The 57217-nt window shown below is 71.3% G+C and carries 53 protein-coding genes and 1 pseudogene (2 of these 54 only partly in view); 21 read left to right on the top strand and 33 right to left on the bottom strand.

Going from position 1 to position 57217, the window contains the following annotated elements; all coding sequences use genetic code 11:
• Nucleotides 1-461, top strand: the 3' portion of a protein-coding gene (locus tag MMF94_RS12980) for an Rv1733c family protein (RefSeq protein ID WP_241036623.1). Its footprint begins 103 nt before the window's first position; 461 of the gene's 564 nt are visible here — the last part of the coding sequence; its start codon lies off the left edge, out of view; its stop codon occupies nt 459-461.
• Here MMF94_RS12980 and MMF94_RS12975 read toward each other — a convergent pair.
• From MMF94_RS12975 to MMF94_RS12955, 5 genes are all read right to left on the bottom strand, one after another.
• A complete protein-coding gene (locus MMF94_RS12975; protein WP_241036622.1) occupies nt 458-955 on the bottom strand; it encodes an FxsA family protein in 498 nt (165 codons plus the stop codon). The two genes, MMF94_RS12980 and MMF94_RS12975, sit on opposite strands and share 4 nt — an antisense overlap.
• Before the next feature lie 79 nt (nt 956-1034).
• Nucleotides 1035-2402: a dihydrolipoamide acetyltransferase family protein gene (locus MMF94_RS12970; protein ID WP_241036621.1), complete on the bottom strand. Its 1368-nt coding sequence runs from the start codon at nt 2400-2402 to the stop codon at nt 1035-1037.
• A gap of 5 nt (nt 2403-2407) precedes the next feature.
• Nucleotides 2408-3382: an alpha-ketoacid dehydrogenase subunit beta gene (locus tag MMF94_RS12965; RefSeq protein WP_241036620.1), complete on the bottom strand. Its 975-nt coding sequence runs from the start codon at nt 3380-3382 to the stop codon at nt 2408-2410.
• 1 nt (nt 3383) lies between these two features.
• Nucleotides 3384-4631, bottom strand: a complete 1248-nt coding sequence (gene pdhA, locus MMF94_RS12960) for a pyruvate dehydrogenase (acetyl-transferring) E1 component subunit alpha (protein WP_241036619.1) — start codon at nt 4629-4631, stop codon at nt 3384-3386.
• A 208-nt stretch (nt 4632-4839) separates the two neighbouring features.
• Nucleotides 4840-5160 carry an antitoxin gene (locus MMF94_RS12955; RefSeq protein WP_241036618.1) on the bottom strand — a complete coding sequence of 107 codons (321 nt, stop codon included), beginning with the start codon at nt 5158-5160 and terminating at the stop codon, nt 4840-4842.
• Between the two features lie 211 nt (nt 5161-5371).
• Here MMF94_RS12955 and MMF94_RS12950 point away from each other — a divergent pair, with 211 nt between their 5' ends.
• From MMF94_RS12950 to MMF94_RS12940, 3 genes are all read left to right on the top strand, one after another.
• Nucleotides 5372-6286 carry an ABC transporter substrate-binding protein gene (locus MMF94_RS12950; protein ID WP_241036617.1) on the top strand — a complete coding sequence of 305 codons (915 nt, stop codon included), beginning with the start codon at nt 5372-5374 and terminating at the stop codon, nt 6284-6286.
• Between the two features lie 291 nt (nt 6287-6577).
• Nucleotides 6578-7492, top strand: a complete 915-nt coding sequence (locus tag MMF94_RS12945) for an amino acid ABC transporter permease (protein WP_241036616.1) — start codon at nt 6578-6580, stop codon at nt 7490-7492.
• 4 nt (nt 7493-7496) lie between these two features.
• Nucleotides 7497-8261 (top strand): amino acid ABC transporter ATP-binding protein, encoded by a 765-nt coding sequence (locus MMF94_RS12940; RefSeq protein WP_277398717.1) that lies wholly within the window; start codon nt 7497-7499, stop codon nt 8259-8261.
• A gap of 188 nt (nt 8262-8449) precedes the next feature.
• Here MMF94_RS12940 and MMF94_RS12935 read toward each other — a convergent pair whose 3' ends face one another.
• The 4 genes and pseudogenes from MMF94_RS12935 to MMF94_RS43745 form a co-directional block, all read right to left on the bottom strand.
• Nucleotides 8450-10729, bottom strand: coding sequence for an ATP-binding protein (locus tag MMF94_RS12935; protein WP_241036615.1), 2280 nt, complete (start codon nt 10727-10729; stop codon nt 8450-8452).
• A gap of 79 nt (nt 10730-10808) precedes the next feature.
• Entirely contained in the window at nt 10809-13121 is a 2313-nt protein-coding gene (locus MMF94_RS12930; protein ID WP_241036614.1) for a LuxR C-terminal-related transcriptional regulator, read from the bottom strand.
• Nucleotides 13122-13268: 147 nt separating this feature from the next.
• The gene (locus tag MMF94_RS43750; RefSeq protein ID WP_420852433.1) at nt 13269-14201 is read right to left on the bottom strand and encodes a helix-turn-helix transcriptional regulator; all 933 of its coding nucleotides are present in this window, start codon (nt 14199-14201) and stop codon (nt 13269-13271) included.
• A gap of 264 nt (nt 14202-14465) precedes the next feature.
• A pseudogene (locus MMF94_RS43745) lies at nt 14466-14844 on the bottom strand (ATP-binding protein); the annotation flags it as partial.
• A gap of 139 nt (nt 14845-14983) precedes the next feature.
• On the opposite strand from MMF94_RS43745, the gene MMF94_RS12920 reads away from it, so the two are divergent.
• Nucleotides 14984-15499 (top strand): hypothetical protein, encoded by a 516-nt coding sequence (locus MMF94_RS12920; RefSeq protein ID WP_241036612.1) that lies wholly within the window; start codon nt 14984-14986, stop codon nt 15497-15499.
• A gap of 10 nt (nt 15500-15509) precedes the next feature.
• Here the strand turns inward: MMF94_RS12920 and MMF94_RS12915 are convergent, their stop codons facing one another.
• The 4 genes from MMF94_RS12915 to MMF94_RS12900 form a co-directional block, all read right to left on the bottom strand.
• Entirely contained in the window at nt 15510-16016 is a 507-nt protein-coding gene (locus MMF94_RS12915) for a class I SAM-dependent methyltransferase (RefSeq protein ID WP_241036611.1), read from the bottom strand.
• On the bottom strand, nt 16013-16510 hold the full coding sequence (locus MMF94_RS12910) for an acyltransferase (protein WP_241036610.1): 498 nt from the start codon (nt 16508-16510) through the stop codon (nt 16013-16015). Before MMF94_RS12910 ends, MMF94_RS12915 begins: the two co-directional genes overlap by 4 nt.
• The gene (locus tag MMF94_RS12905) at nt 16489-17595 is read right to left on the bottom strand and encodes a glycosyltransferase (RefSeq protein WP_241036609.1); all 1107 of its coding nucleotides are present in this window, start codon (nt 17593-17595) and stop codon (nt 16489-16491) included. The genes MMF94_RS12910 and MMF94_RS12905 overlap by 22 nt, the downstream gene beginning before the upstream one ends.
• A gap of 265 nt (nt 17596-17860) precedes the next feature.
• Nucleotides 17861-18448 carry a peroxidase-related enzyme gene (locus tag MMF94_RS12900; RefSeq protein ID WP_241036608.1) on the bottom strand — a complete coding sequence of 196 codons (588 nt, stop codon included), beginning with the start codon at nt 18446-18448 and terminating at the stop codon, nt 17861-17863.
• A gap of 40 nt (nt 18449-18488) precedes the next feature.
• Between MMF94_RS12900 and MMF94_RS12895 the strand changes: the two genes are divergently transcribed.
• Nucleotides 18489-18794: a DUF3024 domain-containing protein gene (locus MMF94_RS12895; protein WP_241036607.1), complete on the top strand. Its 306-nt coding sequence runs from the start codon at nt 18489-18491 to the stop codon at nt 18792-18794.
• 34 nt (nt 18795-18828) lie between these two features.
• On the opposite strand, the gene MMF94_RS12890 is transcribed toward MMF94_RS12895, so the two are convergent.
• From MMF94_RS12890 to MMF94_RS12875, 4 genes are all read right to left on the bottom strand, one after another.
• The gene (locus tag MMF94_RS12890; protein ID WP_241036606.1) at nt 18829-20706 is read right to left on the bottom strand and encodes a hypothetical protein; all 1878 of its coding nucleotides are present in this window, start codon (nt 20704-20706) and stop codon (nt 18829-18831) included.
• A gap of 262 nt (nt 20707-20968) precedes the next feature.
• Nucleotides 20969-22624 carry a monocarboxylate uptake permease MctP gene (mctP, locus tag MMF94_RS12885; protein ID WP_241036779.1) on the bottom strand — a complete coding sequence of 552 codons (1656 nt, stop codon included), beginning with the start codon at nt 22622-22624 and terminating at the stop codon, nt 20969-20971.
• Complete coding sequence (locus tag MMF94_RS12880; RefSeq protein WP_241036605.1) at nt 22624-22866, bottom strand: DUF3311 domain-containing protein; 243 nt, start codon at nt 22864-22866, stop codon at nt 22624-22626. Before MMF94_RS12880 ends, mctP begins: the two co-directional genes overlap by 1 nt.
• Nucleotides 22867-23008: 142 nt before the next feature.
• On the bottom strand, nt 23009-24835 hold the full coding sequence (locus MMF94_RS12875) for a phosphoenolpyruvate carboxykinase (GTP) (RefSeq protein WP_241036604.1): 1827 nt from the start codon (nt 24833-24835) through the stop codon (nt 23009-23011).
• Nucleotides 24836-25268: 433 nt separating this feature from the next.
• On the opposite strand from MMF94_RS12875, the gene MMF94_RS12870 reads away from it, so the two are divergent.
• Nucleotides 25269-25718, top strand: a complete 450-nt coding sequence (locus MMF94_RS12870; protein ID WP_241036603.1) for a hypothetical protein — start codon at nt 25269-25271, stop codon at nt 25716-25718.
• Between the two features lie 20 nt (nt 25719-25738).
• Here the strand turns inward: MMF94_RS12870 and MMF94_RS12865 are convergent, their stop codons facing one another.
• On the bottom strand, nt 25739-27280 hold the full coding sequence (locus MMF94_RS12865) for an MFS transporter (protein WP_241036602.1): 1542 nt from the start codon (nt 27278-27280) through the stop codon (nt 25739-25741).
• A 145-nt stretch (nt 27281-27425) separates the two neighbouring features.
• Here MMF94_RS12865 and MMF94_RS43340 point away from each other — a divergent pair, with 145 nt between their 5' ends.
• Nucleotides 27426-27971 (top strand): TetR family transcriptional regulator, encoded by a 546-nt coding sequence (locus tag MMF94_RS43340; RefSeq protein WP_277398716.1) that lies wholly within the window; start codon nt 27426-27428, stop codon nt 27969-27971.
• Nucleotides 27972-28001: 30 nt separating this feature from the next.
• Here MMF94_RS43340 and MMF94_RS12850 read toward each other — a convergent pair whose 3' ends face one another.
• From MMF94_RS12850 to MMF94_RS12820, 7 genes are all read right to left on the bottom strand, one after another.
• Nucleotides 28002-28886: an aminoglycoside phosphotransferase family protein gene (locus MMF94_RS12850; protein WP_241036601.1), complete on the bottom strand. Its 885-nt coding sequence runs from the start codon at nt 28884-28886 to the stop codon at nt 28002-28004.
• Nucleotides 28887-28908: 22 nt separating this feature from the next.
• A complete protein-coding gene (locus MMF94_RS12845; RefSeq protein WP_241036600.1) occupies nt 28909-29142 on the bottom strand; it encodes a hypothetical protein in 234 nt (77 codons plus the stop codon).
• A gap of 199 nt (nt 29143-29341) precedes the next feature.
• The gene (locus MMF94_RS12840; RefSeq protein WP_241036599.1) at nt 29342-30757 is read right to left on the bottom strand and encodes a metallopeptidase TldD-related protein; all 1416 of its coding nucleotides are present in this window, start codon (nt 30755-30757) and stop codon (nt 29342-29344) included.
• The gene (locus MMF94_RS12835; protein WP_241036598.1) at nt 30754-32265 is read right to left on the bottom strand and encodes a TldD/PmbA family protein; all 1512 of its coding nucleotides are present in this window, start codon (nt 32263-32265) and stop codon (nt 30754-30756) included. Before MMF94_RS12835 ends, MMF94_RS12840 begins: the two co-directional genes overlap by 4 nt.
• Before the next feature lie 44 nt (nt 32266-32309).
• Nucleotides 32310-32648: a hypothetical protein gene (locus tag MMF94_RS12830; protein WP_241036597.1), complete on the bottom strand. Its 339-nt coding sequence runs from the start codon at nt 32646-32648 to the stop codon at nt 32310-32312.
• The gene (locus MMF94_RS12825) at nt 32641-33432 is read right to left on the bottom strand and encodes a hypothetical protein (RefSeq protein WP_241036596.1); all 792 of its coding nucleotides are present in this window, start codon (nt 33430-33432) and stop codon (nt 32641-32643) included. The genes MMF94_RS12830 and MMF94_RS12825 overlap by 8 nt, the downstream gene beginning before the upstream one ends.
• Nucleotides 33433-33508: 76 nt before the next feature.
• Complete coding sequence (locus MMF94_RS12820) at nt 33509-35413, bottom strand: DUF2339 domain-containing protein (RefSeq protein ID WP_241036595.1); 1905 nt, start codon at nt 35411-35413, stop codon at nt 33509-33511.
• 314 nt (nt 35414-35727) lie between these two features.
• On the opposite strand from MMF94_RS12820, the gene MMF94_RS12815 reads away from it, so the two are divergent.
• The 4 genes from MMF94_RS12815 (at nt 35728) to MMF94_RS12800 (ending at nt 39529) form a co-directional block, all read left to right on the top strand.
• On the top strand, nt 35728-36456 hold the full coding sequence (locus MMF94_RS12815) for a glycosyltransferase family 2 protein (RefSeq protein WP_241036594.1): 729 nt from the start codon (nt 35728-35730) through the stop codon (nt 36454-36456).
• Between the two features lie 36 nt (nt 36457-36492).
• A complete protein-coding gene (locus tag MMF94_RS12810; RefSeq protein WP_241036593.1) occupies nt 36493-37560 on the top strand; it encodes a glycosyltransferase family 2 protein in 1068 nt (355 codons plus the stop codon).
• Nucleotides 37553-38302, top strand: a complete 750-nt coding sequence (gene trmB, locus MMF94_RS12805) for a tRNA (guanosine(46)-N7)-methyltransferase TrmB (RefSeq protein ID WP_379660332.1) — start codon at nt 37553-37555, stop codon at nt 38300-38302. Before MMF94_RS12810 ends, trmB begins: the two co-directional genes overlap by 8 nt.
• Nucleotides 38303-38365: 63 nt before the next feature.
• Nucleotides 38366-39529, top strand: coding sequence for a nitric oxide synthase oxygenase (locus tag MMF94_RS12800; protein ID WP_379660333.1), 1164 nt, complete (start codon nt 38366-38368; stop codon nt 39527-39529).
• A 12-nt stretch (nt 39530-39541) separates the two neighbouring features.
• Here the strand turns inward: MMF94_RS12800 and paaI are convergent, their stop codons facing one another.
• On the bottom strand, nt 39542-39925 hold the full coding sequence (gene paaI, locus MMF94_RS12795) for a hydroxyphenylacetyl-CoA thioesterase PaaI (protein ID WP_241036776.1): 384 nt from the start codon (nt 39923-39925) through the stop codon (nt 39542-39544).
• Nucleotides 39926-40183: 258 nt separating this feature from the next.
• Here paaI and MMF94_RS12790 point away from each other — a divergent pair, with 258 nt between their 5' ends.
• Both MMF94_RS12790 and MMF94_RS12785 read left to right on the top strand, forming a co-directional pair.
• Nucleotides 40184-40771: an NYN domain-containing protein gene (locus tag MMF94_RS12790; RefSeq protein ID WP_241036775.1), complete on the top strand. Its 588-nt coding sequence runs from the start codon at nt 40184-40186 to the stop codon at nt 40769-40771.
• Nucleotides 40768-42093: an amidohydrolase family protein gene (locus MMF94_RS12785; protein WP_241036591.1), complete on the top strand. Its 1326-nt coding sequence runs from the start codon at nt 40768-40770 to the stop codon at nt 42091-42093. Before MMF94_RS12790 ends, MMF94_RS12785 begins: the two co-directional genes overlap by 4 nt.
• Nucleotides 42094-42336: 243 nt before the next feature.
• On the opposite strand, the gene MMF94_RS12780 is transcribed toward MMF94_RS12785, so the two are convergent.
• The 3 genes from MMF94_RS12780 to MMF94_RS12770 all read right to left on the bottom strand — a co-directional run bounded on the left by MMF94_RS12780 (nt 42337) and on the right by MMF94_RS12770 (nt 46742).
• Nucleotides 42337-43722 (bottom strand): MFS transporter, encoded by a 1386-nt coding sequence (locus tag MMF94_RS12780; RefSeq protein ID WP_241036590.1) that lies wholly within the window; start codon nt 43720-43722, stop codon nt 42337-42339.
• Between the two features lie 338 nt (nt 43723-44060).
• Nucleotides 44061-44420, bottom strand: coding sequence for a hypothetical protein (locus tag MMF94_RS12775; RefSeq protein WP_241036589.1), 360 nt, complete (start codon nt 44418-44420; stop codon nt 44061-44063).
• Between the two features lie 165 nt (nt 44421-44585).
• Nucleotides 44586-46742, bottom strand: a complete 2157-nt coding sequence (locus MMF94_RS12770) for a hypothetical protein (RefSeq protein WP_241036588.1) — start codon at nt 46740-46742, stop codon at nt 44586-44588.
• A 127-nt stretch (nt 46743-46869) separates the two neighbouring features.
• Here MMF94_RS12770 and MMF94_RS12765 point away from each other — a divergent pair, with 127 nt between their 5' ends.
• Nucleotides 46870-48363: an SDR family oxidoreductase gene (locus MMF94_RS12765; protein WP_241036587.1), complete on the top strand. Its 1494-nt coding sequence runs from the start codon at nt 46870-46872 to the stop codon at nt 48361-48363.
• 189 nt (nt 48364-48552) lie between these two features.
• Here MMF94_RS12765 and MMF94_RS12760 read toward each other — a convergent pair whose 3' ends face one another.
• The 3 genes from MMF94_RS12760 to MMF94_RS12750 all read right to left on the bottom strand — a co-directional run bounded on the left by MMF94_RS12760 (nt 48553) and on the right by MMF94_RS12750 (nt 50821).
• Nucleotides 48553-49416, bottom strand: a complete 864-nt coding sequence (locus MMF94_RS12760; protein WP_338104200.1) for an aldo/keto reductase — start codon at nt 49414-49416, stop codon at nt 48553-48555.
• 74 nt (nt 49417-49490) lie between these two features.
• Complete coding sequence (locus tag MMF94_RS12755) at nt 49491-50453, bottom strand: M56 family metallopeptidase (protein ID WP_241036586.1); 963 nt, start codon at nt 50451-50453, stop codon at nt 49491-49493.
• Entirely contained in the window at nt 50450-50821 is a 372-nt protein-coding gene (locus MMF94_RS12750) for a BlaI/MecI/CopY family transcriptional regulator (RefSeq protein ID WP_241036585.1), read from the bottom strand. The genes MMF94_RS12755 and MMF94_RS12750 overlap by 4 nt, the downstream gene beginning before the upstream one ends.
• Nucleotides 50822-50967: 146 nt before the next feature.
• Between MMF94_RS12750 and MMF94_RS12745 the strand changes: the two genes are divergently transcribed.
• The 3 genes from MMF94_RS12745 to pcaD are packed head-to-tail and all read left to right on the top strand — an operon-like array spanning nt 50968 to nt 53344.
• Entirely contained in the window at nt 50968-51774 is an 807-nt protein-coding gene (locus MMF94_RS12745) for a CoA transferase subunit A (protein WP_241036584.1), read from the top strand.
• Nucleotides 51771-52571 (top strand): CoA-transferase subunit beta, encoded by an 801-nt coding sequence (locus MMF94_RS12740; protein ID WP_241036583.1) that lies wholly within the window; start codon nt 51771-51773, stop codon nt 52569-52571. Before MMF94_RS12745 ends, MMF94_RS12740 begins: the two co-directional genes overlap by 4 nt.
• Nucleotides 52568-53344: a 3-oxoadipate enol-lactonase gene (gene pcaD / locus MMF94_RS12735; protein WP_241036582.1), complete on the top strand. Its 777-nt coding sequence runs from the start codon at nt 52568-52570 to the stop codon at nt 53342-53344. The genes MMF94_RS12740 and pcaD overlap by 4 nt, the downstream gene beginning before the upstream one ends.
• Before the next feature lie 56 nt (nt 53345-53400).
• On the opposite strand, the gene MMF94_RS12730 is transcribed toward pcaD, so the two are convergent.
• Nucleotides 53401-53802, bottom strand: coding sequence for a Rossmann-fold NAD(P)-binding domain-containing protein (locus MMF94_RS12730; protein ID WP_241036581.1), 402 nt, complete (start codon nt 53800-53802; stop codon nt 53401-53403).
• Between the two features lie 50 nt (nt 53803-53852).
• On the opposite strand from MMF94_RS12730, the gene MMF94_RS12725 reads away from it, so the two are divergent.
• The 3 genes from MMF94_RS12725 to MMF94_RS12720 all read left to right on the top strand — a co-directional run.
• On the top strand, nt 53853-56159 hold the full coding sequence (locus tag MMF94_RS12725) for a UvrD-helicase domain-containing protein (protein WP_241036580.1): 2307 nt from the start codon (nt 53853-53855) through the stop codon (nt 56157-56159).
• 195 nt (nt 56160-56354) lie between these two features.
• Nucleotides 56355-56483, top strand: coding sequence for a hypothetical protein (locus MMF94_RS43335; protein WP_277398713.1), 129 nt, complete (start codon nt 56355-56357; stop codon nt 56481-56483).
• Between the two features lie 11 nt (nt 56484-56494).
• Nucleotides 56495-57217 carry the 5' portion of a helix-turn-helix domain-containing protein gene (locus MMF94_RS12720; RefSeq protein ID WP_241036579.1) on the top strand. Its footprint extends 78 nt past the window's final position, so 723 of the gene's 801 nt are visible here — the first part of the coding sequence; the start codon lies at nt 56495-56497; its stop codon lies beyond the right edge, outside the window.

Here is a 57217-nt window from a genome sequence, read left to right as displayed (position 1 = left end):
TGCTGGCGATCGCCGTGGCCGTGCTGGTCGGCGGCGCCGCCGCAGCGCAACAGGTGGTTCCGGCCCCCGCGCCGGGCACCACGCTCGTGACGGCGGAACTGCTCGAGCCGTCGCCGCTGCCCGAGGTGGCGATGCTGAACTCCGCCCTGACCACCCGGGCGCGCTGGACGGCGCCGGGCGGCACCCAGCACACCGGACAGCTGCCGGTGGTGGCCGGGCTCGCCAAGGGCGATCACGTGCCCGTCGCGGTGGACGCCGGTGGCAGCGTGGTGGACGCCCGCGTCGGCGCTGCCGACCCCCTCCGCGCCGGGCTGGTGGCCGGGCTCAGCACCCTGCTCGCCTGCTGGGCGGTGCTCGCCCTCGCGGTGTCGCTGTGCCGGTCGCGGCTCGACGCCATCGACGCCGAGGACTGGGAGACCGGCTGGGCGAGGGTCGAGCCGGAGTGGAGCGGCCGCGCCTAGCTCCGGGGCTCGCCCGGCGCCGGCACCGTGCCGCCCTCGATCACCAGCCGCCCGTCGGACGGACGCGGCTCCTCGACCACGTCGCCGTCCACGACCGTGCCCTGCGAGCGGATGCGCGCCGTCTTCAGCCCCGGCGAGCGCCGCTCCGCGGCGAGCACGAGCCTGCGGCGCACGAGTGATCTAGTGGGCGGGAGCAGGAGCAGCAGCCCCGCCACGTCGGTGACCAGGCCCGGGACGAAGAGCAGCACACCACCCGCGGCGACCAGCATCCCATCGGTCACTTCCGCCGTGGGCACCTTGCGGTTGGCCATCGCGTCACCGATCGCCTGCGCCGCACGCAGTCCCTCCCGGCGGGCGAGCCACAGACCGAGGATCGATCCGGCCACCAGGACGAGCAGCGTCCAGCCCAACCCGATCACCGACCACAGCGCGATGAGCGCAACGATCTCGACGACGAGGTACAGGAGGACGAACGCCATACCGTAGTAACGCACGAGATGGCCTCCGTGCTCCCGACCTCGTGGTCACGGATCGGTCACCCGAGTGAAACATCCGCCCTGGCCGGGCGGCCGTTCACCAGGTGAGAGCGAGCGACGGATCGGTGAGCAGAGCGCCGACGTCGGCGAGGAAGCGCGACCCCTGCTCGCCGTCGACCAGTCGGTGGTCGAACGACAGCGCGAGCTGGCAGACGGTGCGGACCGCCAGTTCGCCGTCGACGACCCACGGCATCGGTTTGATGGCCCCCACCGCGAGGATCGCCGCCTCACCCGGGTTCAGGATCGGGGTGCCCGTGTCGACGCCGAAGACCCCCACGTTCGTGATCGTGAAGGTGCCGCCGACGAGGTCGGCCGGGAGCGTCCGGCCAGCCCGTGCCGTGGCGGTGAGCTCGCCCAGCGCCGCGGCGAGCTCCCGCAGGGTGAGCGTGTCGGCGTCGCGCACCTTGGGGACGATCAGCCCCCGCGGGGTGGCCGCCGCGATCCCGAGCTGCACCCGGTCGTAGTAGACGATCTCGCCCGCCGCCTCGTCCCAGGACGCGTTGACCTCCGGGGTACGCCGGGCCGCGAGGCACACCGCCTTGGCGACGAACGCCAGCGGCGTCAGCCTGACCTCGGCGTACTCCCGCGTGTCACGCAGCCGGTCGCGCAGGGCCATCGTCTCGGTGATGTCGACGGCCAGGAACTCGGTGACGTGCGGCGCGGTGAATGCGCTGCTCACCATGGCCGCCGCGGTGGCCTTGCGGACCCCGCGGATCGGCTCGCGCCGCACCCCACCGGCCGAGGGCGCGGGGGCGGACGCGGCTGCGACGGGCGCGCCGGCTGCGGCCGTGACGTCCTCCCGCGTGATCACGCCACCAGCACCGGTGCCGGCGAGGGATCGCAGGTCCACGCCGAGGTCCTTCGCGAGCTTGCGGACCGGAGGCTTGGCGAGCGGGACCGGACCCCCGCTCGTCCCGTTCCGCGCACCCTCGTCCGCACCGACGGCACTCTCGCCCGGCAGGTCCGGACCGGCGCGCCGTTCGTCCGGCTTCGGGGGTGCGGGGTGTGCGGAGGCGGGGGCGCGGCGGGGGCGGCGCTGGACCGAGCCCTGCCGGGGGCCGTAACCGACGAGCGTGGCGATACGGCCGTCCGCTCCCGCCTCCCCGATCTTCGCGCCCGCCTCCGCGGTGTCGCCTGGCGCCGGGGCGGGGGCAGGAGCGGCTGCCTCGGCGGTCTCGATCGCGATGATCGGGGCGCCGACCGGGACGGTCTGGCCCGGCTCGACCAGCAGCGCCCCCACCGTGCCGGCGTACGGGCTCGGCAGCTCGACCGCGGCCTTGGCGGTCTCGATCTCCACGATGACCTGGTTGACGGTGACGGTGTCGCCGGGGGCGACGTGCCAGGTGACGACCTCGGCCTCGGTCAGCCCCTCGCCGACGTCCGGCATGGCGAACTCACGACGCATCCCCGTCACCAGGCCAGTGAGCGGTCGACGGCGTCCAGCACCCGGTCGAGATCGGGGAGGTAGTCCTCCTCGCACTTCGACGGCGGATAGGGGGTGTCGAACCCCGCGACCCGGATGACGGGCGCCTCCAGGGAGTGGAAGCACAACTCCTGCACCCTCGCCGCCACCTCGGCGGTGATCGAGGATTCCGACGGAGCCTCGGAGACGACGACCAGCCGCCCGGTACGGCGGACGGACTCGACGACAGGACCGAGGTCCAACGGCGACAGCGCGCGCAGGTCGATCACCTCGATGTCATGGCCATCGGCCTCGGCGGCCGTGGCGGCCTCCAGGCACGTGCGCAGCACCGGGCCGTAACCCGCGAGCGTCAGCGTCGAACCGGGACGTGCGACCCGTGACGCGAAGAGTGGCATCGGCGTGGCATCGAGATCGACCTCGGCCTTCTCCCAGTACCGCCGCTTCGGCTCGAAGAAGATGATCGGGTCGTCGGAGGCGATGGCCTGCTGGATCATCCAGTAGGCGTCCACCGGGTTGGAGCACGCCACGACCTTCAGTCCCGCGATGTGGGCGAAGAACGACTCCGGCGACTCACTGTGGTGCTCGACCGCACCGATGCCGCCGCCGAACGGGATGCGCACGACCACCGGCATCCGCACCTTTCCCTGCGAGCGGAAGTGCAGCTTCGCGAGCTGGGAGCTGATCTGGTCGAACCCGGGGAAGACGAACCCGTCGAACTGGATCTCGCACACCGGCCGGAAACCCCGGATCGCGAGGCCGACGGCGGTGCCGATGATCCCCGACTCCGCCAGCGGCGTGTCGAGTACGCGCTGCTCGCCGAAGTCCTTCTGCAGCCCGTCGGTGACCCGGAAGACGCCGCCCAGCTTGCCGACGTCCTCTCCCATCACGAGAACCTTCGGGTCGCGCTCCATCGCCGCGCGCAGACCGTCGTTCAGCGCCTTGGCCAACGTGAGAACGGTCATCTCAGGCCCCTTCCCCGCTCGCGCCGGAAAGGGATCCCTCCGGCTCGAACGACTCGTGGTAGGCGAGGAACTCCTCCCGCTGGGCGTCGACGGTGGGCGAGCCTCCCGCATAGACCTCGGAGAACATCCGGTCAGGAGCGGGCGGCGGCATCTGTAGGCAGAACTCGCGGAACCGGGCGGCCAGCTCGTCGGACTCGGCCTGCACCTCCGCGAAGAACTCCTGCCCTACGCCGTGCTCGCGGACCAGGTTGACCCGCACCCGCTCGATCGGGTCCTTGAGCTTCCACAGCTCCAGTTCGTCGGCCAACCGGTAGCGCGATGGGTCGTCCGACGTGGTGTGCGCGTCCATCCGGTAGGTGAACGCCTCGATGAGCACCGGCCCGTTGCCACTGCGGCACTCCTCCAGCGCCCAGCGCGTGACGGCCAGGCAGGCGAGCACGTCGTTGCCGTCGACCCGGACACCGGGGAAGCCGTACCCACCGGCCCGCTTGTAGAGCGGCACCCTGGACTGACGCTCGGTGGGCTCCGAGATCGCCCACTGGTTGTTCTGGCAGTAGAAGACCACCGGGGCGTCGTAGACCGCGGCCCACACGAAACCCTCGTGGACGTCGCCCTGGCTCGTGGCGCCGTCGCCGAAGAAGCAGATCGTGGCCTCGTTGACCGATCCCGCGTCGGCCCCGTCGCCGACCGCGTTGCCGACCCGGCCCTCGAACCGCTGGCCCATCGCGTAGCCGGCGGCGTTGAGGCACTGGTTGCCGATGACGATCGTGTAGAGGTGGAATCTGGTGGCCTTCGGGTCCCAGCCGCCCTGGTCGGTGCCGCGGAAGATCCCGAGCAGCTCGGTGGGATCGATTCCCCTGGTCCAGGCCACCCCGTGCTCCCGATAGGACGGGAACGCCATGTCCTGGGGCTGCAATGCGCGACCCGCGCCGATCTGCGCGGCCTCCTGCCCGAGCAGCGGCACCCAGATGCCGAGCTGACCCTGCCGCTGCAGTGCGTTGGCCTCGCGGTCGAAGCGGCGCACCAGCACCATGTCGCGGTAGAGCCCACGCAGGGCGGCGACGTCGAGGTCGGTGGCGTAGCGGTCGAAGCGGGAGTCGGACACCCGCTCGCCCTCGGGCGTCAGGAGCTGGACGAGATCGGGGGCGCCCTCGTCGGTGCCCTTCAGGCCGGCCAGCACCTGCTCGCGGCTCGGGTGCTGCTCGGCGCCCAGGGTGGCGGGCGGTACCCACTCATGCGGGACGGTCACGGTTGCCTCCTCGTGCTCGGGACCCGCAACCGCTCGTGGCGGCACGGGGCGGGCGCGTGTTCGAACCCGACGCCCGGGTGAGGGCGCCGCATCCGGGCGCTGGCGCAATCCTGGCACGATCGACCCAGCGCGTGGGAGCAACGTCCGCACGCACGAACGGCACGTCCCCCAGCCGGGGACGTGCCGTTGTCGGACCTGCAGTCGGCGCTCAGCGCTCCGGTGTTCCCGGGTACGACTGGCCGGGCTGCGGCGTGGTGCTGCCGGGGGGCCGGTTGAAGTTCGCGGGGCGCTCGTAACCGGGGTTGTACCCGTTGCCGCCGGCACCGGGGGTCTGCCGGATGCCGGCAAGGCCCTTCGCCTTCTGGGCGACGCCGCTGATCTGGCCCGAGTACTTGCCCTTCGTCTGCTTGTCGACGAACTGGGCGGCCTGGTCGACGAACTTCGCCGCCTGCTCCGGGTTGCTCTTGGCGTAACGGCGCGCGACCTCCGCGACCGTGGCCAGGGTGGCCAGCTTTCTGAACAGCGGCATTGCGCTCCTCCGTGGTTGTGGTGCTACCGCGGACAGCGCGTCGACGCTGTCCTTGTTGTCCTTGTACCCAGCCTAGCGCCGTCGCTCACCTGGCATCCTCAAGGCGTCACGGAGCGTGACGTCACACAACAGTGACCAATCCGTGAGTGCCCATACGGGGGTGAAATGGCAGCATCCCGGCGTAGCTCCCCGTCAGGTACCGGAGGTCATCGTGCACGTCACCACTCGTTCGTTACCGACCGTGCTCGCCGCTGCTGCGCTGACAGTAGTCCTCGCCGGCTGCGGCGCCACCGGGGACGGCAGCGGTGGCGCATCCCCCGACTCGGCGACCGCAGGGGCCCTCCCGGCCGCACCGAAGGACAACGCGCTCGCGGCGATGGTGCCGGCCTCGGTCGCGAGCGACGGCAAGCTCGTGTTCGGCACGGATGCGTCGTACCCGCCCAACGAGTTCACCGCCCAGGACGGCACCACCATCATCGGGATGGACGTGGACCTCGGCACGGCCGTGGCCCAGAAGCTGGGGCTCACTCCGGAATTCCAGAACAGCGCGTTCTCCGGGATCATCCCGGGTATCGAAGGTGCTCGCTACGAGCTGGGCATGTCCTCGTTCACGGTCAACGACGAGCGCGTCCAGACCGTGGACATGGTCAGCTACTTCTCGGCCGGCACCAGCCTGGCGGTGAAGGCCGGTAACCCGGACGCCATCACGGCCGACAACCTGTGCGGCCGTGGGGTCGGCGTGCAGGCAGGCACCGTGCAGGTTGACGACATCGCCGCTCGCAGCAAGGCCTGCACCGACGCGGGCAAGGCGGCGATCCAGGTCACCGAGCTGCAGCAGCAGACCGACGTGACACTCGCGCTGACGTCGAACCGCATCGCCGCGATGCTGGCCGACTCGCCCGTCGCCTCCTACGCCGTCACCACCACCAGCGGGGCCGTCGAGGTGATCGGGGAGCCGTGGGACACGGCGCCCTACGGGATCATCCTGGGCAAGAACCAGGGGCAGTTCGCCCAGGCCGTGCAGGGTGCCCTGCAGTCGCTGATGGCCGACGGGACCTACAAGACGATCCTCGAGAAGTGGAACGTGTCCAACGGCGCGATCACAACTTCCGAGATCAGCAGCTGAATTCGCGGCGGCGGGGCTCCCGTTAGGTACCGGAGGTCAAGGTGTACGCCACCCGTTCGTCACCGACTGTGTTCGTCACGGTTCCCCTGGCGGCACCGTCGGGTGGTGGGGGACCCAGGGGACGCAGTGCCGTACGGCATCATCCTGCAAGAACTACTGGCAGTTCGCCCGAGCCGTGCAGGGTGGCTGTGAAGTCCCCGATGACCGACGGAACCTACAAGACGATCCTCGAGAAGTGGAACGTGGCCAACGGCGCGACATCCACGTCCGAGATCCGGAGCTGATCTCGCAGTGACCACCTCCCCGCCCGTGGAGACGACGCGGCGGCCGCCGCCGATCAAGGCCGTGCCCGTGCGGCACCCCGGCCGATGGCTCGCGGTCGCCGTGCTGGCCGTGCTCGCGGCGATGCTCGTCAACACGATCCTCACCAACCCCGGCTTCCGCTGGCCGGTGGTCGGTGAGTACCTCTTCTCCCCTCCGGTGCTGAACGGCCTGAGCAACACGCTCGTGCTGACCGTGCTGTCGATGGCGATCGGCATCGTCGGCGGCATCGGGCTCGCGATCATGCGGCTGTCGCCGAACCCGGTGCTCTCCAGCGTCTCGGCCGTCTACATCTGGCTGTTCCGCGGCACGCCGCTGATCGCGCAGCTGCTGTTCTGGAACTTCCTGGCCGCGCTCTACCCGCGGCTCGCACTGGGCGTCCCGTTCGGCCCGGAGTTCATCTCGTTCGACACGAACCAGCTGATCAACCAGTTCGCGGCGTGCCTGCTCGGCCTGGGTCTCAACGAGGCGGCCTACATGGCCGAGATCGTGCGCGGCGGGCTGCAGTCGGTGGACAACGGCCAGTCGGAGGCAGCGGGAGCGCTGGGCATGTCCCGGGCGCAGACGCTGCGGCGGATCGTGCTGCCCCAGGCCATGCGGGTGATCATCCCGCCCACCGGCAACGAGACCATCTCGATGCTGAAGACCACCTCGCTGGTGGTCGTGATCGGCTACTTCGAGCTCCTCACCTCTGTGCAGCGGATCTACTCCACCAACTTCCAGACGATCCCGCTGCTCATCGTGGCCGCCGCCTGGTACCTGGCGCTGACGTCCGTGCTCTCGATCGGGCAGGGCTTCATCGAGCGCCACTACGGGCGGGGCACGAGCCTCGGACCCACGGGCTCACGGCTGTTGCCGTGGCGGGCCCCCGAGCAGGCACGGTGACGACATGACCACACCCATGGTCGAAGCGACCGAGGTCCACAAGAGCTTCGGGCACGTCGAGGTACTCCGCGGCATCGACATGACCGTCATGCCCGGCGAGGTCGCCTGCATCATCGGCCCGTCGGGGTCGGGCAAGTCCACGTTCCTGCGCTGCATCAACCACCTCGAACGCATCGACGCCGGCGCCATGCGGGTGAGCGGCCAGCTCATCGGCTACCGCGAGTCCGGCGGAAAGCTCCACGAGCTGCGCGAGTCGGAGGTCGCGCGGCAGCGGCGCGACATCGGCATGGTGTTCCAGCGGTTCAACCTGTTCCCGCACAAGACGGCGCTGGAGAACGTCGTGGAGGCGCCGCGCACGGTCCGGCGGGAGCCGAAGAAGCGGTCGCTGACACGCGCGATGGAGCTGCTGGATCGCGTAGGCCTCTCGGACAAGTACGACTCCTACCCCTCCCAGCTCTCGGGAGGGCAGCAGCAGCGGGTGGCGATCGCGCGGGCGCTGGCGATGAACCCCCGGCTCATGCTGTTCGACGAGCCCACCTCGGCGCTGGACCCCGAGCTCGTCGGCGAGGTGCTCGACGTGATGCGCGGTCTGGCTCGCGAAGGCATGACGATGGTCGTGGTGACCCACGAGATGGGGTTCGCCCGCGAGGTCGGCGACACGCTGGTGTTCATGGACGAGGGCCGCATCGTCGAGGCAGGCGATCCGCGCCAGGTACTCACCAACCCGCGGCACCAGCGCACGCAGGCGTTCCTGTCGAAGGTGCTGTAGGAGGGTGCTGAACAACTCCGCCCGTAGCGAGCGGTGATCCAGGTGCAGTGTCCTTGCGGGACACCCGCACCCGGGCGATCGCAAGGCGGAGGAGGGGCCGATACCGCTGTTGTATCGGGCCCGACGACAACGCCGCGAGGGCGCCGCCTGGGCGCGCAGTAGGGCCGGGTTGTTCAGCGCGCTCCTGATCAGCGGCGGGCGCCGCGGCGCAGCGCGTGCACGGTGGCGTCGGCCCGGCCCCTGGCGCCGATCTTCGAGTAGATCCGCGTGACGTGCTGCTCCACCGTGGACACGCTGATCGACAGCTCGGACGCGATCTGCTTGTTCGCCCGGCCGCCGGCGATGAGGTCGAGCACCTCGGCCTCGCGGGCGGTGAGCCCGTCGGGATCCGTGCCTTCCCGCGCAGGGCCGCGGTCGAGCGCCAGCGCCAGCACCTCACCGGGGGACAGGTCCTGGCCGCTCGCCCAGGCCGAGGAGAACGCCGCCTCGCCGAGTCCGGCCCGCGCCGAGGCGACCGCTTGGCGCATCCCCTCCTGGTCGGGTGCGGAGACGTAACCGCCCGCGTCGACGCGCGACAGCAGCGCCTCCGCGGCCGAGAAGAGCCGGACCGCACGCGGTACGTCGGCGTCCACCGTGGCGAGCCCCTGCAGGCAGAAGGCCACGTTCGGCGCGTCACCCACCTCGGCGGCCAGTCGCAGCCCATCCCGGAAGTGGGCGGCGGCGTCGGCATCGCGCCCGGTGTCCATGGCCACGCCGGCCAGCAGGTGCGACGCCATCGCCGCACCCTCCCGGTCACCCACCGACTCGGCCAGGTCGAGCGCCCTGCGTCCCTGCGCCTCCGCCCGGTCGAGCCTGCCCTCGCGCCGGGCGACCGTGCCGAGGAAGCACGACATGAACGACGCCGCCCATGGCTGCCCGCAGGACAGCGCCAGCCCGACACCCCGCTCGAGCAGCTCGACGCCCCGCTCCTGCTCGTCGAGGCCGATCGCGGCGAACCCGGCGCTGCTCAACGCGTAGGTCTCGACAGCGGTGTCGCCCGCACCGTTCGCGAACCGGATGCTGGAGCCGAGCAGGTCGGCGGCCGTCCGGTAGTCGGCCTGCCCGCAGGCCATCGTGCCGGCCACGTACATCGCCCGCGCCCGTGCCTGCGGCGACAGCGGGCCGGCGAGAGCCTGCTCCATCGCCTGACGGCCCTCGCTGAACCGGCCGCGCAACCACCAGAACAGCCACACGTTCCAGCCGAGCCGCGCGAGGCGCTCCCCGTCGCCGGTCCGCGCCAGCGTCGCGACCGCTCCGCGCAGGTCCGGCTCGGCGTCGTCGAGGCGGTGCAGCCAGTCCAGCTGCTCGGGGCCCTGGAGGCCCGTGGCCGCCTGCCCGGTGAGGGCGAGGACGCACGCGGCGTGCGTGGCCAGCGCATCGGCCATCGCGTCCTGCTCGTCCAGGAGCGCGAGCCCGAACTGGCGGACCGGTTCGAGCATCCGGTACCGGGTGGTCCCACCTGCGCCGGCGCCGGCCTCCGCCACCACCAGTGACTGGTCCACCAGCACGGTCAGCAGGTCGAGCGGACGCTGGTCGGCCGGGGCGGCGGCCGCGGCGGCGTCCAACCCCCACCAGCCCGAGAACACCGACAGCCCTGCGAAGAACAGCCGCTGCGGATCGTCGAGCAGGTCGTAGCTCCAGCGCAGCGCCGCCTCCAGGCTGCGGTGACGGGGCTCGACGCCGCGATCGCCGCCCGCGAGGAGCTCGAGCTGGTCGGACAGCATCGCGGCGATCTCCGGAGCAGCGAGCACGGTGATCCTTGCGGTGGCGAGCTCGATGGCCAGCGGGAGACCGTCGAGTCCCCGGCAGATCTCGCCGATCGCCTGCGACGTGGCGGGCGTCAGCGAGAAGGCGGGCAACCGGTTGCGGGCACGCTCGACGAACAGCCGCACCGCATCGCCGTGCAGCAACGGCGGCACCCGCCATACGATCTCACCCGGCAGGCCGAGCGACCGCCTGCTGGTCGCGAGCACACGCACGCGCGGGCACCCGGCCAGCAGCGCGTGGACCAGCGCCGCCGCGGCCTCGACGACGTGCTCACAGTTGTCGAGCAGGACGAGCAGAGTGCGCTCACGCAGGGCACGGGTGAGCACGTCCGGCGATGGGACGCCGGGCTGCTCACGCACACCGAGGGCCTGCGCGACGAGCTGCGGGACGAGGTCGGCGTCGCCTGTGGCGGCCAGATCGACGAACCAGCAGCCCTCCGGGAACCGGCCGAGCGCCTCCGCGGCGATACGGGTGGCGAGCCGCGTCTTGCCGCAGCCGCCGGGGCCGGTCAGCGTGATCAACCGCTGCTCGGCGAGCGCAGCCGTGACGGCGGCAACCTCCGCGCCACGCCCGACGAAGCGTGTGAGGTCAAAGGGCAGGTTGTGGACACTGTCCTCGGGCACGACCTGCCACGCGGAGGCGGCGCCGGTCGTCCTGGCCACGGCCGGATGCTTCCACAGCGGCGCGGCCCGGACCATGTGACACGGGCCCCGTGACCCGCTCGGCGGAATCCCCGATCGCTCAGATCCCAGCCCTGACCTGCGCTGCAAGAGCCGCCCGAGTCGGGACACCGAGTTTGCCGAAAGCCCGCCCGAGATGTGTCTCGACGGTTTTGACCGACAACATCAGCTCCTCGGCGATCTCGCGGTTGGTGCGGCCGGTCGCGACCATCAGCGCGATCTGGTGCTCGCGGGGGCTCAGCACGTCGCGGGCGGTGCGTCCGGCTCCACCGCTGCGGATCCCCCGCAGCAGGGCGGCTGCCTGTGCACCGAGCCCGGCGGCCCCGCATCGGGCCAGCACATCGGCCGCCTCGCCCAGCTCGGCCGTCGCACGGGACCTCTGTCCGGCAGCGCCCAGCGCGATGCCGGCGAGCGTGCGGGAGCGGGCCGCCTCGACAGGGTTGCCCGCGCCGTCGAGCAACTCGGCGGAGCGCAGCGCCAGGCAGGCCGCCCGCGCGTGCTCGCGGTGGGCGTTGCGGACGGCCGCTGCCGCTCGCAGCGCCCACCCGGTGCGGCCCGCGAGACCGAGACCGGCCGCCGCCTCCTCGGCCCGCTCGGCCCAGACCGTGGCGTCGGCCCGGCGCCCGGAGCGGATCTCGACGTCGGTCAGCAGCGCGAACCAGTAGGGCCGTTGGCTCCGGGGGATCAGTGGGAGCTCCGTTCCGCCTCCGGCCTCCCGCAACGCCGCGATCCCCGCGTCCTGGTCGCCTGCCAGGAGCCGCACTTCCGCGGTGGTGGCAGCGATCTCGGGGGTGGTCCCGGGCAGCCCGCGCGCCCTCCGGCACAGCCGCGCCGCCCCAGGCAGGTCCCCGGCGACGATCGCGGTGGCGCAGCGGCTCCAGAGCGCGCGCAGACGGCTGTCGGGTGCCCCTATCGACCGCGAACCGGCGATGGCCGCGTCGCCGCTGCGCGCGGCCTCGGCCAGCGTGCCCGTCCAGGTCAGCGCGACGGCGAGGGCGGAGCGCGCCTCGGGAAGCAGGTGGACCTGGCCGGTCTGCTCGGCGAGGGCGAGCGCCCGGCGCAGGTGACGGCATGCGGGGTCGGGCCACTCGATCGTGATCTCGCTCCGGCCCAGCAGGAGCAGGGCGTCGATGTGCGAGGCGAGGACGTCGTCCGGGAGAGGATCGAGAAGTGCGGCCGCCTCGTCGGCCGCCGCAGCTGTCTCGGCAACGGAGCCGCCCCGACGGGCCGCGCCGGCCAGCAGCGCAGCCGCCGCCCCCTGCAGGGCCGGGTCCGTGCCGGCGGCGCCGCGGGCCCGGCTCGCCCAGCTCCGTGCCTGCTCGTGATCGGCAGCCCACAGGTGAGCCGCACTGATCGCCAGTCGCAGCCGGGTGGCGGTGGCCGAGTCGGCGTCGGGAACGGCGTCCAGGGCCGCGGTGAGCAGCCGCACCGCCTGCGGCCCCTGGCGCGTGTGCCCGCCGAGACCCACGGAGTTCGGCTCAGCGGGAGAGATACGGGCGCGTGCGTCGGCACAACGCCGCGGGACGGCCGACCTGTACGCCGCGCGCCGCAACACCGGGCGCCGGAACGTGAAGCACCGGGGGACCTCGGTCGCCCGCACCAGGTCGCGGCTGCACAGCTCGTCGAGCAGGTCGAGGGCCTCCCCCTCCGGCAGTGCGGCGGCAGCCGCGGCCCGTCCGATCTCGAACGGGTCCCCGACGACGGCGGCCGCGGTGAGCAACCGTGCCGCGGAGACCGGCAGCGTGCCCAACTCCTCGCGCAGCGACGCGACGATGCCGCTCGGCACTCCCGGCCCGGAGCCGTCCGGCCCGTCGGACGGCTCCGCCGCCGAGCGCGCGAGCTCGCGCAGGTAGAATGGGTTGCCTCCGCTCTCCTCGCGGATCCGGGCCCGCTCGGGATCGGGGAGGCGGCCATCCAGCAACGCATCGGCCTGATCGGGGGACAGGGGACCGAGCTCGACCGTCGACAGCGTGCCGGCCCGTTCGGCGGCCCGCAGTGCCCGCAGCAGCCTGCGCGGGGCGTACTGCGGTCGCAGCCCCATCCCCAGGAGCACGCGGTGACAGGGCGGGTGGCGCAGCATGCGGTCCACGAGCTCGACGGTGGCCGGGTCGGCCCGGTGAACGTCGTCCACGACGACGAGCAGCGGTGCCCCGCCGGCGGACAGCGCCGCGAGGTGCGGCGCCTGCCCGTCCCGGCCGACCCGGCCGACCACGACGAAGAAACCCGCAGCCTCGGCGCTCCCCGCTAGATGCTCCAGCAGCAGGGTCTTGCCGATGCCGGGCTCGCCGCACACCACGAGGGCATGCGACGAGCCTGCGGCGACCTCAGCCACGATGACGTCGGCGAAAGCCTGTTCGACCTCGCGCCCAACCATCGTGGCGGGTCCTCCCCGTCGTGGTTCCGAACGGCCCGCACACCCCCTCAGAGCGGGCCACATGCAGCCTGCCCCGACCGCATTCGCGGGACCATCAGGGATAACCCCTATGCGGTACCCCTGGGACTCCGGCACGGCGCGGCTCCCTCACCGCGACGGGACGAGGAGACCGCCGACAGCAGCGCGGGTGCGGGCACCGAGCTTCCCGAGCACCCCGGAGACGTAGCGCTCCACGGTCTTCTCGGCCAGATGCAGTGCGGCGCCGATCTCCCGGTTCGTCCGGCCCTCGGAGACGAGCGCGGCGACCACCCGCTCCCGGTCGGTCAGCTCGTCCCGCGCTCGCCGGCGTGTCTGCGGCCGCAGCACCCGACGCACGACGATCCTGGCGCCCTCGGGGGCGCGGGCGCAGCCACGGCAGCCCGGCGCGGTCCCCCGGTGGGCCTCCGGAGGGCTTCCGGCAGCGTTCCTGCCTGCAGCCACCAGGTCGAGGACGTCCCGAAAGGTGGCCCGGGCTTCGCCCGGCCGGCCGGCGTTCTCGAGAGCGAGGGCCCGCCGCGTGAGCAGAACGACCCGCTCGGTGGGGGTGGGGTGCGGCAACAGGCGCAGCGCATCCGCGTACCACTGCGCGGCATCGCCGGGTACGCGCGCCGCGACGTCGTCGGCGGCGCGGATGAGCAGCCCGGCGGACGTGCGGTCACCCGGCCGGGCCGACCGTGCGGCATGCGGGGCGCGCTCGGCCGGCGGCGCCCCGGAACGTGCGAGCACACCGGCGGCTCTCGCGTGCGCGCCGGTGTTCCACCCGGGTCCGGTGTGGTCGCGGACGATCCCGAGCAGCAGCGGGTGCCGGAACCGGAACGTGTCGATCGAGTCGGCCGGACGGACGAGGCCGGCGTCGACGAGCTCGTCGATCGCGGGCCGCACGGGACTGCCCGCCGCCACGGCTGCCAGGTCGAGATCGAACGGGTCACCCACGACCGCCGCGCCCTGCAGCAGGCATCGAGCCTCCCGACCGAGCTGCTCGATCTCCTCGATTACCAGGTCCACCACCGCCCCCGGGACTCCTCCGCCGTGGCGCGCCATGTGGAGCAGGTGGAACGGGTTGCCCCCGCATCGGCGCACCAGCGCGGCACGCCGCTGCACCAGCCGGGCCGGCGGGGCGACGAGCCGTGCGGCCGCCCGGTCGTCGAGCGGACCGAGCTCGACCCGCTCGACGAGACCGGATACGGCTGCTTCGGCCAGCGCGGCAGCGAGCCGCTCCTGCCGAGGGAGCAACCGGCGGGCGAGCACGAGCAGCACGGGCGCCCGGGGCGGCGCGCGGAGCAGATGCTCCAGCAACTCGACGGACGCCCGATCCGCCCACTGGAGGTCGTCGAGCGCGAGCACCACGGGTCGTCCTGTGGCGAGCCGCTCCAGCAGCGACCCGACGAACGCATGCGGACGCGGGAGCGCGGGCAGGCCGGGCGCGGGCAGGTGGGCGCCCAGCGCCTCGGCGAGCGGGACGTACGGGGCTCTTCTGCTCGCACTCGGCGCCGCGACCGACGAGCACCAGGCCGCCGTCGGCGCGCGCCCGCTCGGTGAGGACGTCGAGCAGGGCGCTCTTGCCGATCCCCGGCTCGCCGACCAGCTCCACGACGACGCCACCACGCGCCGCCCTGCTCCGCGCGTGGTCGAGCCGGGCCAGCTCCAGCGCCCGCCCAGCGAGCTCCCCTTCCGACCTCGGCATGCGTCACCCCTGGCCAGGAACCCCCCGCTCGTGGGGCGACGGTACCCAAATACCGCGAGGTCGCGGGGTCTCCCCGATACCGCTCACCCTGCTGGGCCACACAGCATCGAGCCCGCCGCCCCCTCCCGAAAGGGCTGCCATGGACCCGGCGATCACGTTCTACCAGACCCTCAGCAGCATGAGCCTCACGCTGCTGGCGATCTGGTTCGCAGTCATGCAGTTCGCTCACGGCGGGTGGCGCACCGATCCGGAACGGCACGCCACCACCCTGCACGTGACCCTGAAGTTCTTCCTGCCCGGCGTGATGGGCCTCGCCTCGCTGCTGGCATCGGCGAACGACGGCGGGCTGATCTGGCGGATCACGTTCGTGCTGGGTGGATTGATCGGTCTGGTCGAGTCGGTGCGCTACCTCCAGCACGGCGGCGGCCCGGCTGGGCGGATCACCGTCCGGAAGCTCTCGGTGGTCGACCCGCTGCTCTACGCCCTCGTGGTGGCCGCCGCGTTCGTCCCGCCGGGCGCCACCCGGCTCACGCCGCTGCAGATCGAGGGCATCGTCACCGGCCTGCTGTTCGTCTCCGGTCTCTGTGGAGTCTGGCTCGCGGTCTCCCAGCGCGCCCCGGAGCAGGAGGGCGCGGACCCGACGAAGTCGACGTAGTGGGTGCCCGTCAGGGCTTGGTCGCGTACAGACGCAGGTTGCGGATGTCGTACGTGAACAGCTCCTCGACGACGAAGAACGGGGCGACGGCCGCGCGCAGCGAATCGGCGTCAAACATGGTGTGGTGGGCGTTCCAGATCCACAGCGGGACTCCGCGTCCGTCCACACCCTTGTGGGCCTCGCGCTCGGAGTGGCCGCCGAGCATCCAGTAGTTCGCCTCCGCGGTGTCGATCGCGCCCTCGACCCACTGAGTGGCGATGAACCGCGCGTCCGGGACGCCGATGTCGATCGTCGCGCCGGGGCGCAGGATGCGAGCCCACTCCCGCAGCGTCTCGGGGATGAGCTCGTAGCTCTGGTGCTCGAGCACGTGGTTGGCGCGCAGCGCGTCGAGCGAGCCCGACGCGAACGGCAGGCGGTCGATCGCGCAGCGGACCTCGATGTCCGGGAGCGCGAGCAGGTCGACGTGCAGGTCGTAATCGGGGTGCGGCTTCTCCCCTGCGCCGATCTCCAGCCTCATGTGGTGGGCAGCGTGATCTTCTTGACGACCTTGGCCGGCCGCCCTGCCACCACCGTGTAGGGCTCGACGTCCTCACGCACCAGCGACCCGCCGGCAACGACGGCGTGCTCGCCGATGGTGACCGGGCCGAGCACGAGGACGTCGCTGGCGAGCCAGACCCCCTCACCGATCACCACGTCGCGGCCGGACTTGGGGAAGGCCAACTGCCTGGCGCGGCCGAACTGCTCGATGTCGTGGGTGCCGGTGAGGACCGCGACGTCGTGGCCGAAGAAGGCGTACTCGCCGATCGTGATCGTGCCTCCGGACATGTTGAACAGCGCGTTGTTGACCACGGCGGTGTCCGGGATGTGCAACCGCGAGCGGTCGCCGTGCCAGCGGTAGGAGTACAGGGCGTCCAGCTTCAGTTCCTGGACCTGTCGGGCCACCTGTTCCGCAACCAGTGCATCCAGCGGACCGCGCAGGGCGCGGGCGATCAGGCGGTCAAGCAGTCGCATGCGATTTGCCCTCCGGCATCCTCGTCGGTGTCGGAATGGTGGCACACGGGCGCACCGGACAGCAGCAGCTCGAGTCTCGTGGAGAGCGCGTCGAGCCCGAAGTGCTTGCTTGCGACGGCCTCGTTGTGATCGAGCAGCGACAGGTCGGGGTCGGCCAACCAGGCGCGCAGCGGCTCGGGGTCGGCCGCTCGGAACCAGCGGAACCCGAACGCGGCGAGCTCGTCGGCCACCGGGAAGTCGCCCACCGCGAGCGGCTTTCGGTGCAACGCCGACTCGATCAGCGGTAGCCCGAAGCCCTCCCACGACGACGGGAGCACCACGGCGTCGCACGCCGCGTAGGCCGCCGCCATGTCGGCACCCGGCGGGAGCCCGCGCCGCACGGGGATCCGGGCCCTCCGCAAGAGCCGGGCGAGCTCGTCCGCGAACCCGTCCTCGGCCGGGCCGGTGAGCCAGAAGGTGCCACCCAGCGACTCGGCGAGCGCCAGCCCGACGTCGACGTTCTTGCGGGCGATCGCGCGGGTCGGCTGCAGCACCAGCGGGCCGGCACCGACCTCGAGCCGGGCCCGCACGGCATCGCGCGCCTCGGGTCGCGGCACCTCGTCGAACCCGTGGTAGACGGTGGTGGCCGAGATGCTGCGCCGGTCGGCCAGGGAGAGGCGAGCCATGTCGTTGACCGTGACGTGACGCCACGACGGGTCGTCCGGCGGCCACGTCGTCACCGAGGCGAACCGTTCGCGCTCCCACGGCAGGTCGTGGTGACGCAGGATCGCCTGGCGGCCCCGCAGGTACTCGGCCACCGCCTCGCCCGCGGCCTGGTTCACCGGCAGCGAGCACACGTTGTCGGCCACGACCACGTCGGCGTCCTGCAACGCCTGGTCCAGCGACCGCAGCGACGGCGGTTTCGCGGCGTCGAGCGCGAGACCGGGCACGAGCACGTCGGGGCACCCGTCCCCGGCGACCAGCCGCACCCGCATCCCGATACGCCGGAAACCCGCAGCCCACTGGCTCGCCGTGACCGACACGCCGTCGGCCATCCCGAGGCGGTAGGAGACGATTGCCACCCGCTTCCCGACGAGGTTCGACATTCGCGCATCGTCCCTGGGTTGCATCACCACCGCATGACCTGCTGGTTGCACGGAGACTGCACGGAGACGTTCGAGTGTCGCGGAAACGGGGTTTTTTGCCCGGATCCGGTGTCCAGGCGCAGTGTCCATGCGGGACACCCGGGCGATCGCAAGGCGGAGGAGGCGCCGATACCGCTGTTGTATCGGCGCCGACGACAACGCCGCGAGGCGCCGCCTGGGCTGTGCTGTCGTCGGAGGCGGGTAAGACGACCTCGTTTCCTCGGCACTAGGATCTCGGAAGCCTGCCCATGAGGTAGAACTCGGGGTTCGGTCGAAGGGCCGTGAGATGGGCCAGCCGGTTGGACATCGCGAACAACGCCGTGATCGCCCCGACGTCCCAGATCTCGTCCTCGGAGAGGCCCGCCATCCGGGCGTCGTCGAGCTCGGCGTCGGTGAGCGATGCGGAGTCGGTGGCGATCAGCAGCGCCAGGTCCACGATGGCGCGTTCCCGCGGGCTCAGCTCCACCCCCCAGGGGTTCGTGGCCACCCGGTCGGCGATCTCCGCGTCCTTCGCACGCACCCGCAGGATGGCGCCGTGCGCGACCACGCAGTAGGTGCAGTGGTTGGCACCCGAGGTGGCCACCACCACCAGCTCCCGCTCCGCCCTGCTCAGGCCCTCGTCGGAGTCCATCAGGGCATCGTGGTAGTCGAGGAACGCGCGAAGCTCGGCCGGTCTGCGGGCGAGCGCCCGGAAGACGTTCGGGACGAAGCCCGACTTCTCGGTGATCACCTCGATGCGTCGGCGCAGGTCGGCGGGCATGTCCTCGAGCTCGACGTGGCCGAACCGGCTCACGGGGTGCGGCGCAGCATCCATAGCTCTCGACGGTAGCCCCCGGAAGCGCCACGATGCGCTCATGCCCGTGTCCGAGGAGATCCGCACCCTCCTGTCCCATTGGTGCGCCGACCGTGTGCCCGAGGCCGAGCGTGAGCAGTGGCAGATCGGCTACACGATCCAGGGCGACGAGATCACGATCCTCGATCGTCGACCACCCGCCTACCCCGAGCTCTCCGCCGCCTGGTCGGCCACGCCGATCGCCCTGCTGCGCCGCAGCGACGAGGAGCCCGGCGGCTGGGTGCTCTATCGGCCGATCGCTGACGGCTGGCAACGCGAGACGGCGGGCGACGACCCGATCGGACTCCTGGAACAGGTGCGCGGCTGAGCACGGGCAGCGCCGTTGCGGCCGACGGTCGGACTCAGGTCGCGGCCCAACTGGCCGGAGCCGTCTTGCGGTTCCCGCCGTTCAGGGGGACGACCCGGCCTCCGCCGCCCTTGCTCTCGCGGCGGATCACCAGTGCTGACGCCCGCCGCAGCACGCTGAGCAGCGAGGGAGTGTCGCTCGGCTGATCGTCCGGTGCGACCACCGCGACCATCCGGGGGGCTATCGCCGTGAGCAGCAACCGCTCGACCCCGAGCTCGGACGCGTCCAGCACCAGCACGACATCGGCGCTGTCGGCCGGCGGGACAGCCGCCAGCAGCGCCTCCACCGGAACGAACGAGGCCACGCCGAGCGCCGCAGGGTCCTTTTGGGCCAGCGCCGTCCAGGCCTCGGCGAGCTCCGGCGCACCGGCGCCCAGCCGCTGGAGCAGCGTCGCCTGGAGGTTCTCGTCGTGCACGTCGCGGCGTGCTCCCGCGAGGGCGTCGAAGGCTGCGGCGTACGCGTTGGCGTCGCGCTTGCGCAATGCGACGACGGCGTGGTCGTACTCGGGTGGCTGGTCGGCACCGCCCCGGGCGGTCAGCTCGCCTGCGATGGAGTCCAGGCGGCGCTCGGCCATGATGGCGCCGCCGTGGTCGGCGTACTCGAGGATCGCGCCGGCGATCTCCTCGGCGCTCTCGACGTCGGGCACCGACAGCGGCGAGTCGGGCGCGAGAAACAGCACGTCGTGGCGCAGGGCCCCGACCGAGCGGGCCGCCGCCGCGACCTTCACCAGCCCCTCGGCCAGCTCGGACAGCTCGCTCTCGTTGCGTGGCGTGGGCAGGCCCAGCTCCATGCACCCGAGGTGGATGCGATGACGCCGTTCCCCGAGTTCGAGGTGCTCGATGACGCGCTGGACGTCGTCGGCGGTCTCCGGGGCACGTGGGCCCACGCGGGCCGGCGCAAGGATGGCCCGCACCTCCCGCTGCACCGAGTTGCGGAAGTAGGAGCGGGCCCGGCCTCCGGACTCGAGGTACTCCCGGTACCGGCGCAGTACATCCAGCGCACCGGGCGGCGGCGTGGCGGAGAAGGACACGGGCGGCAGGTAGCGGGCCCGATCCAGGACCGCGACGGCCTGGGCGGTGTCCTCCAGCATCCGGTCGAACGGCGCGCGGTTCTGGCCGTAGATGAGATGCGACAGCAGCCCCCGCATCCAGGTGTGCTCGGTGCGGGGCGGCAGGGCACCGAGCGAGCGGCTCACGCAGCGGGCCACCGACGTGACGGCGTTGCGCCGCTCGGGGTCGAGGTTCGACAGCAGCGCGGGGACCATGGACGCCCGGTTGCTCACGGAGTTGTTCCAGTCGGCCTGCGCACACAGCGCCGCGACCTCGTGCGGCGCGGGCAGCAGCCCGTCGGCCGGGAGCTCCTGACCGGCCCGGGCGCGTCGCTCCGGGGTGGAGGTGGCCAGCAACCTGCGTAGCTCGCGCAGCTCGGCCGGGGTGAGCGGGGGTAGACCGTCGAGAGCCCGCGCCGCGGCATCCGCAGGCATCGCAGTGCGAACCGCTCCGAGCTCGCCGGCGTCGGTGGCCGTGACGACCACGCGCCTGCCGTCGGCGAGCAGGGCCGCGACGGCACCCGCCACGGCAGCGGGGTCGAACTCCTCGAGCACCACGAGGGTGTTGTCCCGCATCGCCGCGACGATCGACCGCGAATCCTCCGCGGGGTGGCGCTGCGGGGGTGGAAGCTCCCCGACGGACGCCGCGAGTGCCTCGGCGAGCCTGCGCAGCCCGGGCGGGGGCTCGCCCGCCGCGATGGATCGGCGGATCTGCTGCTTGGCCGACGCAGTGGCCGGATCCGACCCCGCTGCGGCCAGGCGATCGACGAAGACGGCGAGGTCGTGATCCTCGCCGTTCTGGTTCGCCGGTCCGACATCCAGCACGTGGTCACCTCCGACTGCCGGCGCCGAGCAGCGACGGTCACCCCTCGTATCGCGAGCGCCGTGAGGGATGTTGCACCTCACGGGGCACGCGGAGCAATCGGTTGGCAACCGAACGGTTCACCCCGGGCGGTGTTCGGTCACCCGGATGAGTGAAATATGTCGGGCGTCCGGTAAGTGGCGCCCTGTCCGCTCCGGCGGCCGAGGAGCGGCCGATTTTCGCGGCCGAACGGTCATGACCCGCCGACGGGCAGCCTCCCGGTGTTCATCGGCCGGCCATTGCAGCCGGTGCCGGCACCAGCTGCGGGAGATCGTCGGAGTCGGCATCGGCGTGGTAGTCGGCGTCGGTGGTGCGGTCCTCGCCTTCGGGGACCTGGGCGGCCCGCAGCACGAGCGTCGCCACGACGGAGACGACGACGTTGACGGCCAGGGCGACGAACCCGACGAAGATCTGCAGCTGCGAGCCTGCGAAGGGGTGCCAGCCGAACACCGGCAGCCGGTCGAGCGGGAGGGCGGAGCCGCCGAAGTGGGCGCTGCCGGTGGCCGGGTTGGGAATGATCCAGAGCAGGTAGAGGGCGTAGGCCATGCCGATGACCCAGCCGGTGATCAGTGCCCAGCGGTGCAGCCAGCGGGTGTAGAGCGCGATCGCGACCGCGGGCAGGGTCTGCAGGATGATCACGCCGCCGATGAGTTGCAGGTCGACGGAGAACTGCGGGTCGATGAGCACGATGCACAGCACGGCACCGACCTTGACCACGAGCGACGCGAGCTTGGCCTGCTTGGCCTCCTGGTGGGGAGTGGCGTCGGGGCGCAGGAATTCCTTGTAGATGTTGCGGGTCCACAGGTTCGCCGCGGCGATGGACATGATCGCGGCGGGCACCAGGGCACCGACGCCGATCGCGGCGAAGGCCACGCCGGCGAACACGGGGCCGAACTGGTCGGCGAACAGCATCGGGATGATGGTGTTGGTGTCGGGGCGGCCGGTGGCGGCGTTGGTAATGGGCTGCACGTGGGCGGCGATCGCGACGAAGCCCAGCAGCATGATCAGGCCCAGCACGAACGAGTAGGCGGGCAGGGCGACCATGTTGCGGCGGATCACGTCGCGGCCGCGGGAGGCCAGCACCCCGGTCATGGCGTGGGGGTAGAGGAACAGGGCCAGCGCGGAGCCGAGCGCGAGGGTGACGTACTGAAGTTGGTTGTTCGCGCCCAGGACGATCCCGTCGGCGGTGCTGGGGGTGGCGGTGAACTTGGCGTCGGCGGCGTCGAAGACGGCCGCCCAGCCGCCCAGCCGCAGCGGCAGGTAGACCACGGCGACCAGCACCACGATGTAGATCAGGATGTCCTTGACGAAGGCGATGAGGGCAGGGGCACGCAGCCCGGACTGGTAGGTGTAGGCGGCCAGGATCAGGAACGCCACCAGCAGCGGCAGGTGCCCGAGCAGCCCGCCTGCGTTGAGGCCCATCGTGCGCAGCACCGCTTCCAGCCCGGCCAGTTGCAGCGCGATGTAGGGCATCGTCGCGACCAGCCCGGTGATGGCCACCAGCAGGGCCAGCAGCGGGCTGGAGTAGCGGCCGCGGACGAAGTCGGCCGGGGTGAGGTAGCCGTTGACCCGCGACACCGACCACATCCGCAGCAGCGGCAGGAACACGAGCGGGTAGGCGATCACCGCGTACGGGAGCGCGAAGAACCCGGCGGCGCCGGCGCCGAACAGCAACGCGGGCACCGCGACGAAGGTGTAGGCGGTGTAGAGGTCACCGCCGATGAGGAACCAGGTGATCCAGGAGCCGAACCGGCGACCGCCCAGCCCCCATTCCTCCAGATGATCCAGCGTCGGCCCGCGCCGCCACCCGGCGGCGACGAACCCCAGCGCCGACACCGCCACGAACAGCACCGCGAACACGATCAGTTCGGGCACCCGGATCACCGGCCGGACCCCGCATCCAGCGCATCAACGTCATTCGCGGCCGGGACGCTCGGTGCACGGCCGCCGCGGGTGCGCACATGCACGATCGCGACCATCGCCACGCTCACCGGCACCCAGGCCAGCTGGATCCAGTAGAAGAACGGCAACCCGAGAAACCGCGGCTCCACCCTGTTGATCCACGGCGTGACCAGGATCAGGAACGGCACCACGAACAAGAGGTTCCAGGCGTTCCAGCGCAAACCGTACAAACCGCCGCTATTGATTTTCGAGTCTCTCGAAATAGGCACACAAACCCCCCGATCGCAGATCCCGCGATCGTATGAGTGCCTGATCCGGCAGGCCGCATGGCGATACTCACAACCCTGCGGCCCGCCGGGGTCCTCACATGCCCAGGCGCAGCTTCAGGGCCTCGAGCTCGTCACGCATCGAGCTGGGGAGCTTGTCCCCGATCACCTCGAACCACTCCTCGATGAGCGGGATCTCGGCCTTCCAGTCCTCGGGGTCGACGGCCAGCGCCGCCTCGATGTCGGCGAGCGGGGCGTCGAGACCCTCGAGGTCGAGCTGGTCGGCGGTGGGCACGTAGCCGATCGCCGTCTCGGTGGCCGCAGCAGTGCCGGTGATGCGCTCGATCGCCCACTTGAGGACGCGGGAGTTCTCCCCGAAGCCCGGCCACAGGAACTGGCCGTCCTCGCCGCGCCGGAACCAGTTGACGTAGAAGATCCGCGGCAGCTTGTCGGCGTCGGCGCCCTTGCCGATGTTCACCCAGTGCTGGAAGTAGTTGCCGACGTTGTAGCCGAGGAACGGCAGCATCGCCATCGGGTCGCGGCGGACCTGGCCGAGACCGCCCTTGGCGGCTGCGGTCTTCTCGCTCGACATCGTGGCGCCCATGAACGTGCCGTGCTGCCAGTCACGCGCCTCCGTGACGAGCGGGACGGTGGTCTTGCGACGGCCACCGAACAGGATGGCCGAGATCGGCACGCCCTTCGGGTCCTGCCACTCCGGTGCAACGACGGGGCACTGCGAGATCGGCGTGGTGTACCGGGAGTTCGGGTGCGCGGCCGGCTTGTCGGAGTCGGGCGTCCAGTCCTCGCCGAGCCACGACGTCAGGTGCTGCGGCTCACCCTCGAGACCCTCCCACCAGACGTCTCCGTCATCGGTGCGGGCGACGTTGGTGAACAGCGAGTTCCCCTTCTCGATGGTGCGCATCGCGTTGGGGTTGGTCTTCCAGTTGGTGCCGGGCGCCACACCGAAGAATCCGAACTCGGGGTTCACCGCGTAGAGGCGGCCGTCCTCGCCGAAACGCATCCATGCGATGTCGTCGCCGACGGTCTCGGCACGCCACCCGGGCACGGTCGGCTGCAGCATCGCGAGGTTCGTCTTTCCGCATGCCGACGGGAAAGCCGCCGCGATGTAGTAGGCCTTCTCCTCGGGGCTGATCAGCTTGAGGATCAGCATGTGCTCGGCCATCCAGCCCTCGTCACGGGCCATGACCGAAGCGATCCGCAGCGCGTAGCACTTCTTGCCCAGCAGCGCGTTACCGCCGTACCCGGAGCCGTAGCTCCAGATCTCACGGGTCTCCGGGAAGTGGGTGATGTACTTGGTCTCGTTACACGGCCACGCAACGTCCTTCTGACCGGGCCCGAGAGGCGCACCCACTGAGTGCAGCGCCGGAACGAACTTGTCGCCCGCCGGGCCGTCGAACAGCGGCAGCACTGCGCTACCCATGCGCGTCATGATGCGCATCGAGACCACGACGTACTCGGAGTCGGTGATCTCCACACCGAGGAACGGCTCATCGGCGTCGAGGGGACCCATGCAGAACGGGATGACGTACATCGTTCGACCGCGCATGCAACCGCGGTAGAGCTCGGTCATCGTGGCCTTCATCTCGGCCGGGTCCATCCAGTTGTTGGTAGGACCGGCGTCGACCTCGCGGGCCGAGCAGATGAAGGTGCGCTCCTCGACACGGGCCACGTCATCCGGGTCGGACGCGGCCCAGTAGGAGTTCGGTTTCTTCTCCTCGTTGAGCTTCACGAACGTCCCGGCCTCGACGAGGCGCGTGGTCATGCGGTCCCACTCCTCGTCCGAGCCGTCGCACCAGACGACGCGGTCCGGGTTGGTGAGTTCGGCGACCTCACGTACCCACGACAGCAGGCGCGCGTTCTCGGTCGGCGCTTCGTCGATCCCTGACACGGTCATCGCTGTCATGTTTTCCTCGCTCCTCGCCGGGACGCCCGGTCCCCGGGAATGCTGCGCGCACCCGATCCGTTGCTCGGCCGGGTGTGCAGGTCAAAGATAGAAAGTGACGGTACCGCCGGTGTCCGGTTTCCCCCACCGCTGGCAGCTGTCGATTGACTCACAGGACCGATCATGTAATCGATTCAGATGACCAGGAAACGCTTTCCAGCGGTAATGGGCTACGTCTGTGTTGCACCCTGGTGACCAGTGAGTTGTCGACAGGGCGTGACTGCTTTCGCCGGTCACCCCGACGATCATCGAGACGACCGCCACATCCCCCAGTTTGCCGTGCTCCGCATCACCTGAACGGCCTCTGGGCACTCCATCTTCGTGGCACGCTTCCGGTGGTCGGGCCTGCGTACTCCGCGTAAGGTTCCGGTCACCGTCCGAGGGGGAGGACCCGATGACCGACACCGGCATGTACATCACCCTGCTCGTAGTGTCGATCGCCCTGACGTTCGGCGTCGGCCGGCTACTGGTGACGGCCGGTGAGCCGTTCCTGCAAGAGGTCTTCCAGGACGAGAAGGTCACCCGCTCGGTCAACCTGCTGCTCTCGGTGCTGTTCCACCTCATCACGCTCGGCGTGCTGGCGATCATCTCCGTCGTGAACATCGTCGGCAACGACGATCCGTTCCAGACGCTGGTTGCGCGGCTCGGCGTGGTGCTGCTGGTGCTCGGCATCGCGTACGGCGTCTCGATGCTGGTCCTCATCCGGGTCCGGGAGCGGCGCCGGGCCGACCAGATCTCCGAGCACGTCCAGGAACGGCTGGCCGAGCGGAGCATGGGCTCCACCCCGGCACAGGGCACCGCTGCGCAGGCCCCGCCTGCGCCCCCCGCAACGCCGAGTCAGTGACACCCGGGCGGCCGGTTCCCTCAGCGCATCCGGTTGCGCAGGCCGAGCAGCACGACCAGCGCCACTGCCACGAGCGTGCCCGCCCCGACCAGCGCCGTGACGTCGATCGCCGTCACGAACGCCGCACGCGCCGACGCCAGCAGCGCGACGCCTTCGGCGCCGGGGAGCCTCGCCGCCGTGGCCACTGCACCACCGAGGGTCTCCCCTGCCGCGTGCGCGTCGGCCGGTGAGGCGCCGAAGGGCACCTGCACGACCGCGCGGTACACGGCCGTGAGCACGCCACCGAGCACGGCGGTGCCGAGCACGGCCCCGATCTCGTAGGCCGTCTCCGACACCGCGGACGCCGAGCCTGCGCGCTCCGGAGGGGCCGCCGAGAGGATCGCGTCATTCGTGATCGTCTCCGAGAGCCCGATCCCGCCTCCGATCAGCACGGACGCCACGACCAGCAGGCCGACGGACGTGGGGCCGCCGAGGAGGGTGCACAGCAGGAACCCGATCGCGGCGAGCCCGAGCCCGGTCGGCACGAGCACGCGCAGCGGGAAGACGCGGCCCAGTCGCGCTGCCAGCAGCCCCGCGATGATCGTCACGAGGAACCCGGGCAGCAGCACCAGCCCGGCGTCGATCGGCGAGAGTCCGCGCACGAGCAGCAGGAACTGAGCGGCGAAGAAGAGCAGGCCGGTCAGGGCGAACATCGTGGTCGCGTTGGCCAGCGCGGACGCCCGCAGCACGGGCGACGCGAACAGCGAGACGTCGAGCAACGGCTCCTCGCCCACCGCCAGCCGCGCGCGGGCCCGCCGCACGAACAGGATCCCCGACCCCACGCCGACCGCGAGGAAGAGCAGCATCGTCGCGCTGAAGCCCTCATCGGTGAGGAGCGTGATCGCCAGCACGGCGGGCACCATGGTCAGCAGCGACAGCAGCACGCCCAGCAGGTCGAGCCGTCCGGGGGCCTGTGCCCTGGACTCGGGCAGCATCAGGCCGGCGAGCCCGAGCAGCAGCAGCATCGGCGGCACGTTCACGAGGAACACCGCGCCCCACCAGAAGTGCTGGAGCAGCACCCCACCCAGGATCGGGCCGAGCGCCGCGCCTGCGGCGAAGCCGGTGGCCCAGATCGCGACGGCCAGCCGCCGCTCCGCCCGGTCGGTGAACAGCTCCCGGAGCAGGGCGAGCGAGGCCGGCATCAGCATGGCGCCGAAGAACCCGAGCAGAGCGCGGGCTCCGACGAGATACATGGCGCCGGGTGCGAACGCAGCCACCACCGAGACACTGCCGAACCCCGCGACGCCGAGCATGAGCATCCGGCGGTGCCCGATCCTGTCGCCGAGCGTGCCCATCGTGACCAGCAGACCCGCGAGCACCAAGGGATAGATGTCGACGAGCCACAGCAGCTGCGGCGCCGACGGGGTCAGCGCAGCGCTGATCGCAGGCAGGGCGAAGCCCAGCACCGTGTTGTCGAGGGACACCAGCAGGGTGGGCAGGAGCAGGACGGCCAGGCCGACCCACGCGCGCTGACCTGCACGGGCCGGGGCGAGTGGAAGGCGGGCGGGGGCAAGAACAGTCACGTGGTCCTCTGGGGAAGGGCCCGTCAGTGGGGCGCGATGATCGGGGGGCTACGCGTTAATATACCGTCTAGACGGTACAGTTCCGCTGGTTGTTCCCTTGACGTGGGCGACGTGGCCAAGACCACCCCGCCTCTACACTCGGTCGATGGCGAGGGCCCGCGACCGCGTGCTGGACGCGTACGAGACGTTGCTGATCGAGCACGGCGCCGCAGCCGTCACGCTCGACGCCGTGGCTGCGGCGGCCGCGGTGTCCAAGGGCGGGCTGCTGTACCACTTCGCGTCGAAGGACGCGCTCGCCGCCGGGCTCCTCGACCGGCTGCGCGAGCGCAGCGCGGCCGACGCGCAGGCCATCCGCACCGCCCCTGACGGTGCGGTGGCGTACTACGTGCGCACGTCCGCACCCGGAGGCGGCGTGCAGGGCGGCATGACGCGCACCTACCTCGCCGTCCTGAGGCTCGCCGACAACACCGTCTCCGGCCATGCCGCCCGCGACACGTTGGCCGCGGTGGACGCCGACGCCTACGCAGCCCTGCGCGACGAGCTCGACGACCCGTTGCTCGCATGGCTGGCCCAGCTGGTGGGAGACGGGCTCTACCTGCGCACGCTCACCGGCACCCCGTTACCGCCCGGGCTGGGTGTGGAGGATCTGCTGGAGCGGTTGCGCCGCTGCCTCGCCGCCGGCAACGGCTGACCAGGACGACCGCCCGGATCGGTCCGGTGATCAGGCCGGCGCGAGGTCAGTGACCACCGGGAGCAGCCACCGCCACTCCAGGCACTCCTGCACCGCGCGGGCGAACAGCCACCGCTGCACACGTTCGGCGTCGAGGCCTGCGAGCCCGGCCATCCGGCGCGCCAGACCGCGCGGATCGGCCACGAGCCGCTCGCGGCAGTTCAGCATGTGTTGGAGCACGTCGTAGGCGGGATCGCCGACGTGCGGCTTCGGGTCCACCACCAGCCAGGGCTCCCGGCGGGCAGCCAGGATGTTCCCCGCATGCAGGTCCGTGACCAGCAACCTCTGTGTTCCCGCCGCGCGGGGCAGCTCCCGGAACAGCGCCGTTCCGGCGCGGGCCAGGCCCGGGTCCAGCGCATCCGGCTCCGCGGCCAGTGACGTCTCGAACTCGTCGGCCCAGTCGTCGCACATCTGCACGAGCGAGCGGAACGGATGCCCTGCGGGCGGCTCGCTCCAGAGCCCACGGAGCAACCCCGCAACGATCTCGTCCTGCTCCGGCCCGGACCGCGCGAACTCCAGCGCGCCGCCGGGCCGGCAGCGCTCCAGCAGCAGCGCGATCGTGGTCGAGTCGACGTGTACGTCGTGCAGGTGCACGGCGCCGCGCCCGGCCCACACACGTAGTCCGGCGGCCTCGTGCTCGCCCTCGGCGTGGCGCCAGGCGACCTTGATGACGAGATCGCGTCCGGCCCGGTCCCGCGCCGGAGCCACCCACGAGTTGACACCGCCGGGCTGAAAGGGCGGGCCGAGCGTCAACGACCAGCGATCCGCCAGGCCCTGCACGGTGGCGGGAAGCCGGGCGAGCCAGCCGCTGCGCTCCGCGGTGCCATCGCTTCGCACCGCGTCGACGAGCCTGACCGGCAGCGAGAACGAGGCCACGAGGCCTCATCCTGCCGGTGCGTCACCGTGATGCGGGAACCGCAGCGCGCGCGATCTCGGGCAACGGGACCGGCAGCCGGTGCACGGCCACGTTCCAGAACCGTGAATCGGGCTCGCCGGCCCGCCAGGCGTCGGCGAGCCGGGTGGCCGCCTCGGCGTCCATCCGCCGCCGCGGCCGTGGGCGCATCCGGCACCGCCTGCGCACCTCGGCGTCCAGTGCCCGCCACGCGTCGTCGGCCGTGGTGTGCACACTCACTGTCGGAGGGCCTCCAGCATCCCCGACGAGCAGCGTGTACACGCTCACCACCTCGAAAGACATCCGACGGCCCCCCTTGCAGCAATGACAAAGCGACGACCTCGGCGCACCTCTAAGTCAACGGCATCCAGCCCCCGCAGGTTCGAAGGGCCACCCCGTGGAGCGCCCCCCGGTCGCCCGTCGGGGTCCGGTGGCACCCTCACCGGCCCAGCGAGACAGAGGACATGTTGAACTCGGGAACCCGCACCGGCGGCATCGCCGCACGGGTGAACCAGTCCTTCCACTCCCGGGGCAGCGTGCGCTCTGTGGCCCCGACCTCGGACGTGCGGCGCAGCACGTCGAGCGGCGAGTAGTTGAACCGGAAGTTGTGGTCCACCTCGCCCACCACCTCGCCGTCCTCCACCAGGTAGACGCCGTCGCGGGTGAGTCCGGTGAGCAGCAGTGTGGTGGGGTCGACCTCGCGGATGTACCAGAGGCAGGTGAGCAGCAGGCCCCGCCCGGTGCGCCCGACCATGTCCGTGATCGACGCCTCCGAGCCGCCGTGGAGCAGCAGGTTGCCCCCGGCCGGAGTGAACGTCGTGCCGAACTCGGCGGCCTCGGCGCGCGAGTAGGCCAGTTCGCGGATCGCACCTCGTTCGACCCAGTCCACGCGCCTGGTGGGCGCGCCGTTGTCGAAGACGCTGATCCCCTCACCGGAGCGGGAGGCCGTGAGGAACGGCTCGTACTCCAGCCCCGGCGCCGCCGGGTCGCTGAACAAGGTGAGCGGCAAGTCGGTCAACCGCTCGCCGACCCGCGGTCCGTTCGGACCGGAGAGGGCGCTGCGGCCCTCCTGCGCGGGGCGCCCCTCCATCGACCACGCGAGGTAGATCATCAGGTCGGAGACCGCCGACGGCGGCAGCAGCGTCTCGTACCGGCCTGCGGGCAGAGTGACGCGCCGCTTCCCCCACTCCAGCCGGCGGGCCGCCGCCGCGGCGAGATCCACCACGTCGACGTCGGTGAAGTCAGCTGTGGAAGCACCGGTCCAGGCCGACCCTGCGAGGTCCGGCGTCTTCGCGTTGAGCTCGACCGAACCGGTGGGCTGCACCCAGCGCCGCCGCACTCCGGTGGAGGTTCCGAGCCAGATCGTGGTGAGCTCGTGGCTGGCGAAGCCGTACTGGCGCAGCGGCCCCGCAAGGACCTCCGACAGGCCCTCGACGAACGACCCGAACACTCCGATCGACGTCTCGGTGGCGGGCTCGTCCCAGGCGAGATCATGGCCGTCCGGCTCGACGAGTGGCATGGCGTCGCGTGCCGGTCCGGCATCGCGGGCAGCGGCCTCCGCCCCGCGCACCAGCTCCTCGAGCTGCGCGGCATCGGTGACGGCGGCGCTGGAGCTGACGACACCGGCAGCCGTGCCGCCCTCGACCGTGACGAACGCGATCACCGTGACCTGGCCCGACGTGGTGTGCCCGTTGGTGGTCATCGTGGAGTTGGCCCAGCGCAGCACCGCCTCGCTCGTCTCCTGCACCAGCACGGCGCAGCCGGGTAGGTGTGCGCCCGCGGCCAGCGCCCGCTCCACGACCTCCTGTGGCGCGAGCACCGATGTCGCGGCGCCGCTCGGCCTCGTCGGGATCACTGGCCCTCCTCCTGGGTGTTGAGCACGGTGACGCCGCGGAACCGTGCCGACGGGCAGCCGTGGCTGACCGCCGCGATCTGACCGGGCTGGGCCTTGCCGCAGTTCATCGCGCCGTGCAGCAGCCATGTGGAAGGGCCGCCAACCGCGTCGAGCGAACCCCAGAAGTCGGTGGTGGTGGCCTGGTAGGCGACGTCGCGCAGCTGGCCCGCGAGCTTCCCGCCCTCGATCCGGTAGAAGCGCTGGCCGGTGAACTGGAAGTTGTACCGCTGCATGTCGATCGACCAGGACTTGTCGCCGACGACGTAGATGCCGCGGTCGACGCCGGCGATCAGCTCGTCGGTGGTGGTGTCGCGGGCGGGATCGGGGCGCAGCGACACGTTGGCCATGCGCTGGATCGGCACGTGGTGCGGGGAGTCGGCGAAGGCACAGCCATTCGATCGGGCGAGCCCCAGCCGGGGCGCGAACGTCCGGTCGAGCTGGTAGCCGACGAGGACGCCGTCGCGCACGAGATCCCACTCGCCGGTGGCGACCCCGTCGTCGTCGAAGCCGATCGTGGCCAGGCCGTTCGGCACGGTGCGGTCGCCCGTGACGTGCATGTGCTCGGAGCCGTAGCGGAGGCTTCCGAGCTGGTCGGGAGTGGCGAAGCTGGTGCCGGCGTAGGCGGCCTCGTAGCCGATCGCCCTGTCGTACTCCGTGGCGTGCCCGACGGACTCGTGGATCGTGAGCCACAGGTTCGTCGGGTCGATCACGAGGTCGTAGGCGCCTGCCTGCACCGACGGCGCCTTGGTCTTCTCCGCGAGCAGCTCGGGGATCCGGCCGATCTCGCCGTCCCAGTCCCAGCCGTCGCCGGTGAGGTACTCCCAGCCCCGGCCGGCCGGGGGCGCGAGGGCGCTCATCGTCTCGAAGCCACCCGCCGCGCGGTCCACGGCGGTGGCCGTGACCGACGGCCCGATCCGGACGCGTTGCTGGATGGTCGTGGTGCCCGCGGTGTCGGCGTAGAACTTGTTCTCCCGCACCTGTGCGACCGCGGCCTGCACGTGGTCGACGCCGTCGGAGGCGAGCAACCGCTGCGACCACTCGGTGAGCAGCTCCACCTTCTCCCGCGTGGGCACGGTGAACGGGTCGACGGCGTAGTCCGACACCCAGACGGCGTCGGGGTAGGCCGGCTCGTCGGCGCGCTCGACCCGCTCGATCGCCACCGGCGCGAGCGTGCGTGCCACGGCCACCGCGCGTTCGGCTGTGGCGGCGGCCCGCTCCGGCGTGAGCTCGACGTGCGACGCGAAGCCCCACACCCCGTCGACGATGACGCGCACCGCGAGCCCCACGGTGGTGCTGTCGACGACGCCGGTGACCGTGCCGTCGCGCAGGTCGATCGACTGCGACACGATCCGCTCGACCCGCAGGTCGGTGTGCTGCGCACCCAGCTCACGTCCCCTGCTCAGCGCGGCGTCGGCCAGAGCGGCCAGCGGCAGGGCCCGGAAATCCGGGTCGATGCGATCAACGGGCATGTCGGCAACCTACTTGTCCCCCGGTGAAGCCCGCCGTATCGACCTCACGGTTCGTACCCCGCCTCGGCGCCGTTGCGCAGACCGTCGGTGACGGCGGAGGCCGCGCCCGCCGCCGGGCTCGGTGCCTGCTCCCGCACCACGGCGCCCGGTCCGATCCGGAGGATCTGGTCGGCGAAGCCGTCGCCATCGAGATCGGTGAGCAGGACGAGATCGACACCGTCGCTGGTGGCCACCGTGTCGGCACGGCTGTCGCCGTCGGTGTCGATCCCGGAGGAGACGTCGAAGCCCCCGGTGGAGAGAGCAGGGCCGCCGACGGCGTCGACAGGGTCGTCGTCGGGCACGAGGGCGGGATGACGGGGCCGGGGCATCGGGTTCTCAGCCACGGGAGCCCTCCCCGGCGGGCGCGGGAGCCAGCAGGGCCAGCTCGGCGTCGACCGCTGCGCGGCGACGGAGCACCGCGGCGTCGAGAACAGGTACGACGGCACGCTCGAGCTCGACGAGCCGCCGTCCGAGGTCGGCGTCGACCGCGAGGGCCGCCGAGGCGAGCGACTGATCGATGTGACGGCGCAACCGGGCACGTTCTGCGGCCGCGCGCCGGGCCCGGGCCGTGGCCACCACGGCTGCCACTCCCGCGGCGATCGCGAGCGCGGCGAGCGCCGGCCCGGCCAGGACGGGCAACCCGAGCAGCGGCAACACGGCCAGGGGGAACAGGGCGAGCCGCCAGACCGCCGCCCCGGCGGCCGCACCTGCGAGCAGCGACCGAGGAGGGGCCGCCATCGAGGCCACCGTCGGCACGACCGGGAGCAGCGGTGCCGGCAGCCGGGGCCACTGCAGATCCACCGTGAGATCGCGCTCTGCCGCGATCCGGCGCAGCGCGGGACGCAGAGCGTTCGCCCACCCGCCGTGGACTTCCATCGCGAGCGTGTGGACGGCCGTGGCGAGGAGCGCGGGGAGCCGTTGCCTCGCCGTGCGGTCGGCGGCCTCGACGTGATCGGCCGCCTCGCGTGCGAGGCAGGCGAACGCCTCTCCGGACCGGGTGGATGCGGCGATCCGGCTCAACGCGAGGCAACTGCGGAGCTCGGCGCGGTGGTCACCGGTGAGCAGGTTCCGCTCAGCGCGCAGCTCGGCGCGGCGGGCGCGGACGGCATCGACGTACCGATCGGGCATTTCGCCAGGGTCGCAGCGCCTCCCTTGCGGCGGGCCGGAACGGGCCCAGCGGTGTGCGATCGCGAACGGGCGGACGTCAGCGTGGGTCCGCCGGGACGTCCCCGACCGGCTGATCGTCTTCTTGCTCCGGTCGCCGGTCGGCCCCGGCCTCCGCCACGAGCCTGGCGTAGCGGGTGCCCGCCGCCAGCAGCACGAGACCCGCGCCGAGGAACGCAGCCACCCTCGCCAGCCCGTCGAGCGCCACGAGGTCGAACAGCACCAGCTTCGCGACCGCCGCGACGACCAGCACGAGCCCGGTGATCCGCAGCGCCGACCGGCTGATCCCGCGGGCCAGCAGCACGAGTGCGGCGACCGTCCAGGACACCGTGACGACGGCGTGGCCGGCGGTGAACCCGGTCCGGTCGTAGGACACCAGCAGCGCGACGGTGACCACCAGCGACGTCGCGCCGTACAGGCCGACGATCCCGATCGGCACCCACATCGGCGCCGACTCCCGATCAGGCCGGATCAGGCCGACCCTTCCGCCCGCCACGAGCAGCGCCACCGCGAGCACCAGCACGAGGGCCGAGACCCCGGCGCCGACGAGGAGAGAGCTCGTGCCCGCCTCGTCGTACGGGGATGCCGGGAACCGCACGAGCGCTACGAGGGGAGCGTCCTGTGCAAGCGCCATCAGCGCCCCGACCGTCCCGTAGGCCATCGCGATGATCAATGGCGTCCGCGTGCGCAGCACGGTGGCCACCACGGCCGCCACCACGGCCTGGCCGAGCAGCGCCGTGGTGGCAGCGGCCCCCTCCATCGCCACCAGCGTCGCCTGGAAGAGAGCGACGGTCGCCGCGGTGACCGCCACCGTCCGCAAGAGCCGGTCCAGTCCGGGCACCGCGGCGAACCCGGCGAGCGCCAGCGCGGCCACGGCCGCGACCGCGGCGCCGCCCCAGTCGCCGAGAGCGACTCCCGTGGCGAGCACGGGAACAGGCGTGGCTGCGACCAGACCGGCAACCGGCTCGCGCGGGAGCCGCTGCGCGGCGGGAACCGCGGTGCCGAGGCCGACGGCCAGGCAGGCGAGTACGACCGCGATCGTGGCGGCGTCCTCCCCGTTCACGGCGACGAGGGCGCCCACCCCCGATCCGAAGAGCACCGGCCCGGCAGCCGCAACGATCATGAGCACGGGCCACTGCCTGCGCACCACGATCGGCAGCGCGGTCAGTTGCAGGGCCAGCACGAGTGCCACCAGAAGCCAGTCCGTGACGATCACCGGCGCCAGCAGGGCTGCCCCCACCACCACCCCGCCGGCGAGCAGCTGTGACCGCCACCGGTCGGCAAGGCCGAGTCCTGCGGCGGCCACCATCAGCTCGACCAGCAGCGCCGGCACATCCGGGAGGTAGCCGTAGAGCGCCGTCGCCGCGGCGACCACGAGGTAGAGCGTCGCGAAGCCCGTCGCCGCCAGCGCGAGGGAACCCGTTCGGGCGCTCTCCCGGCGGTGCAGCCGCAGCGCGATGGCGACCAGCGCCACGCCGAGCACCGCGCCTGCGCTCACCCGCGCGGCCGGTGAGAACCAGCCGCGGGACGCGGCCAGCACGAGCAGCATGACGATCCCGAGCAGGGTGACGCCGCTGCCGACCCAGGCGAGCAACCGCGCCCCGGAGATCGGTGACCGCAACCGGGGCGGCGCGACCGGCTGGGGGAAAGAGGCGGGAGATGCCGTCTGACCAGCCTCGCAGAGCGACGGAACGACGCTGCTGTCGGGCGAATCCGATCTCGCAGGAGTGACAGGATCGACATTCGACGCAACCTGCTCCACCGAACGCACGTCTCCTGATCGTGACGATTGTGGCGCCTCCACGGCCGGCGCCGCTCCGGAACCGACCGGAGCGGCAGCAGCGCGCAGCTGCAGCAGCTCCGCGCCGATCCCGTCGATCCTGCGTCCCAACCAGGCAAGTTCCCTCGACAGAGCGATGTAGGGATCCCTGGTTTCGGTGCTCATGCCGAGAAAGGATGGGGGTCCACCGTGAGTAACGGGGTCCGTATCACTACCTGGTTCCGGTCACAAGTTCATCACGTTCCCCCATCCGGGGGGTTCGTGTCCGATCACCCGCAACCCACTCGGCCCGGTCTCGTTAACCGGATCGAGCGGACTTGTCTGGAGGTTGTGTGAGCGCCGTTTCACCTGCCCGCCCAGCCGTCCCCGCTGGGGCGGCGCCGCATACGCCACTCCACGAGACGGCTCGTCGGCCGCGAGCGCTGCGCCGACCCCGGCCTCGTCCTCAACCCAACCGCTCGCGGTTCCCGTCCGTCTCCGTGGTGGTGCCGACGCGCAACGAGGCACGCAACCTGGAGATCATCCTGCCGGTGATCGCCGCGGTCCGCCCTGCGGTCCACGAGATCATCGTCGTCGACGGCAACTCCACCGACGGCTCCATCGAGGCCGCCAAGCGCGTGCTGCCCTCGGTCCGCACGATCACGCAGACCCGCAAGGGCAAGGGCAACGCGATGGCCTGCGGGTTCAAGGCGGCCACCGGCGACATCATCGTGATGTTCGACGCCGACGGCTCCGCCGATCCCGCCGAGATCCCCGCCTTCGTCTCGGCCCTGGTCGCGGGCGCCGACTTCGCCAAGGGCAGCCGGTTCACCTCCGGCGGCGGCAGCGACGACATCACCCTGCTGCGCAAGACCGGGAACGCCGGGCTCAACGGGGTGGCGAACGCGCTGTTCGGCACGACGTACACGGACCTCTGCTACGGCTACAACGCCTTCTGGGCCGACCTGCTGCCGGTCCTCGAGCTCCCCCCGGTGGACGCTCCGCCGCCGCCGGACGGAATGCTGTGGGGCGACGGTTTCGAGATCGAGACGGTGCTCAACTGCCGGATCGCCGCAGCCGGGCTGAAGATCACCGAGGTGCCGTCGATCGAGCGGCAGCGGATGTTCGGCGAGACCAACCTCCGCACGTGGGCCGATGGCACCCGGGTGTTGCGTACGCTGCTGGCCGAGCACCGGCGTGCCGACCGACGCAAGTTCGACCGCCGCTAGACACGAGCGGTCACCATTCGTGAAGGAGACCGCCCCGTGAGTACGACCGCCGTCACGGCATCCGTCGTGATCTGCGTCTACACCGAGAAGCGCTGGGACGACATCGTCGCCGCTGTCGAGTCGGTCGCTGCGCAGGAGGTCAGCGCAGAGATCAGCGCGGTCGAGACAATGGTGATCGTCGACCACAACGCTGCGCTCCTGTCGCGGGCTCAGGAGGCCTTCGCCCCTCGCGGGGTACGGGTCCTGCCGAACGCGCACAAGCAGGGCCTGTCCGGCGCCCGCAACACGGCGATCGCCGAGGCCACCGGCAGCGTGATCGTCTTCCTCGACGATGACGCCGCAGCCAGGCCGGGGTGGCTCGCCGCGCTGCTGGCGCCCTACAGCGACCCCACGGTCGTCGCGGTGGGCGGGGTCGCGCACCCACGCTGGCCGGCTGGGCGAGCCTTCGTCCGCACTGCACGTCCGACCGTCCTTCCCGGTGCCGAGCCGTGGAACGGCGACGCGACCGGCGAGCTCGACTGGATCGTCGGCTGCACCTACACCGGCCAGCCCACCGAGCAGGCCGAGGTGCGCAACCTGATGGGCTGCAACATGTCGTTCCGCCGGGAGGTGTTCGAGCGCGTCGGGGGATTCGCGGAGGACATCGGGCGGATCGGCAAGAACCCGCTCGGCTGCGAGGAGACCGAGCTCTGCATCCGTGCCCGGCAGGCCTACCAGCGGGCAGGCGAGAAGATCCGGATCGTCTTCGAGCCGCGCGCGATCGTCGACCACCGGGTGAGCGAGGACCGCGTCGAGTGGGCCTACCTGCGCAGGCGCAGCTGGGCCGAGGGCCTGTCCAAGGCGGCCGTCTCCAAGCTCGTGGGCAGCGACGACGCTCTCTCCACCGAGCGCAGCTACGTCGCCAAGGTGCTGCCAGGGGCCGTGTTGCGGGAGCTACGGCAGCGGAACATCACGTCGGCCGCGGCCGTCGTCGCCGCGCTCGCCTGGACCGGCGCCGGCTACATGCGCGGCAAGCTGCCCGGCGCCACCGACGGAGTGCGGCTGCCCGCCGCGCAGGGCGACGGAGCGGTTGCGCCCGCCACCCACCCGAACGCGGGTGGCTGAGGTCGGGACCGCCGGGGTGCAGCACCCGCCGATCCACAGCTTCGTCCACCACCGCAGCCGCCTCACCGAAGGTCAGCAGCACGCCTGGGAGCGGTGGTGGCACATCCGCGGCCGGGACGTCGCGGATCTGCTGAGCGGGACCGAGCCGTTCGATCCGCCTGCCTGGTTCGGCCGGACCGCCCCGCTGGTGCTGGAGATCGGGTCCGGAATGGGGGAGTCGACGGCGGCGCTCGCCGCGGCCGCTCCGGACGTCGACCACATCGCGGTCGAGGTGTTCGAGCCCGGCCTCGCCCAGCTGCTGATGCGGCTCGCCGAGGCCGATCTGACGAACGTCGCTCTGCTGCGCGGGGACGCCGTTGCGCTGCTGCGCCAGTGCGTGCCGCCTGCCTCGCTGATCGCGATCCGGGTCTTCTTCCCGGATCCGTGGCCCAAGCGCAGGCACCGCAAGCGGCGGCTCGTGCAACCGGACTTCGCCGCTCTGGCGGCATCGCGGCTCGAGCCGGGCGGCACGCTGCACATGGCCACCGACTGGGACGACTACGCCGTCCAGATGCGCCAGGTCTGCGACGCCGAGCCCCTCCTCGAGAACACCGCGGCCGGGGAGCCCGACGGATGGACACCGCGACCGGAATGGCGACCCGTCACGAAATTCGAGCAACGCGCCGTTCACGAAGGTCGCGCCGTTCACGACCTCGTGTACCGTCGCGTCTCCACCGAGCCACCCTCTGGCCACAGAGCGTGACCAGGTAGGAAGGACGCACCCCGCTCCCCAGGGGTGTCGGGCGAGTGAAAGGCCAGACGCCGAGTGTCATCGCTCGTTGCAACGAACGCTGCTGTTCCTGCTCCCCGCGAGCCCCAGAGCTCCCGCGCCAACCCCGGACCGGCGAGGCGTTCCGTGGACCTCGCGGAGGCGCAGGAGTTCCTCGACCAGTTCTATGCCGAGACCTCGCCCACCACCAGATTCGATCACCGGCTGTGGCAGATCCGCCACGAGATCGAGACGACCGGCAGCTACACCCACACCGTCGAGGAGTTGACGTTCGGCGCACGCGTGGCCTGGCGCAACTCGGCGCGCTGCATCGGCCGCCTGTACTGGAACAGCCTGCGCGTTCGTGACCGGCGGGACGTCACCAAACCGGCCGACGTCGCCGCGCAGTGCGTCGAGCACCTGCACGAGGCCACCCGTGGCGGCCGGATCCGTTCCACGATCACCGTCTTCGCCCCCGACCGGCCGGACCAGCCCGGACCGCGCATCCACAACGACCAGCTCGTGCGCTACGCCGGCCACCGCCTACCCAGCGGGGAGGTCCGCGGCGACGGTCGGTACGCCGACTTCACCGACCGCGCGGTCGCTCTGGGATGGGAGCGTCCGGAGCCACCCGGGCGATTCGACGTGCTGCCGCTGGTCATCTCGGACGGCGACGCCGAGCCGGAGATCTTCGACCTCCCGGCCGACGCCGTGCTCGAGGTGCCGCTCAGCCACCCCGACCACGAGTGGCTGGCCGACCTGCGGCTGCGCTGGCACGCGGTGCCCGCGATCAGCAACATGCCGCTCGACATCGGCGGCGTGACCTACCCGGCCGCTCCGTTCAACGGCTGGTACCTCGGCACCGAGATCGGCGCCCGCAACCTCGTCGACGCCGACCGCTACAACCTGCTGCCCGTCATCGCGGAACGCCTCGGCCTGGACACCAGCTCCGAACGCACCCTGTGGCGCGACCGCGCGCTGGTCGAGATGGTGCGGGCGGTGCAGCATTCCTTCGACGTGGCCGGGGTGACGATGGCCGACCACCACTCCGAGTCGCGACGCTTCCTCACCCACCTGGCCCGCGAGGAGAGCGCCGGGCGACGTTGCCCTGCCGACTGGAGCTGGATCGTGCCGCCCGTCTCGGGCGGGCTCACCCCCGTCTACCACCGCTACTACGACGAGCCCGACCCCGCCACTCGCCCGGCCTTCCTCCAGCCCTGAAACCCGCGCGGCTCAGCTCGGCGGGGGCAGACCCGGCACCTGACGGGTGCGTCCACGGAACTCCGCCACCGCCTGGTCGCCATTACGTACGGTGACGTCGTAGAGGCCGGACCGGCCGGTGCGCGCCCGTTCCATCGCCTCGGCCACGAGCTCAGCGCCGAGGGACACCGGGCGCAGGAACGCGATATCGGCACCCGAGGCGACGGCCGAGACGCCATAGCTGTTCGACGCGTAGGCGAGGGCTGCGTCGGCGAGCAGGAAGAGGTATCCGCCGTGGCAGATGCCGTGGCCGTTCACGTGGCGAGCCTGCACCGTCATGCCGACCACGGCCCGGCCTGGCCCCACGTCGAGCAGGCTGATTCCGGCCTCACGCCCGGCCGCGTCGGCCCGAAACATCGCCTCGGCGGCGCGGGCAGCGACGGCCTCGGATGTGTTGTCTGTCACCGTGACGAACCGCCGGTGAGCGGAGCCGCGACCCGGACAAGTCGGCGTCGCCGGTGGGCGCCACGTCGCAGGATCAGAGCGTCCCGGCTGTCGTCCATCGCCGCGAATGCTATCGCTCACACAGGGCTAGGGTCGGGTCATGACCCCGCACTGCTCCCCGGCCCGACGTCCGTGACCGCGGCCATCCCCATGGGTACGGCCCCGCGCGTGATGCTGGTCTGGGACGCGCCCAACATGGATATGAGCCTCGGCTCGTTGCTCGGCGCGCGACCGACGGCGACCTTCAGACCGCGCTTCGACGCGGTGGGCCGCTGGCTGCTGGATCTGGCCGGGCCGGACGCGATCGCTGAAGCCACCGTCTTCACCAACGTGGTACCGGGGAGCACTGAGGTCGTCCGGCCGTGGGTCGAGGCATTGCGCAACGTGGGCTTCGCCGTGTTCGCAAAGCCGAAGGTCACCGAGGACTCCGACGTCGACGAGGACATGCTCGCCCACATCCGGCTGCGGGCCGAGGAGGGCGCGCTCCGCCACGTCGTCGTGGCGTCCGGTGACGGACGGGCGTTCCGGGAGCCGCTCGAGGATCTCGAGAAGCACGGCACCAGCGTCACTGTCATCGGGTTCCGGGAGCACGCGAGCTTCGCACTCACCTCGGAAGTCATCGAGTTCATCGACCTGGAAGACATCGAGGGCGTGTTCCGCGAGCCCTTGCCACGCATCACGCTCGACTCCCTGCCGGAGGGCGGTGCTTGGCTGCCGCCGTTCCGCTCACTGCGTTCGCTGCTGGAGGCGCGACGATGACCACGGCACTCGCGACACGGCTCACCGCGCCGGTCGTACTGCCCTGCGACCCTGCCTGCACCGTGCTGCGGGACGGTGTCGTCGACGTCGACGACACCGGGCGGATCACCCACGTCGGGCCGCGGTCATCGGCGCCGCCCACCGACGCACCGGTCCGCGCCCTGCCCGGCGCGCTCCTCCCCGGGCTCGTCAACACCCACGCCCACACCCCGATGTCGCTACTGCGGGGGATGGGTGGCGACCTGCCGCTGATGCGCTGGTTGCAGGAGGTGATGTGGCCGGCCGAGGGCAAGCTCGAGGCGTCCGACGTGCGGGTGGGGATGACTGCGGGCTGCGTCGAGCTGCTCCGCACCGGCTGCACCACCAGCGTCGAGATGTACTTCTTCACCGACGCGGTGATCGACGCCGTCACCACGGTCGGATCCCGCGTCGTCCTCACCCCCGGCATCATCGCCGCGCCCGGCTGGGACCGGCTCGGTTCGTGGCAGGAGATGCGCGACGAGGTGTCGGCGCGGATCGACGCCGACGGGTTGCGGTCGGGCCCCGGTGAGCGCATCGAGCTCGGCTACGGACCACACGCCGCCTACACCCTGCCGCCCGAGGCGCTGGAGTCGGTGGGTGAGCATGCGCGAGAGCGTGGAGCGCTCGTGCACATCCACGTGGCGGAGGCCGCCGAGGAGGACCTCGCCCAGCGCGAGGCGTACGGCTCGGTGCCCGCGCTGCTCGACCAGGTCGGCATGCTCGGCGGCCGGGTGCTGGCCGCCCACGCCGTGCAACTCTCCGACCAGGACGTCGAGCTGTTGGCCGCTCGCGGCGCGGCCGTGGCCCACTGCCCCGGCTCCAACGCCAAGCTCGCGGCTGGGATCGCGCGCGTGTCGTTGCTGCGGCGCTCGGGCATCCGCGTGGGGCTCGGCACCGACGGGCCGGCTTCCGGCGACGATCTCGACCTGTGGGCCGAGGCCCGGCTCGCCGGACTGCTCGCCCGCGTCAGCAGCGGCGACGCGGCAGCGCTCACCGCAGCTGAGCTGCTGCTGATGGCCACGCGGGACGGCGCGGCCGCGATCGGGCGAGACGACCTCGGCGCGCTGGAACCGGGCCGATGGGCCGACCTTGTTCACGTCGATCTCAGCGACTCCACGTTCGTCACCCCCGAGGACGACGCCCAGCTGCTGTCGAACCTGGTGTGGGCCGGAGGCTCCCGACTCGTGCGGGATGTCTGGGTTGCGGGGGAGCAGGTGCTCGCCGACCAGGAGCCGACGCGCGTGGACCGAGCCACTGCCACCGCCGAACTGCGCAGCGTGGCAGCCCGCCTGCACGCCTGACCGGCAGACCCGCGCGCCCGGGTGTGAAGGCACAGCCAGAGGACCGACGGCTAGCTGTGGATAACTGGTCTTCCTTGTGGACAACTCTCGCGCTCGGGGCTGTCGTCAGGACAAACAGGCCCCGAGACTCTCCACAGCGCCGCGGCGAGCCCCCTGGGGCGACTCGCCGTGAAGGCGGGACGACTCGCCGGCATCGGACGGCGAATCGCGTGCCGGTCCCGGCTCGGACCGGCGTCCGGGCGTTCATCCGGCAGGCTGCCGTGCGCGAAGGGCGGCCGCGCTCATCAGGATGGCGACGAGGTTCGCTCCGGCCAGTACGGCGAACGCCGGCCAGACGCGAGCCGCCATGTCCGGTGCGTTCAGGACGGAACCGAGGATCGACACCGCGATGAGGGCTCCCGTCTGACGAGTGGTGTTCTGGGCACCGGAGGCGAGACCGCTCTGGTGGTCGGCAATGTTCGAGAGCAGCAGCGAGGTCAGGGCGGAGAAGGAGATCGTGCTCGCGATACCGACCAGGAACAGGCCGACGGCCAGGGTCGGGTAGGAGGTGCCCGGCTGTGCCCTGCCGAGTGCCAGTACGCCCAGCAGGCAGCAGCAGAAACCGGCGAGGAGCATCACCCGGTGACCGAACCGGTCGGCCAGCGGCCGGTACAGGATCAGCGGCCCGATGCACGTGCCCACCGTCAGCGGGATCAGCGCCACACCCGCCTGGCCTGCAGGCCAGTGGCGAACGTCCTGGAAGTAGAGCGACATGACGAACAACGTTCCGTAGAAGAGGAAGCCCATCAGCGCGGCGCTGGCCAAGGCCGTGGAGCGGATCTGGTTCTTGACGAACGCAGGCGGAAGCATCGGGTGGGTCGAGCGACATTCGACCACCCAGAATCCCGCGCCGGCTGCGATCCCGCCCAGCAGCAGGCCGATCGTCGCCGGTGAGGACCATCCGGCCGATCCGCCGAGGATCAGTCCGCCCGTCAGCAGAGCCAGCGCGGTCCCGGCCGCAAGCTGACCGGCGTGATCGATCCTGCTCACGTGCGGCGGTGGAGCGGTTACGCGCCACAGCACGAGCGCCATGCTGACGATGCCGACCGGAAGGTTGATCAGGAACACGCTTCGCCAACCGAGTGCGTCGATCAGCAGCCCCCCTACCAGCGGACCCACGGCCACGGCGATCGCGCCGGTGGCGACCCAGATGATCGTGGCGCGCGCTCGTTCGGTGGGCTCCGTGAACAGGTGGGGGACCAGCGCCAGGGTGGCGGGCAGCAAAGCCGCGGCGCCGACGCCCTGTACGACGCGAGCCACGATGAGCAACTCGACGGTCGGGGCCACGGCGCAGGCGGCCGAGGCCAGCGTGAACACCCCGGTTCCCCACAGCAGGCTGCGGCGCAGGCCGATCCTGTCGCCCATCACGCCCCCGGTCAGGAGCAGCGCGGCAAGGGCGAGCGTGTAGCCGTTGAGCACCCACTGGGCCTCGGCCATGGAGCCGTTCAGGCTGTCCCGGATCGACGGGATGGCGACGTTGAGGATGCTGCCGTCGAGGATGATCGCGAAATAGGCGAAGCAGATCGCCGCGAACCCGACGGCCGCGTCTTTCCGGACGGCGCGGGTGCCAGGAGTCGTGTGGCGATCCATCGCCACCTCTCATCGTGTAATGAGATGTCAGTACTGGATCGTGAGACCGCCAAACCTCGAAGATGGCTTCGCTACCCGTGATGAATGATCTGCCCACCAAGGGCGGCGCCGAATGTCGCCCGTCCCACAGCGCATTGTGTCATCGAGCGAGAAGGCGGGTCACGTCCCCGGGTTCACGAGGCGACATGCGCAATCGCGGGTGCTGCTGAGGGCCGGGATCCCGGTGCCGAGGTCCCAACGTGACCCCGGCCCTCGTCAGAGGCAGTAGTGCAGTTACTGCCGTCGTGCACGGCCACTCCCCAGCGGCCGCTGGTCCATGCGCCTGAGGCGCACAGATCTCACCAGTGCGAGCTGATCGCCTTGCGCCTGCGGTGGTGCCGACCCTCGTCGGTCAGTTCGTGACGCGCCGCCGGCACCGAATGTGCCCCCGGGCCGACCCGCGAGGCCGGGATCGCGGGAGCGACGTCCTTCACGACGGGGATCGGCGCGGTCAACGGATCCCGGCGGAAAGCTTCGACAGGATCGGGGACACGGGGTGGCGGGGTCGGAGCGGCCGGCTCGTGCTGGCGGGCTCGCCAGCCGCCACGCGTGAGCGCATGGAAGATCGGCGTCAGCTCCGCGTCCTCGTCGAAGGCATGCCTACCCGTCGCCGGGCTCCAGTCGTCGTCGGTCGTCGAGTAGCGGGTCGCTGGGGACACGCGTCACCTCCGTCATGATCCTGTGCGCCACCATGGTGCGGCCTTGCTGCGGCTTTCGGCGTACTAACACCCACAACGGGGACACTCGGCCGTGGAAACGGGTCGGGAGCGACCGTTACAGCTCTGCGGCCCGGTTCCGCTCGTTCGGGTGGTCTTTGCCCCTACTCACACTCGCTTGAGTATTCGTGCTGCGCCCGCTGCAGCCGTTGTGGCGAGGATCCACCCCGCGGCCACCAATGAACTCGCTATCCACTGGGATGCGCCGTCCAACCGCCAGTACCCGTCCTGTCCGAGGTTCACGACAGGGAGGAGCGTGTCGGCGGCGAAGAGCCAGGGATTGAAAACGGGGTTTTGTCCGTCGTCGACCGGCGGCGGCGGGTACATCGCGAACCACGTGCCGCCGAGAACGGCGAACAGGACGAGCCACCAGACCGCTAACCAGGGCTGATAGCCGAATCCGACCGTCCATCGCAGGAGTGCGTACCAGATGCGCGCGGCGAGGCCTAACTCCGCGGAACGTCGGGTCTGCCCTTCCACGAGCACCCGCACAGAGAGCTGCTCCTCGCCTGCGCGGCGGTACGCGGCCGCCAACTGCTCGTACGGTCCCGGAGCGTAATCGGGAATCACCTGTTTGAGCCAGCGTAGCCGCATACGGATGTCAATCACACGTGTGTCATTCATTTTCTGGTAATCGAAGTCGTCCAGATCGATACCACCAGCGGCCGCCCATAACGGAGCGGAATCGGCGAAGCTGCCGACCTGAGCCTGGGTCAGGCGCACTCTTCCGCTGGGCGCCGCAGCCGGCCGGACGATGAGCTCGCCGGTCACCAGCCCGTAGGCGTTGAGGGCGTAGGGAATGACGGTGGACGGCAGAGTGCCCAAGGTGGCGCCGACGAACTGCACCGACTTGCCCACTTCCGTGCCCCGCAGCCGAACGCCACCCTCGGCCAGGAATCCCTCGGAACAGACCATGTCCTTGCCGACGGTCGCGGCACGGGCGTCGAGGGACGGACGTGCGGTGCCGTCGGGCCGCAGCCGGGGCTTCTCGAGCCGCGCTGCCGTGCAGTCGAGCGTGGCTCCGATCTCGGCGTTCTGCAGCCGGACGGTGCCCGCGCAGTGCAGCCGGCGCATGTAGAGCTCGCCGCCGATCCGCAGTCGATCGGCGAGCAGCGCGTACCCGCCCGGTGCGGCCAGCTCGATCCCGGACAGGCTCGCGCTTCCCCGCACATGGGCGTCCACCAGGCGCAGCTGCCCGGCGCAGATGAGTGCACCGCGTCCGTTGTCGCGTCCCTCGAGGTCACCGCCGACGTCCATCCCGTCGCCCAGCAACGCGATCCCGAACTCCGACGCGCCCGCCGGCCCGGACAGCCGCGCACCCGAGAGCCGCAGGTATCCCCCGACGACGGCGTTGGGCAGCCGCACCGTGCCGTCGGTGCGGCTCCCGTCGTCGAGCTCGAGGTTCCCCTCCACCCGGATGCGGTCGGCCACCAGGCAGGCCGCGCCGTCGACGATTCCGCCGGGGACGACCGGCATCCGGCTCTCCCCCGGCGCCGGCTCCAGATCGGCGGCCGCGGCGGCGGCGCTCCGCTCGATCCGCGCGCCGGACAACACCAGGTCACCGCCCACCCGTGACCCCGGCAGCAGGACCCTGCCCGACGTGCAGAACGCCACATCCGGCCCGGCGTTGTGACGACCGGCGAGGAGACTTCCGCCCACCGTGATGCCGGTGGCGTCCAACGCGTCGCCGGTGGGGCTGCTGAGGTCGGCGCCGCCGAAGTCGAGGTTGCCGGTGATCCTTGCTCCGGGCAGCCGAAGCTCGCCGCTGCTGCGCAGCCGCCGCGCGTAGAAGGTGCCCTCGACCACGATCCGGTCGGCGATCAGCGCACGGCCTCCGGCGCCTCGCAGCCGGCCTGCCGACAACCGGAGCGACCCGCCGATCTGTGCGTCGGTGAGATGCACCGGTGCGGCCGCGGTGAACCCGTCGTCGAGCAGCAGGTCGGCGGCCACTCGCACGTTGCCCGCCCGGAGCCCGGGAAGCCGGCACCCCGTCAGCGCGAGGCCGGCGAAGTGCGCCATCCGAAGGTCGGGGGTCTGGGCGAACACGCACCCACGCAGCTCGACGGGCATCGTGACCTCGGCGCCGGTGAGCCGCAGGAGGCCGGTGATGTTGGCCCGCCGCAGCCGCAACGCCGGGGCTCCCGGTGGTGGCGTGTCCGTGAGCACGGCCGCCAGGGTCGTTGCCGGCAGGGCCGCTCCGGCGAGGTCGAGCTCACGTCCGGCTGCCAGCGCATCGACGAGCAAGGCCGCCGCATCCTCTACCACCGCGGCGGCCTCCCCATGATCGTCGGATTCGCGGGGATGTCTATCACGATGGAGTGAACGAGCGGGAGGACCAGAAACGGCGACTGGTCGAGTCGCGGGACTCGGGGAGGGCCGGGAGCATCGGGTGATGCGCTACCTCGTCACCGGGGCCACCGGGTACATCGGCGGCCGGCTCGCCGCACGGTTGGTCGATGCCGGCCCCGTGCGGTGCCTGGTGCGCGATCCGGAGAAGCTGCGGGACGTGCCGTGGGCACAGCGCGCCGAGATCGTGAGCGGGGACCTACTGGATCCCGTGAGCATCCGCGCAGCGTGCGAGGGGGTGGACGTCCTCTACTACCTGGTGCACTCGCTCTCGGACCGAGAGTTCGCCGCCACCGACCGCCGCGCCGCTCTCATCACCGCACAGGCCGCGAGAGACGCGGGCGTACGCCGGATCGTCTACCTCGGCGGGCTGCATCCCGACGGCCCGCTGTCCGAGCACCTCGCGTCGCGCGCCGAGGTGGGCGAGATCCTCCTGCGCAGCGGCCTACCGACCGCGGTGCTGCAGGCTGCGGTGATCCTCGGATCGGGTTCTGCGAGCTTCGAGATGCTGCGCTACCTGACCGAGCGCCTGCCGGTGATGGTGACGCCGCGCTGGGTGCACAACCGGATCCAGCCCGTCGCGGTGCGGGACGTGCTGCGCTACCTCATCGGAGCGGCCACGCTCCCGCCGGAGGTCAACCGGACCTTCGACATCGGCGGCCCGGAGGTGCTCACCTACCTCGACATGATGCAGCGCTACGCCGCGGTGGCCGGCCTGCCGTCGCGGCGCATCGTCCCCGTGCCGGTGCTGACGCCACACCTCTCGGCGCACTGGGTGAACGTCGTGACACCGGTGCCGAAGAGCATCGCGGGGCCGCTCATCGAGTCGCTCGTGCACGAGGTGGTGTGCTCCGAGCAGGACATCCGCGAGTACGTGCCCGACCCGCCGGAGGGCCGCACCGGCTACGACCGGGCCGTCCAGCTGGCACTGGCGAAGATCTCCGGTGGAGACGTCGAGACCAGGTGGTCTGGTGCGGCGGTGGCCGACATCCCGTCGGACCCGCTGCCGACCGATCCTCGGTGGTCCGGCGGCACCGTCTATCTCGACGAGCGCGAGCACACCGGCACCGCCGATCCCGACGCACTGTGGGAGGTGGTCACCGGTATCGGCGGTGAGCGTGGCTGGTACTCGTTCCCGCTGGCCTGGGCCGTGCGGGGGTGGATGGACCGCATCGTCGGCGGCGTCGGGCTCCGCCGCGGCAGGCGTGATCCCGACCGTCTGCAGACCGGCGACGCCCTGGACTGGTGGCGGGTCGAGCAGCTCCGCGACGGCGCCGACGGCCGGATGCTGCGGCTGCGTGCCGAGATGAAGGTGCCGGGCCGCGCGTGGCTCGAGATGGTCGTGTGTCCGGTGCCGGGCGGCTCCTCCTACGAGCAGCGGGCGGTGTTCATCCCGCGTGGGTTGACCGGTCACCTCTACTGGTGGTCGGTGGCGCCGTTCCACGGCATCGTGTTCGGCGGCATGGTCCGCAACATCACCCGCACCGCCGAGCGCCTCGGGCGGCAACGCAGGCACGACGAGGCGGCCGACATCGCGTAGCGGATCGATCGGCACGCACATGAGGCCGGATCAGGCCTAGGGCTCGTCCCGCTTTCGGGCGGCTCACCGGCGGTTTTCGAGCGACTCGCGGCCGGTTTTCGAGCGACTCGCGGGGGTCCTGTCGGAAGGACCCGGGCACAACGCTGGGCAACTCGCGCGGAGGTTCCGGGCGACTCGGGGGGTCGGGTGTCAGGCGGCGTCGTCCAGCTTCTGGACCGACTCCTGGTCGAGCTGCAGGCTTCGCGCCCCGATGTTCTCCTCCAGGTGCGCCGCGCTGCTCGTGCCGGGGATCGGGAGCATCACCGACGAGCGCTGCAGCAGCCACGCCAGCGACACCTGCGACGCGGTGGCGCCGAGGCGGCGGGCGATCTCGGTGACCGGGCTGTCGGGCGCGGCCAGTTCGCCCTTGCTGATCGGGCCGTACGGGATGAAGCCGATGCCGAGCTCGGTGCAGTACCGCAGAACGGCGTCGCTCGAGCGGTCGAGCAGGTTGTAGTGGTTCTGCACGGTCGCCACATCCACCACGGCGGTGGCGCGTTCGATCTGGTCGACGTCGACCGCGGACAGCCCCACCGCGGCGATCTTGCCCTCCGCCTGCAGGTCGGCGAGCACGCCGAACTGCTCATCGGCGGGCACCCACGGGTCGATCCGGTGCAGCTGGAAGAGGTCGATCCGCTCGACGCCGAGCCTGCGCAGACTCAGTTCGCACTGCTGGCGCAGGTACTCCGGGCGGCCGCAAGGGTGCCACTTGCTCGGGCCGGTCCGCAGGAAGCCGGCCTTCGTGGCGACCGTGATGCCCTCGTAGGGATGCAGCGCACGGCGCAGGAGGTCATCGGTGACCTCGGGGCCGTAGGAGTCGGCGGAGTCGAAGAAATCGACGCCGAGCTCGGCCGCTCTGCGGAGCACGGCGATGGCGGCGTCCGGGTCGGCCGGAGGCCCCCAGACACCGGGGCCGGTGAGGCTCATGGTGCCGTAGCCGAGGCGCTCCACCGGCCCGGTCGGCAGCATGAAGCGCGTACTGATCTCGGGACCGATGTCATGAAGAGTAACCACGCCGTCACGATTGCACCGTGACGAACCGGGCGCCGCAGTTCGTGACCGGCGCCTCGCCCGATGTCACCGGGATCTCACGGCAATGCGGTGGCCAGGGCGGACGTAACCCGCAGCAGCACCGCGGCTGCCAGCAGCGGAGTGACGGCGAACAGCACGCCGAGCGTCCCGCAGCGCGAGAGCGTGCCGAGGAGGGACGGCGGTTCGGCGACGACGGCCAGGTAGCGCAGCCGGAGGGCGACCGCGTCGCGGGCCATCGCGAGCGCGACCTCCGGCGCCCCGGAACCGGTGACGTCCAGCAGCGCGGCGCGCAGCGCCTCACGTCCCGAGGAGCGTGCGGCAGCGATGTCGGCAGCGATCTCGACCTGCTCGCGGAGTGCCGGCGAGGCGGCCTGGAACAGTACGACGAACGGGAACGCGACGGAGACCACCTCGGCCCACGCGGTGATCATGTGGTGCCGCCCGCGGAGGTGGGCCCGTTCATGGGCGAGGACGGCAGCGATGCCGTCGGGCGAGAGCTGCCTGCGCAACCCGTCGGTGACCACGATCGTGCCCGGCCTGCCGGCCAGGCTGAATGCGAGCCCACGCTCCGAACGCACCCACAGCGTCGGCGGACCACCCTCGCGACAGGGAACGGTGGTGCCGACCATGCGCAGCACGTCGAGCCGGTCGCGCACCAGGGCGCGCCGTGCCCGGCCGTGCCGGACCGCCACCCAGGTGAGCCGCAGCCCGGCGGCAGCCAGAACCACGACGGCGGCCCACGCCGCGGCGTTGTAGGCAGCGAAGTGGGGGGCGTCCTGCACGGCCGACCACCAGCGCCGCCCCACGAGGTACACGAACGGGGTGTCGGCCGCGTACCCCGGCATCGCCATGATCGCCAGGCCGACGCACACGGTGATCGACACGCCGAGCACCGCGAGCACCCAGCAGACGATGAGGGCAACCGGGTCAACCGCTCTGGCACCGAGATGACGCAGCAGCACCGGTGCGGTCAGTGCGACGATCGCGGAACCGAGCAGCAGCGCGAGGGCTATCGTCATCGCCCGTCAGCGCCGTCGGGCGCCTCGCCGAGCGCGTCGCGCAGGACCGCGGACTCCCTCTCGGATACCGAACGCGCGAAATGCAGCAACACCGTCTCGACGTCACTGGAGGCATCCAGCAGATCGCGCAGCGCGCGGGCGGTGACCTCCTCGCGGGTGGCACTGGGCCGGTAGCGGTAGGCGCGACCGTCCATCTCACGCTGGACCCAACCCTTGCGGTGCAGGTTGTCCAACACGGTCATCACGGTGGTGTAGGCGAGCTTGCGCTGCGGGGCCAGCTCCTCGAGGACGTCACGTACCCGGTGCGATTCGGGCGACGACCAGAGGACGTCCATGACCGCAGCTTCGAGCTCACCGAGACCTCGCACGTGTCCTCCCCCCGAGCAGCAGCATAAGGGTCCCGAAGCCCGTTGCGGCCCCCGGCGGAACGCCGCGCGCCCGGCCACCCGACGGGGGGACGCCGGCCACCCGCTCTTCGATTGCCGGGCCCGGCTGTGCGCACTAGCGTTTCCCCGTGGCCAAGATCGTGTCATTGCCGCAGGCTGTGTCCGAACTTGTGCACGACGGGGACACCGTCGCGCTCGAGGGCTTCACACATCTCATCCCGTTCGCCGCCGGACACGAGATCATCCGGCAAGGACGCCGAGACCTCACGCTCGTCCGGATGACTCCGGACCTGATCTACGACCAGCTCATCGGCGCAGGCTGCGCGGCCAAGCTCGTGTTCTCCTGGGGCGGCAACCCCGGCGTCGGCTCGTTGCACAGGATGCGCGACGCCCTCGCCACCGGTTGGCCCGCGCCTCTTCAGCTCGAGGAGCACAGCCACGCCGGGATGGCCAACCGCTACGTCGCCGGCGCATCGGGTCTGCCGTTCGCCGTGCTGCGTGGCTACGCCGGCACCGACCTGCCCACCCACACCGACACCATCTCCACTGTCGAGTGCCCCTTCACGGGCGAGCGTCTCGCCGCCGTCGCCGCGCTCAACCCGGACGTCACGGTGGTGCACGCCCAGCGCGCCGACCAGGCAGGCAACGTCCAGCTGTGGGGCATCACCGGGGTGCAGAAGGAGGCGGTGCTCGCCGCGAAGCGCTCCCTGGCCACCGTCGAGGAGATCGTCGACGAGCTGACGCCGGTTCCCGGGGCGGTGATCCTCCCCAACTGGGTGCTCGATGCGGTGGCGGTGGCGCCCCGAGGCGCCGCGCCGTCGTACGCGCACGGCTACTACGACCGTGACAACGCCGCCTACCGCAACTGGGACGCGATCAGTCGCGATCGCGAGGCGTTCACCCGCTGGCTGCGCACGCTCGAGGAGGCGGCATGACCGGCACGACCGACCGGATGACGGAGCCGAACGCCACCGCCATGTGGTCTGCCGACGAGATGATGAGCATCGCGGCCGCCCGGTCCCTGCGAGACGGACAGGCGTGCTTCGTGGGGATCGGCCTGCCGTCCACGGCGGCCAACCTGGCGCGCCGCCTGCACGCACCCAACCTCGTGCTGATCTACGAGTCGGGCACCCTCGACACCCGGCCCGACGAGCTGCCGCTCTCGATCGGCGACGGCATCCTCGCCGAGTCGGCCCTGTCCGTCGTCAGCGTGCCCGAGATCTTCAACTACTGGCTGCAGCCCGGGCGGATCGACGTCGGGTTCCTCTCCGGCGCCCAGCTCGACCGCTTCGGCAACATCAACACCACGGTGATCGGCGAGTACGACGAGCCGGACGTGCGGCTGCCCGGATCGGGTGGCGCGCCCGAGATCGCGGCGTCGTGCCGCGAGGTGATCGTCGTGATGCGCCACCGCCTGCGCGCGTTCGTCGAGCAGGTGGACTTCGTGACCTCCGTGGGGCACGGGAGTGGCCCGCTCGACCGCCAGATCCTGGGACTGCGCGGAGCGGGGCCGGTCCGGGTGATCACCGACCTCGGCGTCCTCGAACCCGACCCGGACACAGCCGAGCTGGTGCTCTCGGCGCTTCATCACGGCATCACCGTCGAGCAGGTGCGGTCGGAGACGGGTTGGCCACTACAGGTCTCGGCGGACCTGATGATCACGGCGCCGCCCAGCGACACCGAATTGGAGACGTTGCGCTCGTTGCGCACGGTGGGATCGGGAGAGTCATGACGGAGAGTCCGGTACGGCTGCACCACGTCGACGAAGGGCCGCGCGACGCGCCGGTCATCGTGCTGTCGGGGTCGCTCGGCTCGACACTGGAGATGTGGCGTCCCCAGGTCGGGCCGCTGACGGAGCGGTTCCGCGTGATCCGCATCGACCACCGGGGCCACGGCGGCTCGCCGGTGCCCCCCGGGCCCTACCGGATCGCCGACCTCGCAGGCGACGTGATCGCCCTGCTCGACGACCTGGGCCTCGAGCAGGTGGCGTGGTGCGGTCTGTCGATGGGCGGCATGGTCGGGATGCACCTCGGCTCCGAGGCGCCGCAGCGGCTCACCAGCCTCACCCTGTGCTGCACGTCGTCGAACTTCCCGGACACGACGGTGTGGGCCGACCGGATCAAGGCGGTCGCCGACGGGGGCACGGCTCCGATCGCCGAGACCGTGGTCTCCCGCTGGTTCACGCCCGGATGGGCGGCCGAGCACCCCGACGTCGTCGCGGAGGCGGCCGCCATGGTCGCGGGCTCGTCCGACGAGGGCTACCTGGCCAGCTGCCAGGCGCTCGAGGTGTGGGACCACCGCGACAGGCTCCCCGCGATCTCCGTGCCCACGCTGGTGATCGCCGGCTCCGCCGACCTGTCCACCCCTGTCGAACCGCACGCCCGCACGATCGTCGACGGCATCCCCGGCGCGCGGCTGGAAGTGCTGGAGGCTGCACACCTCGCGACCATCGAGCGGGCCGACGAAGCCACACCGCTGATCGCGGAGCACGCCGCCGGCCGCTGAGCGGACCTGTAGCGACATTCGGCTCGGTGTGGCCGCGCGGGATCCGGGACCGACGCTCATGACTCCAGTGCACGCACCCGCAGGATCTGCGGATCGGTAGGGCCAGGGTCAACGCTGACCGCGGTGACGGATTCGGACAGCGACGTCGTGAAGATCGTGAGCGCGAGCTGCGACTGTGCAAACGCGCTGAGCTTGCTGTAGCGGTGCGCGCGCTGGGGGTCCGCCCAGTCGAACCGGCCACCGCGGTGCAGCACGGACGACACGGTGATCACGCGAGCGTTGTCGGACCGCGCAAGAGACTCGGTGAGTGAGCGGATCAGCAGGTACGACAGTGTGCGCTCGGACGCGCGCCGTGAGGCCACCTCCGCCACGGTGCCTGCGTTGCCGAGGACGTCCCTCGCGAATGTCGTCGACGCCCTGGCGGCGAAGTAGCCCTTGGCCACGCCAGGACGAACCATTCACTCGACCTGACTTTGCACGGAAACGTGCGAAAAGGTTAACCTGAAGGGTGCCATTCGAGAATGAGAACGGTCCTTTGCAAGTTAATACTATCATGGGCGGGGAAGCCGTGGGAAGACCCCCTTTCGAACGTGAGCTCGAGGCAGAGACCGCCCGACTTCGCGCGCTGCATGCGCTGCTGTCCGTCGAGCTCGAAGCGGCCGGCGCTCAGGCGAAAGGCATGCTCGCCGCGCCGACGGGCGACGAGTTCAGCGCCCGCTGGGAGCGGGACGTCTCCGTGCATCGGTGGTCGGAGCGAGTGACCACGCTGACCGCCGCCCGTTCCGGATTGTGCTTCGGCCGGCTCGACCACACCGAAGGGACGACGAGTTACATCGGCCGGATAGGACTCACCGACCCGAGCGACGGTGAAAGCGCGCTCATCGACTGGCGCGCCCCCGCCGCGCAGCCGTTCTACTGCGCCACATTGGCCACGCCGCTCGGCGTGACCAGGCGGCGCCATTTCCAGCTCGCCGGCACGGCGCCGCGCGAGCGTGTCGTGGATTTCCACGACGACGTGCTGGACGGTGGCGCGGCAGCTGAAACCGATTCGGGGTCCGCTTCCGATCCGGCACTGCTCGCCGCGCTGAAGGCGCCTCGCGGTTCGACGATGCGCGACATCGTGACCACGATCCAGGCCGAGCAGGACGCGATCATCCGGCTGCCGCTCTCCGGCACCGTCGTCATCGAGGGCGGACCGGGAACCGGGAAGACCGCGGTCGCGCTGCACAGGGCCGCCTACCTGCTCTACACGCACCGCGATCGGCTCGCACGCAGCGGCGTACTGGTGGTCGGCCCGAGCGCAGGGTTCATCCGTTACGTCGGGGGTGTGCTGCCGGCGCTGGGCGAGTCCGCGGTCGTCTTCACGACGCCCGGCCGACTGCGCCACGGTGTCGTGGCGACCGCCGTCGATCCGGACGGCGTGGCTCGCCTCAAAGGCGACCTCGTGATGGTGGACGTGATGCGCCGCGCCGCCGCCGACAGACAGGAACTACCCGGAGCGCCGATCGCGATCGATCTCGAGGACGTCACCGTCGAGATCGACGATGCGACGGCGGCAGAGGCGCGGGCGCGCGCTCGCGCAACCGGGCTGCCGCACAACGCGGCACGGGCGACGTTCCGCGACACGCTCGGCAGCCTGCTCGTCCAGCAGGGCGTCGAGCGTCTGAACCAGGACCTCCAGGACCCACCGGAGCTCGCCGAGATCCTGCGTGAGCTCGGCGATCTCCCGGAGCTCGCGCCGGCCAGTGCGGCGCAGTTGACGGCCGAGTTGCGCCAGGAGCTACGCGACGACCTGCGCTCGCACCTCGACTTCCATGCCGCGGTCGAACGGCTCTGGCCGGCGCTGACGCCGGAGCAGGTACTCGCCGACCTCTACGCGTCACGGGAACGGCTCGCCGCCGCCGGTGGAGACATCGACGTCTCTGCGCTGTACCGCGAAAGCGGCGGCTGGACCGTGGCGGACGCCCCACTGCTCGACGAGCTGGCCGAGCTGCTCGGACCATCGCAGGAACCGCAGGCACAGCAGGGCGAACCGGACAGCGCATACGCCGCTGAGGTGCTGACCATCATCGAGTCGGCCGACCGCCAGCTCGCCGGAGAGGACCCCGACGAGCTGCGCCCCACCGACTTCGTCACCGCGGACGTGCTCGCTGCCCGTCATGTGCCGGAGCACCTCATGAGCGTCGCCGAGCGGGCAGCGGGTGACCGCGACTGGCGGTTCGGGCACATCGTCGTGGACGAGGCGCAAGAGCTCTCCGCCATGGACTGGCACGTACTGCTGCGCCGATGCCCGTCCCGTTCGGTCACCGCGGTCGGCGACCTCGCACAGCGCAGCGCCCCGGCGGGAGCGCAGGCCTGGGCCGATGTGCTCAGTGCGCACCTCGACTCCCGGTGGGCCTACCGGACGCTCACGGTCAACTACCGGACCCCGTCCGAGATCATGGAAATGGCAGCCAGCGTGCTGGCGGAGTTCGCCCCTGAACGCAGGGCGCCCGAATCGGTTCGGTCGACGGGTGAGAAGCCGTGGCAGCGCACCGTGCCGGCCGCCGACCTCGCCGCCGAGGTACGTGCGGCCGTCGAGGAGGAGGCCGCGAAGCTGGGTCGAGGAACCCTGGCGGTGATCGCCCCAGATCTCGCATGCCTCCCCGACCTCGGCGACACGCAGGCCATCGTGCACACACCGGTGTCGGCGAAAGGCCTCGAGTTCGACGTCGTCGTCATCGTCGATCCGGAACGGATCCGTGCGCAGAACCCCGCCGACCTGTACGTCTCCATCACCCGCGCCACCCGACGGCTGGGGCTGTTGCACGTCTGATCGGTTGTGAGGCCCGGCGCTGATACGCGAAAGGGGCCGGATTCCGCCGCGGGAGAGCGGATTCCGACCCCTTCCGATAATCAGCCACAGGAAACGAACCCGGTGCACTCGCGGTCGAAGTCTCACCACCTGCACTCCAGGCAATCTCAGCGAAAGCCTTCCGACCTGGGATGATGGCGGAGTAGCCTCGGGGCCGTGCAGATCGTCGAGTACTCCGGCGAGGAGTTGGAAGACGTCGCCGGTGAGTTCTTCCTTCCGGTGATCGTCCAGACGGTCCCGAATTCCACGGGCGGGTCGCGTTCCAGGAATTGGGCCGGACCCTGACACTCAGTCGGATGCACTTAGGGCAGATGTCGGCGGTCCGGACGGACCGGATGGTAGCAAGAGCGCCCGCCGACGACCTGATGCTTTTCTGCATTTATCTGGACGGCCAGGGCCGCGTTCGTCAGCACGACCGCTTCGTTGAGCCGGCGGCCGGTACGGGAGTGCTGGCCGAGGTCCGTAGCCGCTACGAGGCAGTCACATCGACCGAGGGTCTGAGCTTGAGCTTGCGTTTCTCCCGCGAGTCGCTCCCGCTCCGTACTGCCGAGATCACCGAGGCCTGCGCGCGCAGCATGGACCCCGCAGCCCCGGCCATGCAGGTGCTGTCCGGCTACCTCGGCCGGCTGTTCGATGTGGCCGACGAGCTCACCGCGGGGCAGCGGCTGGACGCCGGGCGAGCCGCGATCGAGCTGCTCGCGATGGTGCTGCGAGACGTCCCACCCGCAGTGCCCGACGGGAACGGCCCTGATGACGTGCTGCTCGAGATGATGCGGGTGCACGTTCGCGAGCACCTGGCCGATCCGCACCTGCGGGTCGAGGAACTGGCGCGGCGCCACCATGTGTCGGTCCGCCGGATGTACAGCCTGTTCGAACGGATCGGGACCACGCCCGGCGCCTTCCTTCGCGAGCAGCGGCTGCTCGCGGCACAGGCCATGTTGTCCGACCCGAGGTACGCCCGGCTCGGGACGTCGAGCATCGCGGCTGCGGTCGGGATCCGCGACCTCAGTACGTTCGAA

Origin of the sequence: Pseudonocardia alaniniphila (assembly GCF_022524485.1) — a bacterium.
GTDB classification, from domain to species: Bacteria; Actinomycetota; Actinomycetes; order Mycobacteriales; family Pseudonocardiaceae; genus Pseudonocardia; species Pseudonocardia alaniniphila.
Note: the sequence above shows the minus strand (reverse complement) of the source record. Positions and strands in the feature narration are given on the sequence as shown.

Coding starts and splice junctions, on each gene's coding strand:
- MMF94_RS12970 (WP_241036621.1), bottom strand. CDS start 2,402: ATGCGTCGTGAGTTCGCCATGCCGGACGTCGGCGAGGGGCTGACCGAG.
- MMF94_RS12965 (WP_241036620.1), bottom strand. CDS start 3,382: ATGACCGTTCTCACGTTGGCCAAGGCGCTGAACGACGGTCTGCGCGCG.
- MMF94_RS12955 (WP_241036618.1), bottom strand. CDS start 5,160: ATGCCGCTGTTCAGAAAGCTGGCCACCCTGGCCACGGTCGCGGAGGTC.
- MMF94_RS12940 (WP_277398717.1), top strand. CDS start 7,497: ATGACCACACCCATGGTCGAAGCGACCGAGGTCCACAAGAGCTTCGGG.
- MMF94_RS12930 (WP_241036614.1), bottom strand. CDS start 13,121: ATGGTTGGGCGCGAGGTCGAACAGGCTTTCGCCGACGTCATCGTGGCT.
- MMF94_RS43750 (WP_420852433.1), bottom strand. CDS start 14,201: ATGGCGCGCCACGGCGGAGGAGTCCCGGGGGCGGTGGTGGACCTGGTA.
- MMF94_RS12920 (WP_241036612.1), top strand. CDS start 14,984: ATGGACCCGGCGATCACGTTCTACCAGACCCTCAGCAGCATGAGCCTC.
- MMF94_RS12915 (WP_241036611.1), bottom strand. CDS start 16,016: ATGAGGCTGGAGATCGGCGCAGGGGAGAAGCCGCACCCCGATTACGAC.
- MMF94_RS12910 (WP_241036610.1), bottom strand. CDS start 16,510: ATGCGACTGCTTGACCGCCTGATCGCCCGCGCCCTGCGCGGTCCGCTG.
- MMF94_RS12905 (WP_241036609.1), bottom strand. CDS start 17,595: ATGTCGAACCTCGTCGGGAAGCGGGTGGCAATCGTCTCCTACCGCCTC.
- MMF94_RS12900 (WP_241036608.1), bottom strand. CDS start 18,448: ATGGATGCTGCGCCGCACCCCGTGAGCCGGTTCGGCCACGTCGAGCTC.
- MMF94_RS12895 (WP_241036607.1), top strand. CDS start 18,489: ATGCCCGTGTCCGAGGAGATCCGCACCCTCCTGTCCCATTGGTGCGCC.
- MMF94_RS12875 (WP_241036604.1), bottom strand. CDS start 24,835: ATGACAGCGATGACCGTGTCAGGGATCGACGAAGCGCCGACCGAGAAC.
- MMF94_RS12870 (WP_241036603.1), top strand. CDS start 25,269: ATGACCGACACCGGCATGTACATCACCCTGCTCGTAGTGTCGATCGCC.
- MMF94_RS43340 (WP_277398716.1), top strand. CDS start 27,426: ATGGCGAGGGCCCGCGACCGCGTGCTGGACGCGTACGAGACGTTGCTG.
- MMF94_RS12835 (WP_241036598.1), bottom strand. CDS start 32,265: ATGCCCGTTGATCGCATCGACCCGGATTTCCGGGCCCTGCCGCTGGCC.
- MMF94_RS12825 (WP_241036596.1), bottom strand. CDS start 33,432: ATGCCCGATCGGTACGTCGATGCCGTCCGCGCCCGCCGCGCCGAGCTG.
- MMF94_RS12820 (WP_241036595.1), bottom strand. CDS start 35,413: ATGAGCACCGAAACCAGGGATCCCTACATCGCTCTGTCGAGGGAACTT.
- paaI (WP_241036776.1), bottom strand. CDS start 39,925: ATGTTTCGGGCCGACGCGGCCGGGCGTGAGGCCGGAATCAGCCTGCTC.
- MMF94_RS12790 (WP_241036775.1), top strand. CDS start 40,184: ATGCTGGTCTGGGACGCGCCCAACATGGATATGAGCCTCGGCTCGTTG.
- MMF94_RS12785 (WP_241036591.1), top strand. CDS start 40,768: ATGACCACGGCACTCGCGACACGGCTCACCGCGCCGGTCGTACTGCCC.
- MMF94_RS12780 (WP_241036590.1), bottom strand. CDS start 43,722: ATGGATCGCCACACGACTCCTGGCACCCGCGCCGTCCGGAAAGACGCG.
- MMF94_RS12765 (WP_241036587.1), top strand. CDS start 46,870: ATGCGCTACCTCGTCACCGGGGCCACCGGGTACATCGGCGGCCGGCTC.
- MMF94_RS12755 (WP_241036586.1), bottom strand. CDS start 50,453: ATGACGATAGCCCTCGCGCTGCTGCTCGGTTCCGCGATCGTCGCACTG.
- MMF94_RS12740 (WP_241036583.1), top strand. CDS start 51,771: ATGACCGGCACGACCGACCGGATGACGGAGCCGAACGCCACCGCCATG.
- pcaD (WP_241036582.1), top strand. CDS start 52,568: ATGACGGAGAGTCCGGTACGGCTGCACCACGTCGACGAAGGGCCGCGC.
- MMF94_RS12730 (WP_241036581.1), bottom strand. CDS start 53,802: ATGGTTCGTCCTGGCGTGGCCAAGGGCTACTTCGCCGCCAGGGCGTCG.